The 57,671-nt window shown below is 64.0% G+C and carries 49 protein-coding genes (2 of these 49 cut by a window edge); 19 read left to right on the top strand and 30 right to left on the bottom strand.

From position 1 onward, the window contains the following. Positions 1-136, top strand: the final stretch of a protein-coding gene (gene flgK, locus ABIC09_RS07395; protein WP_354108859.1) for a flagellar hook-associated protein FlgK. Its footprint begins 1,640 nt before the window's first position; 136 of the gene's 1,776 nt are visible here — the last part of the coding sequence; its start codon lies off the left edge, out of view; the stop codon is at positions 134-136. Between the two features lie 19 nt (positions 137-155). Next, the gene (locus ABIC09_RS07400) at positions 156-1,067 is read left to right on the top strand and encodes a flagellin (RefSeq protein WP_354108860.1); all 912 of its coding nucleotides are present in this window, start codon (positions 156-158) and stop codon (positions 1,065-1,067) included. Positions 1,068-1,074: 7 nt separating this feature from the next. Here ABIC09_RS07400 and ABIC09_RS07405 read toward each other — a convergent pair whose 3' ends face one another. From ABIC09_RS07405 to ABIC09_RS07445, 9 genes are all read right to left on the bottom strand, one after another. Beyond that, positions 1,075-2,643 carry an AMP-binding protein gene (locus ABIC09_RS07405; RefSeq protein ID WP_354108861.1) on the bottom strand — a complete coding sequence of 523 codons (1,569 nt, stop codon included), beginning with the start codon at positions 2,641-2,643 and terminating at the stop codon, positions 1,075-1,077. 33 nt (positions 2,644-2,676) lie between these two features. Further along, complete coding sequence (gene upp / locus ABIC09_RS07410) at positions 2,677-3,312, bottom strand: uracil phosphoribosyltransferase (RefSeq protein ID WP_148754776.1); 636 nt, start codon at positions 3,310-3,312, stop codon at positions 2,677-2,679. 147 nt (positions 3,313-3,459) lie between these two features. Further along, the gene (locus ABIC09_RS07415; RefSeq protein ID WP_283812780.1) at positions 3,460-3,588 is read right to left on the bottom strand and encodes a hypothetical protein; all 129 of its coding nucleotides are present in this window, start codon (positions 3,586-3,588) and stop codon (positions 3,460-3,462) included. A 90-nt stretch (positions 3,589-3,678) separates the two neighbouring features. Further along, the gene (locus ABIC09_RS07420; protein ID WP_354108862.1) at positions 3,679-4,065 is read right to left on the bottom strand and encodes a hypothetical protein; all 387 of its coding nucleotides are present in this window, start codon (positions 4,063-4,065) and stop codon (positions 3,679-3,681) included. A 16-nt stretch (positions 4,066-4,081) separates the two neighbouring features. After that, complete coding sequence (locus tag ABIC09_RS07425) at positions 4,082-4,270, bottom strand: hypothetical protein (protein ID WP_148754774.1); 189 nt, start codon at positions 4,268-4,270, stop codon at positions 4,082-4,084. A gap of 110 nt (positions 4,271-4,380) precedes the next feature. Continuing rightward, the gene (locus ABIC09_RS07430; RefSeq protein ID WP_148754773.1) at positions 4,381-4,761 is read right to left on the bottom strand and encodes a hypothetical protein; all 381 of its coding nucleotides are present in this window, start codon (positions 4,759-4,761) and stop codon (positions 4,381-4,383) included. A 19-nt stretch (positions 4,762-4,780) separates the two neighbouring features. After that, positions 4,781-5,698 carry a 4-hydroxy-tetrahydrodipicolinate synthase gene (gene dapA / locus ABIC09_RS07435; protein WP_148754772.1) on the bottom strand — a complete coding sequence of 306 codons (918 nt, stop codon included), beginning with the start codon at positions 5,696-5,698 and terminating at the stop codon, positions 4,781-4,783. 25 nt (positions 5,699-5,723) lie between these two features. After that, the gene (locus tag ABIC09_RS07440) at positions 5,724-5,972 is read right to left on the bottom strand and encodes a hypothetical protein (RefSeq protein WP_187435267.1); all 249 of its coding nucleotides are present in this window, start codon (positions 5,970-5,972) and stop codon (positions 5,724-5,726) included. A 151-nt stretch (positions 5,973-6,123) separates the two neighbouring features. After that, on the bottom strand, positions 6,124-6,591 hold the full coding sequence (locus ABIC09_RS07445; RefSeq protein ID WP_354108863.1) for a hypothetical protein: 468 nt from the start codon (positions 6,589-6,591) through the stop codon (positions 6,124-6,126). A gap of 426 nt (positions 6,592-7,017) precedes the next feature. Here ABIC09_RS07445 and ABIC09_RS07450 point away from each other — a divergent pair, with 426 nt between their 5' ends. The 6 genes from ABIC09_RS07450 to ABIC09_RS07475 all read left to right on the top strand — a co-directional run bounded on the left by ABIC09_RS07450 (position 7,018) and on the right by ABIC09_RS07475 (position 15,223). Beyond that, positions 7,018-7,107: a K(+)-transporting ATPase subunit F gene (locus tag ABIC09_RS07450; RefSeq protein ID WP_038965694.1), complete on the top strand. Its 90-nt coding sequence runs from the start codon at positions 7,018-7,020 to the stop codon at positions 7,105-7,107. Positions 7,108-7,219: 112 nt separating this feature from the next. Next, a complete protein-coding gene (gene kdpA, locus ABIC09_RS07455; protein WP_354108864.1) occupies positions 7,220-8,923 on the top strand; it encodes a potassium-transporting ATPase subunit KdpA in 1,704 nt (567 codons plus the stop codon). Positions 8,924-8,941: 18 nt separating this feature from the next. Continuing rightward, positions 8,942-11,056, top strand: coding sequence for a potassium-transporting ATPase subunit KdpB (gene kdpB, locus ABIC09_RS07460; RefSeq protein ID WP_354108865.1), 2,115 nt, complete (start codon positions 8,942-8,944; stop codon positions 11,054-11,056). A gap of 111 nt (positions 11,057-11,167) precedes the next feature. Further along, on the top strand, positions 11,168-11,773 hold the full coding sequence (locus ABIC09_RS07465) for a K(+)-transporting ATPase subunit C (RefSeq protein ID WP_354108866.1): 606 nt from the start codon (positions 11,168-11,170) through the stop codon (positions 11,771-11,773). Between the two features lie 40 nt (positions 11,774-11,813). Beyond that, entirely contained in the window at positions 11,814-14,537 is a 2,724-nt protein-coding gene (locus ABIC09_RS07470) for a DUF4118 domain-containing protein (protein ID WP_354108867.1), read from the top strand. Beyond that, complete coding sequence (locus ABIC09_RS07475) at positions 14,534-15,223, top strand: response regulator (protein WP_354035259.1); 690 nt, start codon at positions 14,534-14,536, stop codon at positions 15,221-15,223. Before ABIC09_RS07470 ends, ABIC09_RS07475 begins: the two co-directional genes overlap by 4 nt. A gap of 46 nt (positions 15,224-15,269) precedes the next feature. On the opposite strand, the gene ku is transcribed toward ABIC09_RS07475, so the two are convergent. Further along, positions 15,270-16,154, bottom strand: coding sequence for a non-homologous end joining protein Ku (gene ku, locus ABIC09_RS07480; RefSeq protein WP_354108868.1), 885 nt, complete (start codon positions 16,152-16,154; stop codon positions 15,270-15,272). A gap of 119 nt (positions 16,155-16,273) precedes the next feature. Here ku and ligD point away from each other — a divergent pair, with 119 nt between their 5' ends. Further along, entirely contained in the window at positions 16,274-18,943 is a 2,670-nt protein-coding gene (gene ligD, locus ABIC09_RS07485) for a DNA ligase D (protein WP_354108869.1), read from the top strand. Between the two features lie 95 nt (positions 18,944-19,038). Here the strand turns inward: ligD and ABIC09_RS07490 are convergent, their stop codons facing one another. Beyond that, a complete protein-coding gene (locus tag ABIC09_RS07490) occupies positions 19,039-19,203 on the bottom strand; it encodes a DUF3309 family protein (protein ID WP_084292022.1) in 165 nt (54 codons plus the stop codon). A gap of 181 nt (positions 19,204-19,384) precedes the next feature. Between ABIC09_RS07490 and ABIC09_RS07495 the strand changes: the two genes are divergently transcribed. Continuing rightward, the gene (locus ABIC09_RS07495) at positions 19,385-19,702 is read left to right on the top strand and encodes a polyhydroxyalkanoic acid system family protein (protein WP_354108870.1); all 318 of its coding nucleotides are present in this window, start codon (positions 19,385-19,387) and stop codon (positions 19,700-19,702) included. 3 nt (positions 19,703-19,705) lie between these two features. On the opposite strand, the gene treY is transcribed toward ABIC09_RS07495, so the two are convergent. From treY to ABIC09_RS07525, 6 genes are read right to left on the bottom strand one after another with little or no spacing between them, the layout of a single operon-like run. Then, positions 19,706-22,489 carry a malto-oligosyltrehalose synthase gene (gene treY / locus ABIC09_RS07500; protein WP_354108871.1) on the bottom strand — a complete coding sequence of 928 codons (2,784 nt, stop codon included), beginning with the start codon at positions 22,487-22,489 and terminating at the stop codon, positions 19,706-19,708. A gap of 1 nt (position 22,490) precedes the next feature. Beyond that, positions 22,491-24,245, bottom strand: a complete 1,755-nt coding sequence (gene treZ / locus ABIC09_RS07505) for a malto-oligosyltrehalose trehalohydrolase (protein ID WP_354035249.1) — start codon at positions 24,243-24,245, stop codon at positions 22,491-22,493. Continuing rightward, complete coding sequence (gene glgX / locus ABIC09_RS07510; RefSeq protein ID WP_354108872.1) at positions 24,242-26,320, bottom strand: glycogen debranching protein GlgX; 2,079 nt, start codon at positions 26,318-26,320, stop codon at positions 24,242-24,244. Before glgX ends, treZ begins: the two co-directional genes overlap by 4 nt. A gap of 3 nt (positions 26,321-26,323) precedes the next feature. After that, complete coding sequence (gene glgB / locus ABIC09_RS07515; RefSeq protein WP_246230258.1) at positions 26,324-28,471, bottom strand: 1,4-alpha-glucan branching protein GlgB; 2,148 nt, start codon at positions 28,469-28,471, stop codon at positions 26,324-26,326. After that, positions 28,464-31,757: a maltose alpha-D-glucosyltransferase gene (treS, locus tag ABIC09_RS07520; protein WP_354108873.1), complete on the bottom strand. Its 3,294-nt coding sequence runs from the start codon at positions 31,755-31,757 to the stop codon at positions 28,464-28,466. The genes glgB and treS overlap by 8 nt, the downstream gene beginning before the upstream one ends. Positions 31,758-31,768: 11 nt before the next feature. Beyond that, positions 31,769-33,715, bottom strand: coding sequence for a maltotransferase domain-containing protein (locus ABIC09_RS07525; protein ID WP_354108874.1), 1,947 nt, complete (start codon positions 33,713-33,715; stop codon positions 31,769-31,771). A 204-nt stretch (positions 33,716-33,919) separates the two neighbouring features. Between ABIC09_RS07525 and malQ the strand changes: the two genes are divergently transcribed. Together malQ and ABIC09_RS07535 are read left to right on the top strand one after the other, a co-directional pair. Then, positions 33,920-35,881: a 4-alpha-glucanotransferase gene (gene malQ / locus ABIC09_RS07530; protein WP_354108875.1), complete on the top strand. Its 1,962-nt coding sequence runs from the start codon at positions 33,920-33,922 to the stop codon at positions 35,879-35,881. A 30-nt stretch (positions 35,882-35,911) separates the two neighbouring features. Next, positions 35,912-37,717, top strand: a complete 1,806-nt coding sequence (locus tag ABIC09_RS07535) for a glycoside hydrolase family 15 protein (RefSeq protein WP_354108876.1) — start codon at positions 35,912-35,914, stop codon at positions 37,715-37,717. Positions 37,718-37,721: 4 nt separating this feature from the next. Here ABIC09_RS07535 and ABIC09_RS07540 read toward each other — a convergent pair whose 3' ends face one another. From ABIC09_RS07540 to ABIC09_RS07565, 6 genes are read right to left on the bottom strand one after another with little or no spacing between them, the layout of a single operon-like run. Continuing rightward, positions 37,722-38,534, bottom strand: coding sequence for an HAD family hydrolase (locus ABIC09_RS07540; protein ID WP_354108877.1), 813 nt, complete (start codon positions 38,532-38,534; stop codon positions 37,722-37,724). Further along, complete coding sequence (locus ABIC09_RS07545) at positions 38,531-39,067, bottom strand: gluconokinase (protein WP_354108878.1); 537 nt, start codon at positions 39,065-39,067, stop codon at positions 38,531-38,533. Before ABIC09_RS07545 ends, ABIC09_RS07540 begins: the two co-directional genes overlap by 4 nt. Continuing rightward, positions 39,054-39,803: a 6-phosphogluconolactonase gene (gene pgl, locus ABIC09_RS07550; protein ID WP_354108932.1), complete on the bottom strand. Its 750-nt coding sequence runs from the start codon at positions 39,801-39,803 to the stop codon at positions 39,054-39,056. Before pgl ends, ABIC09_RS07545 begins: the two co-directional genes overlap by 14 nt. Then, the gene (gene zwf, locus ABIC09_RS07555; RefSeq protein ID WP_354108879.1) at positions 39,803-41,314 is read right to left on the bottom strand and encodes a glucose-6-phosphate dehydrogenase; all 1,512 of its coding nucleotides are present in this window, start codon (positions 41,312-41,314) and stop codon (positions 39,803-39,805) included. Before zwf ends, pgl begins: the two co-directional genes overlap by 1 nt. Before the next feature lie 41 nt (positions 41,315-41,355). Next, on the bottom strand, positions 41,356-42,354 hold the full coding sequence (gene gnd, locus ABIC09_RS07560; protein ID WP_148754749.1) for a phosphogluconate dehydrogenase (NAD(+)-dependent, decarboxylating): 999 nt from the start codon (positions 42,352-42,354) through the stop codon (positions 41,356-41,358). 13 nt (positions 42,355-42,367) lie between these two features. Continuing rightward, complete coding sequence (locus tag ABIC09_RS07565; RefSeq protein ID WP_354108880.1) at positions 42,368-45,217, bottom strand: bifunctional transaldolase/phosoglucose isomerase; 2,850 nt, start codon at positions 45,215-45,217, stop codon at positions 42,368-42,370. Positions 45,218-45,429: 212 nt separating this feature from the next. On the opposite strand from ABIC09_RS07565, the gene ABIC09_RS07570 reads away from it, so the two are divergent. The 4 genes from ABIC09_RS07570 (at position 45,430) to ABIC09_RS07585 (ending at position 50,979) form a co-directional block, all read left to right on the top strand. Beyond that, a complete protein-coding gene (locus tag ABIC09_RS07570; RefSeq protein WP_354086165.1) occupies positions 45,430-45,822 on the top strand; it encodes a hypothetical protein in 393 nt (130 codons plus the stop codon). Between the two features lie 384 nt (positions 45,823-46,206). Next, positions 46,207-48,150 carry a PrkA family serine protein kinase gene (locus ABIC09_RS07575; protein WP_148754747.1) on the top strand — a complete coding sequence of 648 codons (1,944 nt, stop codon included), beginning with the start codon at positions 46,207-46,209 and terminating at the stop codon, positions 48,148-48,150. Positions 48,151-48,163: 13 nt separating this feature from the next. Next, entirely contained in the window at positions 48,164-49,447 is a 1,284-nt protein-coding gene (locus ABIC09_RS07580; protein WP_502917654.1) for a YeaH/YhbH family protein, read from the top strand. Continuing rightward, positions 49,444-50,979: a SpoVR family protein gene (locus ABIC09_RS07585; RefSeq protein ID WP_148754745.1), complete on the top strand. Its 1,536-nt coding sequence runs from the start codon at positions 49,444-49,446 to the stop codon at positions 50,977-50,979. The genes ABIC09_RS07580 and ABIC09_RS07585 overlap by 4 nt, the downstream gene beginning before the upstream one ends. Positions 50,980-51,196: 217 nt before the next feature. Here ABIC09_RS07585 and ABIC09_RS07590 read toward each other — a convergent pair whose 3' ends face one another. From ABIC09_RS07590 to ABIC09_RS07615, 6 genes are all read right to left on the bottom strand, one after another. Next, complete coding sequence (locus ABIC09_RS07590) at positions 51,197-51,643, bottom strand: DUF1801 domain-containing protein (RefSeq protein WP_354108881.1); 447 nt, start codon at positions 51,641-51,643, stop codon at positions 51,197-51,199. Continuing rightward, on the bottom strand, positions 51,640-51,852 hold the full coding sequence (locus ABIC09_RS07595) for a hypothetical protein (RefSeq protein ID WP_187435263.1): 213 nt from the start codon (positions 51,850-51,852) through the stop codon (positions 51,640-51,642). The genes ABIC09_RS07590 and ABIC09_RS07595 overlap by 4 nt, the downstream gene beginning before the upstream one ends. A 45-nt stretch (positions 51,853-51,897) precedes the next feature. Further along, positions 51,898-52,329: an SRPBCC family protein gene (locus ABIC09_RS07600; RefSeq protein ID WP_354108882.1), complete on the bottom strand. Its 432-nt coding sequence runs from the start codon at positions 52,327-52,329 to the stop codon at positions 51,898-51,900. Continuing rightward, positions 52,326-52,649, bottom strand: a complete 324-nt coding sequence (locus tag ABIC09_RS07605; protein WP_354108883.1) for an ArsR/SmtB family transcription factor — start codon at positions 52,647-52,649, stop codon at positions 52,326-52,328. Before ABIC09_RS07605 ends, ABIC09_RS07600 begins: the two co-directional genes overlap by 4 nt. A 202-nt stretch (positions 52,650-52,851) precedes the next feature. Then, positions 52,852-53,295 (bottom strand): DsrE family protein, encoded by a 444-nt coding sequence (locus ABIC09_RS07610; protein WP_148754740.1) that lies wholly within the window; start codon positions 53,293-53,295, stop codon positions 52,852-52,854. Between the two features lie 40 nt (positions 53,296-53,335). After that, on the bottom strand, positions 53,336-53,956 hold the full coding sequence (locus tag ABIC09_RS07615; RefSeq protein ID WP_354108934.1) for a hypothetical protein: 621 nt from the start codon (positions 53,954-53,956) through the stop codon (positions 53,336-53,338). Between the two features lie 196 nt (positions 53,957-54,152). Here ABIC09_RS07615 and ABIC09_RS07620 point away from each other — a divergent pair, with 196 nt between their 5' ends. The 3 genes from ABIC09_RS07620 to ABIC09_RS07630 all read left to right on the top strand — a co-directional run bounded on the left by ABIC09_RS07620 (position 54,153) and on the right by ABIC09_RS07630 (position 57,018). Then, positions 54,153-54,737: an STM3941 family protein gene (locus ABIC09_RS07620; RefSeq protein WP_148754739.1), complete on the top strand. Its 585-nt coding sequence runs from the start codon at positions 54,153-54,155 to the stop codon at positions 54,735-54,737. A gap of 282 nt (positions 54,738-55,019) precedes the next feature. After that, on the top strand, positions 55,020-56,552 hold the full coding sequence (locus tag ABIC09_RS07625; RefSeq protein WP_354108884.1) for an SUMF1/EgtB/PvdO family nonheme iron enzyme: 1,533 nt from the start codon (positions 55,020-55,022) through the stop codon (positions 56,550-56,552). A gap of 16 nt (positions 56,553-56,568) precedes the next feature. After that, positions 56,569-57,018 carry a DUF4399 domain-containing protein gene (locus ABIC09_RS07630; RefSeq protein ID WP_354108885.1) on the top strand — a complete coding sequence of 150 codons (450 nt, stop codon included), beginning with the start codon at positions 56,569-56,571 and terminating at the stop codon, positions 57,016-57,018. Positions 57,019-57,116: 98 nt separating this feature from the next. On the opposite strand, the gene ABIC09_RS07640 is transcribed toward ABIC09_RS07630, so the two are convergent. Further along, positions 57,117-57,671, bottom strand: partial view of an adenylate/guanylate cyclase domain-containing protein gene (locus ABIC09_RS07640; RefSeq protein WP_354108886.1) — the 3' portion only. It continues 777 nt past the right edge of the window; the window shows 555 of its 1,332 coding nt (coding positions 778-1,332); its start codon lies off the right edge, out of view; the stop codon is at positions 57,117-57,119.

Consider the following 57,671-nt stretch of genomic DNA (forward strand, 5'->3'; position numbering starts at 1 on the left):
GCAGTCGGGCGTCAACCTCGACGAGGAATCCGCCAATCTGAGCACGCTGCAAAACCAATACTCGGCGGCCTCCGCGCTGATCTCGGCTATCAACAGTATGTACTCGGCGCTTATCACCGCCGTGCAGTCGTCGTAAAGCGCGCGGGAGCAGCTCCATGGTCGCGATGCGGATTGCCACCTTCGCCCAGTCGAGCAAGATGATCGCCGACGCGATGCGCGTGGAGTCGGTCATGGCCAACGAGCAAGTTCAGGAATCGTCGGGCGTCGTCTCGACCGATTTCGGCGGTTACGGCTCGAACGCGCAGCATGTCGTCAATCTCCAGGTGTCGGTGACGCGCGCGCAATCCTATATCGATGCGGCCACGCTCGCCGACAGCAAGATCCAGGTGATGTATTCGGCCGTCGGCTCGGTGACGGACATCATCACCCAGCTTCGCTCCCAGCTCAGCGCGGCTTCGACCGGGAGCTCGACCGAAACGAATTCGGTGATCTCCTCCGCCCAGCAGATGCTGGAGCAGATGGGCTCGCTGATGAACACGCAGTATGACGGCCAGTATGTCTTTGCCGGTGGCAAGACCGACACGGCGCCGGTCGACCTCACCAGCTTTTCGTCGGGTACCGGTTCCATCACCACGGCGGACACCAGCTATTACACGGGCGATGACGAGATTGCCTCGGTACGCGTCGCCGCCGATAACACCGTGTCGTATGGTGTTACCGGCGACAATTCGGCGTTCGAGGAAGTCATGCGCGTGCTGAAGTTCGTGGCCAACAGCACCTCGTTGTCATCCTCCGACATTTCCAGCGCGCTCAACCTCGCCAGCACGGCGCTCGACGACACCGCGGCGGTGCAGGCAAAACTCTCGAGTTCGTCGTCCTCGATCGAGACGGCGAGCACGCAACAGACCGATTACAAGAGCTACGCCGAAAGCCTGTCGAACGACCTCACCGGCGTCGATGTCGCCGCCATCACCGCCCAGCTCTCCACCTACCAGGCGCAGCTGACGGCTTCCTATTCGGCAATGTCCAAGATCCTCGGCATGAATCTCGCGAGCTATCTGAAATAGGAGAGGCCTATTCGACCGCTATCCGCTCCATCGCCATGGTGCGAAGCCGGGCGCGCTGGATTTTCACGCCGTTGGCGCTATCGGTCACGGGGAAGGCGTCCACGACATAGATCCGTGCCGGAACCTTGTAGCCGGCGAGCCGCTCGCGCAGGCGTGCCGTCAGCACCTCCTGTTGCGGCGAAGTGCCGGCCGGGATGACAAAGGCGACGCAGCGCGCCTGGCCCTTCAGGTCGACCGCGACGACCTGGGCATCGGCGACGCCGGCACAGGACTTGAGCTCGTCCTCGATCTCGCCGGGTGCGACCAGGAAGCCGCCGAGCCGCATCGCGTCACCCGCGCGGGTCTCATACACGAAGGCGCCATCGCGAAGCCGGCCGATGTCGCCGGTGCGGAAAAAGCTGTCCGCGGTGAACGCATCGCGCGTCGCATCGGGGTTGTTGAAATAGCCGAGGAAGCGCGACGGCGCGCTGATCTCGATCTCGCCGGAGACGCCTTGCGCTGCAAGCTCGCCGGTCTCGGTGTCGCGCACGCGGACCTTGGCCTCGGGGGACATTGGCCAGCCACCGCCCTCGATGCGATCGGCGAAGGCGTCGCCGGGACGGGCGATCGAGAACAATGCCTGCAGCTCGCTCGAGCCGTAGAGGCCGAATAGCGGCAGGCCGCGCGCCTCGGCCTCCGCAGCCAGCTCGCGCCAGCCGGGCTGGAACGCGGCGAAGCCGCAGACCTCGAGATGCGGGAAGGGACGTGGCTCATCGGTCAGCGCAAGGATACGGCGGAACATCTCGTCGGAGCCGAAGCAGTGCGTGATCTTGTGCTCGCTGAGGATTTTCAGCGCCGGTGCCGCCTCGAAGGCGTCTAGCACGTGGATAGTCGCGCCGGCTGCGATGAAGCCAAGCAGGCTCGTCATGCCAAAGGTGCCGCAGAATGGCAGCATCGCCAGCAGCGAGTGACGCTGCGGCGAGAGCTTGAGCGTCTTGGCAACGGAGTTGGCGTGGGTCGCCAGCGTCCGCTGCGAATGCGCGACCAGCTTGGGCCCCTTTGTGGTGCCGGATGTGGTGTAGAGCAGCACCGGCAGGTCGACGTCATCCTGGACGGCAGCCGCCGGATAGGGTTTGTCGAACGCATCGAAGCGAATGCAGGGCCATTGCGCGGGGATCGCATCCGCGCCGACCACCGCGAGCTTTTGCAATGCGGGCACATCGGCCTTGGCAATGTCGGCGAGAACAGCGGCGAAATCGATCGACCGGAACGCCGCCTCGAGCACCAGCAGCCTGGCGCCCGACACTTTCAAGAGATGCGCGACTTCCGCGCCGCGGTAGCGCGTGTTGACTGCGGCAACGACCGCACCCAGCCGGGCGGTGGCGAACAGCAGCGTGATCCATTCGATCCGGTTGACCAGCCAGACTGCGACCACGTCGCCCTTGCCGATACCCTGCGCCGCGAGCCAGGCCGTGGTCTGCGCGACCGTCGCTGAAAGCTCCGCGCGCGACACGGGTGTGCCGTTGAACACGAAGGCAGGATCGGCGGCGGTGTCCGATCCGATCAGCGAATGCAGTGAAACATCGTCGGCGCGCATGCCAACCGGAGTAGCCCGATCGCGCAAACCTGTCTACTTGGTGCCGAACATCCGGTCGCCGGCATCGCCCAGGCCTGGCACGATGTAGCCGTGGTCGTTGAGCCGTTCATCGATCGCGGCGGTCCAGACCGGCACGTCGGGATGCTCGCTCTGGAACTTTGCGATGCCCTCGGGCGCGGCCAGGAGGCAGACGAAACGGATGTCGCGGGCGCCGCGATCCTTCAGCAGCGATGCGCCGGCGCAGGCTGAATTGCCGGTTGCCAGCATCGGGTCCATCAGGATCACGGTGCGGTCGGACAGGTCCTGCGGCGCCTTGAAGTAATATTCCACGGCCTGCAATGTCTCGGGGTCGCGGTAGAGCCCGATATGGGCGATGCGGGCCGAGGGCATCAGCGCCAGCATGCCGTCGAGGAAGCCGACGCCGGCGCGCAGGATCGGCGCCAGCGTGAGCTTCTTGCCGGCGATCTTCGGCGCCTGCATCGGCGAGATCGGTGTCTCGATCTCGACCAGCTCCAGCGGCAGGTCGCGCGTCACCTCGTAGGCCAGCAGCATCCCGATCTCGTTCAGGATTTCGCGAAAGCTCTTGGTCGAGCGGTCCTTCTCCCGCATCAGGGAAAGCTTGTGCTGGACCAGGGGGTGGGCGACGACGTTGACGCTGCTTGTGCTCATGAAACCGATCTACACGGTTCCGTGAAACAGCGCCAGATCGGCCGGGCGTTTTCCGACCGGATAGAAGGACTATCCCGGGAGCGCGACCACGGCTCGTGCACAGTTGCTCGCCCAATGGGCAGTCATGGTCAATTCGCGGTCGAGGTCCTAGATTCCAAGCCCGCGGGCTGCGAGCGTGATCACGATCGTGAGGACCGCACCCCAGACCAAGCTCAGCGTTATGGTCAGGATCGTCGTCGTGACGGCGTGCTCGAGATGTCCCTTGAGGAAATGCACGCTACTTGTCCGCGGCAGGAGCCGCGCCGAAACGCATGCCAAGCAGCAATGCACCCAGTAAAGCGACCAGGATGGCGATCTTGAACTCGATCATGTCCTTGGCCTTGTCGTCACGCGTGCAAGAAGCTGCCTGGCTGCCCCCGCCAGCACGATCAGGAAACTGCCGCGGTTCTCGACATCGAGCTCGAAACTCTCGGTGGGGAACACCAGGGCGCAGCGCGCCGGCGCGCTCTGACGGTTGGCGAAATCCACCGCCGAGCTCTTGAACAGGAACAGGCCGCCGACCTGTCCACTCGCTTCGCGCGCGACCCAGAGGCCGGCGTTGTTGCGCCCGATGAAGAAGACGGGGATGGCGGTACTGATGACATCCGGATCGAGTGGCTTGAGTGCCGCCGCCTGTTTGGCGTCGGCCTGGCGACGAGGGGCCTGAAGGGCAATTGCGGCCATGGCGGCCTCTTCACACATCTGCAAGGTCATGGGAGCCTCCCGCTGCTCAGACGTTCAGGTGCCAGACATAGATTGCGGTCTTCAGCGCGATGAGCGCAGTGAGCACGCTGCCCATCGAGAGCAGAGTGAGCGCGCCGAGAGCGAGATCCTTGAGCTGCGCCTTGCGCGCCCCGGAGATGCGCGCCGGAAGCTCGGACCCGAGGGGCCGGTCAAAGCCATGTGTCAGGATCGACATTTTGTAAGTCCTTGCCTCATGCGGCGAGACGGCCGCTCCGATCTGTCTCGTATGATGGCCACCGCCGCGTAAGATTGCGAGATGACCGCTGGCGCCGCCGCATAGGAATGTCATAAAGACGCCGTTCCACGCGCTGGTAGCCCTCTGAAGAGATCGGAGTTCCGCTTCGAGGGAGCCCGAGACGGTGCATGATTGGAATGTGGCATGCCGATCGCTGCGGCAAAGGCGAGCCGCAGCCGCGGTTCCTCGATTTGCCTGCAGAAGCATTCCAGCGTCGCTTCCGCATCCTGCAGCTGCCCCCTGAGGGCCGCACAGAGCTGCCAGCTGGTCCGCCGGAAGAAGTGGAGGGATTCGCCGCCGAGACAATCGAGCTCGGCCGCCAGCGCCACCACGTTGAGCCTGTCGGATTCATCCCGCGTCACGGCGAGGCGCAGCAGCGCTAGCTGCCAGGCGCGGAGCAGGCTGTGAGGTCCTTCGGGTGACTGCAGCATGAAATTGCCTCTTGACGCCTCAGGCACCTACGCCGTCGATCAGCTCCTCGTCGGCGATGGCGGCGAGTGCCCTAACCACCTCCCTCTGCGCGGCCGCGTCCAGCGGCACGATCGGCAGCCGTGTGGCCGGCGACACCAGGCCAAGCACGCTCAGGGCGCTCTTGAGCGCCGCGGGGCTGTCCTTGGAGAGACAGGCGATGAGTGGCATCAGGCGCTTGTGCAGATAGCGCGCTGTTTGCAGGCGACCTTGCCTGACCTGTGAGAAGATCGTCCGGCACAGATCCGGTGCGATGTTGGAAACTTCCGAGATGGCTCCGTCGCCGCCGCCGGCGATATAGCCGAAGGCGGTCGCGTCCTCGCCGGACAGCAGCCGAAAGCCTGCCGGCAGTAGTCGGTTCAACCGCATCGGGCGGGTGATGTCACAGCTCGCATCACGGAGGCCCACGAACCGGCGAGACTCGACGAGGCGTAGAAGCGTCTCGTCGGCAAGTGGGCGCAGCGTGCGGGAGGGAACATCGTGCAGGATCACCGGCAGTCCGGTCGAGCCGGCAATGGAGCGGAAATGCGCGAGCATCCCCTCCTGCATCGGCTTGTTGTAGGCGGGCACCACCGCCATGATGGCGTCCGCGCCAGCCGCTTCTGCGCGCCGCGCAAGTTCGACAACGCGGCCGGTGGCATTCGACATCGCGCCCGCGACGACCCGCGACCGGCCGTGGGCGACGTCGACTGCGGTGCGAATAACGAGCTCCTGCTCGGCGGGCGAGAGTGTCGGTGCCTCGCCCGCCGTCTCGCAGACCACGAGCGCGGGAACGCCGGCCGCGACCTGGCGCTCGCAGAGTGCGGCGAACGCCTTGAGATCGATCGTGTCAGCCGCATCGAACGGCGTCGGCAGATCCGGAATGAAGCCGGTGAACCAGGCCGAGGGGGGAATGAACATGGCTTGCTCGCCGAAAGGCGCCGGCTCAAGCGGCGTGCTGCGAGAGGTCGGGGTGTTTACCCATGTCGAGCTCGATCTCGCGTAGCAGCTCGACGATGGTCTCGGGATGCTGTCCGTTCTCGAACAGCGCGTATTTGATGGCCTGGGCGCGGCTGACGAACAAGCCGCCATAGAGGCCGTTCTGCTGTTGCGCGATCCATTGGCCCCGATGGTTTTGGCCGATGAAGACGATGCTGGAGGGCGAGCTGCACGAAGGAGGTTCGACGAGTTTCACGGATAGTATCCTTCCAATTGACGCGAGGGGCGGGATCTCCTCCCGCGAACCGCCGGATCAATATCTTTTCGATTGGATAGGATTTCGAGAGAGGGCGCGCGGCGATCTCATAGGAGCGCCATAAGGCCTCGCATCAAGGCTTGGCGTTCGTTCAGCTGAAATTCTCGCACGCGGCCGGCTCATAGAGCGGATCCGGGGCGGGCCGCACGTTGGGGACGCTCGGTCGCGGCGCTTCCACGGCCAATGCCTGGACTTCGACGAACGCCGACAGCAGCGCGAGCGCGAGGTCGCCGTGGCATCCCTCGACAGCCGCGTCGAGCCAATCCGGCAGCTCGCGCTCGCGCGAGAGCGCGCAATGCCATTCACCTTCGTCATAGGCGATCCGGCGGACGTGCCACAGCGGCAGTTCGAGTTCCATCAACGCCAGCGCGGCGTCGGCCCAGGCCTCCGCGTCGATCAGGCGCATGAGGCGAGCGGTGCGCTCGGTCTGTCCGAGCGAGTGAAAGCGGCGGCAGGCCTTGTCGATGATCTCGAGCATCAACGGCCGCGTCATGCCTTGCGCATTGCGCAAGTGGTCGCTGAGGGCCGGGGGATCGTAGTGCCGATAAGCGACGGTCATGTCAGGCCTCCTGGAATTGGCGTCGGTCAGTCGGCCGGCGTCTTCAGGATGGCGAGAAGGACATTGGAAAACGAGATGGGAAGGGGATGGGAGATATAAAGATTTCATAAATGCGGGCGATGCGATGCGCCGTCAACCGTCCCACCCTTTATGAGATTCCTATAACTTCGCCATAGCCCACGTCTCGAAAACCTATGCCCGCGGTGGCACTTCAGCACGGTCAAAAGTCCCGCTTGGGCCGTGGAAATGCGTCGCGCTTTTCTCCACCGGCTCCGCCGGGTCCCCGAGAAAGTGTTGCTCCCGATAGAGGGATGCAGCGAGGAACAATCCCATGATGGACATTCTGATGCTGGCGCTGGGCTTCGGCTTCTTTGCCCTTGCGATCGGCTACACCTACGCCTGCGAACGGCTGTGACGGAGCGAACCATGATCTTCGATTATGCGCTCGCCGGTGCCGTCTCGTTCGGCCTCCTGTTCTACCTCACCTACGCGCTGCTGCGGCCGGAACGGTTCTGACCCTTGCTGCTGCTTGTCGAATTGCTGCTGGCGGACGTTGCGCTCGTCGGCTGCCTGCTTGTGGTGCTCCTGCCGCTGCTGCGGCGGACACCAAGCCTGAAGGGTTGATGCCATGACTGTGATCGGTTGGCTCCAGATCATTCTTTTCTGCCTTATCATCGTCGCGCTCACAAAGCCGCTCGGCTGGTACATGACGCGCGTGTTCAACGGCGAGCGGACGTTCCTCTCGCCCGTGCTGCGTCCGATCGAGGCCGGCATCTACTGGATCTCCGGCGTCGACGAGAAGCGCGAGCAGCATTGGCTGACCTACACAGTCGCGATGCTGCTGTTCCATGTCGGCGGTTTCCTCATCATCTATGGCGTGATGCGCTTGCAGGCGGTGCTGCCCTTCAATCCGGCCGGGCAGGGCGCGGTCGCTGAAGACCTCTCCTTCAACACCGCGATCTCCTTCATCACCAACACCAACTGGCAGAACTACGGCGGCGAGAGCACGCTCTCTTACCTCGTGCAGATGGTCGGCCTGACGCACCAGAATTTTCTGTCGGCGGCCACCGGCATTGCGCTCGCGGTCGCCCTGATCCGCGGCTTCTCGCGCGCTTCGGTGCGCACCGTCGGCAATTTCTGGGTCGATGTCACCCGCACCACGCTTTATGTGCTGCTGCCGATCTGTGCCGTCTACACGCTGTTCCTGATCTCGCAGGGCATGCCGCAGACGCTCGGCGACTATGTCGAGGCCACCACGCTGGAAGGCGCCAAGCAGACCATCGCGGTCGGCCCGGTCGCATCGCAGGTCGCGATCAAGATGCTGGGCACCAATGGCGGTGGCTTCTTCAATGCCAACGCCGCGCACCCCTTCGAGAACCCGACCGCGCTGTCGAACTTCGTGCAGATGCTGTCGATCTTCGCGCTGGGCGCTGCGCTGACCAACGTGTTCGGCCGGATGGTCGGCAACCAGCGCCAGGGCTGGGCGATCCTGGCGGTGATGGGCGTGCTGTTCGTCGCGGGCGTCGCCGTCACCTATTGGGCGGAAGCCGATGGCACCTCGACGCTGCAGGCGCTTGGCCTCACCGGCGGCAACATGGAGGGCAAGGAAGTCCGCTTCGGCATCGTCGCGTCCTCGCTGTTCGCAGTGATCACCACGGCCGCTTCCTGCGGCGCGGTCAACGCCATGCACGACAGCTTCACCGCGCTCGGCGGCATGATCCCGCTGATCAACATGCAGCTCGGCGAGATCATCGTCGGCGGCGTCGGCGCCGGCCTCTACGGCATGCTGCTGTTTGTCGTGCTGGCGATCTTCGTCGCGGGCTTGATGGTCGGCCGCACGCCGGAATATGTCGGCAAGAAGATCGAAGCGCGCGAGGTCAAGATGGCGATGCTCGCCATCCTGGTGCTGCCGCTGATGTATCTCGGCTGGACCGCGGTCGGCGTGGTCTATCCGCCCGCCGTCGCCTCGATGGCCAATGCCGGCCCGCACGGCTTCACCGAGGTGCTCTACGCCTTCACCTCGGCGACCGGCAACAACGGCTCGGCCTTCGCGGGCCTCACCGGCAACACCTTGTTCTACAACCTCACGCTCGCCAGCGCGATGTTCGTCGGCCGCTTCTTCATGATCATTCCGGCGATGGCGATCGCGGGTTCACTGGCAGCGAAAAAATCCATTCCGCCGTCGGCGGGCACGTTCCCGACCACCGGCGGACTGTTCGTCGGTCTCGTCGTCGGCGTGATCCTGATCATCGGCGGCCTCACGTTCTTCCCGGCGCTTGCACTCGGTCCCATCGTCGAGCATCTCGCGATGAACGCCGGTAACGTCTTCTGATTGTTTGGAGTGACCTCCGTGGACACCATGAAACTGCAAAAACGCGCCTCCGTCTCGGCAATGCTCGATCCCAGGATCGTCGTGCCCGCGATCCGCGCATCCTTCGGCAAGCTCGACCCGCGGCTGATGATCAAGAACCCCGTGATGTTTGTGGTCGAGATCGTGGCCGCGCTCACCACGGTGATTTTTCTGCGCGACCTCGTCACAGGTGGCGCCAATCTCGGCTTCACCTTCCAGATCATCCTCTGGCTCTGGTTCACGGTGCTGTTCGCGAATTTTGCTGAAGCCGTCGCCGAAGGCCGCGGCAAGGCGCAGGCCGATTCGCTGCGCAAGACCCGCACCGAAAGCCAGGCCAAGCTCATGACCGGCGCGGGCCGGGATTTCAAGCTCGTGCCGGGCACGGGCCTGAAGGTCGGCGACATCGTGCTGGTCGAGGCGGGCGACACCATTCCCTCCGACGGCGAGGTGATCGAGGGCGTCGCATCCGTCAACGAAGCTGCCATCACCGGCGAATCCGCGCCCGTGATCCGCGAGTCCGGCGGTGACCGCTCGGCGGTGACCGGCGGCACCCAAGTGCTGTCCGACTGGATCCGCGTCCGCATCACGGCGGCGCAAGGCTCGACCTTCATCGACCGCATGATCAAGCTGGTCGAGGGCGCCGAGCGGGCAAAAACGCCGAACGAGATCGCGCTCAACATCCTGCTCGCCGGCCTCACCATCATCTTCGTGTTCGCCACCGTCACCATTCCGAGCTACGCGGCCTATGCCGGTGGCTCGATCTCGGTCGTCGTTCTGGTCGCGCTGTTCGTGACGCTGATCCCGACCACGATCGGTGCGCTGCTCTCGGCGATCGGTATCGCCGGCATGGACCGCCTGGTCCGTTTCAACGTGCTGGCGATGTCCGGCCGCGCGGTCGAGGCCGCCGGCGACGTCGATACGCTGCTGCTCGACAAGACCGGCACCATCACGCTCGGCAACCGCCAGGCGACCGCGTTTCGTCCCGTGCGCGGCGCCAGCGAGCAGGAACTGGCGGATGCTGCCCAGCTCGCCTCGCTCGCCGACGAAACGCCGGAAGGCCGATCCATCGTCGTGCTGGCCAAGGAGAAGTATGGCATCCGCGGCCGCGAGATGGCGGAGCTTGGTGCCACCTTCATCCCGTTCACGGCGCAGACCCGCATGAGCGGCGTCGATGCCGGCGGCTCGTCGGTGCGGAAGGGGGCGGTCGATGCCATGCTGAACTATGTCGGCGGCGGCGCGCAGCTGGCTGTCGCCTCCGGCAACACGGCGCGCGCCATTCAGCCCGCCGGGCTCTCGGATATCGGTCGCGAGATCCAGACTATCTCGGACGAAATCTCGAAAGCCGGTGGTACGCCGCTGGCCGTGGCCAAGGACGGCAGGCTGCTCGGCGTTATCCAGCTCAAGGACATCGTCAAGGGCGGTATCCGGGAGCGCTTTGCCGAGCTGCGCCGCATGGGAATCCGGACCGTCATGATCACCGGCGACAACCCGATGACGGCGGCCGCGATCGCGGCGGAAGCCGGCGTCGACGACTTCCTGGCGCAGGCTACGCCCGAGGACAAGCTCAAGCTGATCCGCGACGAGCAGGCCAAGGGCAAGCTGGTGGCCATGTGCGGCGACGGCACCAACGATGCGCCGGCGCTGGCGCAGGCCGACGTCGGTGTCGCCATGAATACCGGCACGCAGGCCGCGCGCGAGGCCGGCAACATGGTCGACCTCGACTCCAATCCGACCAAGCTGATCGAGGTGGTCGAAATCGGCAAGCAGCTGTTGATGACGCGCGGTGCGCTGACGACCTTCTCGATCGCCAACGACGTCGCAAAATATTTTGCGATCATCCCGGCGATGTTCTTGGCCTTCTACCCGCAGCTCAACGTGCTCAACGTCATGAACCTCTCGAGCCCGCAGAGCGCCATCCTGTCGGCGATCATCTTCAACGCGCTTGTCATCATCGGGTTGATCCCGCTGGCGCTGAAGGGTGTCGCCTATCGCGCGGTCGGTGCCGGCGCGCTGCTTCGCCGCAACCTGCTGATCTACGGTCTCGGCGGCATCGTGATTCCCTTCATCGGCATCAAGGCGATCGACCTCGTCGTTGTCGCTTTGCACCTGGCATAACCCCCGTCATTGCGAGGAGCGAAGCGACGAAGCAATCCAGACTGCTTCCAAGGAAAGATTCTTGATTGCCTCCGCTTCGTTCGCAATGACGAATAAAATTAGGAGATACATATGCTCAGAGAAATCCGCCCCGCCATCACCCTCCTGCTGGTGCTGACCGCCATCACGGGCCTGGCCTATCCGCTCGCCATGACCGGCATTGCCGGCGCGGTCTTTCCGTCACAGGCGCAAGGCAGCCTGATCGAGCAGGACGGCAAGGTGGTCGGCTCCGCCCTGATCGGTCAGGAGTTCAAGGACGAGAAATATTTCCACGGTCGTCCCTCGGCGACGCTGGCGCCGGACCCGACTGATTCGACCAAGACCGTCTCGGCGCTCTACAACGCCGCCAACTCGGGCGGCTCCAACCTTGGCCCGACCAGCAAGGCGCTGGCCGACCGGCTGAAAGAGGACGTGGACAGGTTGAAAGCCGAGAACCCGAATGCCGCCGTGCCGGTCGATCTGGTCACGACCTCGGCCAGCGGGCTCGACCCGGACATCTCGCCGGAAGCGGCGCAATTCCAGGTGCCGCGCGTGGCCAAGGTGCGGAATATGCCGGAGGAACAGCTTAGGCAGATCGTTGCTTCAAACACCCGGGGCCGTCTGCTCGGCCTGCTCGGCGAACCGCACGTTAACGTATTGGCCCTGAACCTCGCGCTCGATCGCGCCGCCGCGAAGTAGCGGTCTAGGCTCGCCGCGCTCCGGTGACTATATTGGCCTGATGGTACGAGAGCGCCGCGATCCCGAACAACGTCCGTCTCCCGAGGCGCTGCTGGAAGCTGCGCGCCGGGAGGAGGGCGCGACCGGCAAGCTGAAGATCTTCGTCGGGGCCGCTCCCGGCGTCGGCAAGACCTACGAGATGCTGCAGAGCGCCCACGCCAGGCGCAAGGCCGGTATCGATGTCGTGGTCGGATTCGTCGAGACCCATGACCGCGTCGAGACCGAGGCGTTGGTGAGCGAACTTGAAGTGGTCCCGCGCAAGCTGCTCGATTACCGCGGCCAGATCGTCGAGGAGATGGACCTCGATGCCGTGATCGCACGGCGCCCGAAGATCGCATTGGTCGACGAACTAGCCCACACCAACGCGCCCCTTTGCCGCCATCCCAAGCGCTATCTCGACGTCGAGGAGCTGCTTTCCCACGGCATCGACGTCTACACCGCTGTCAACATCCAGCACATCGAGAGCCTGAACGATGTCGTCGCCCAGATCACCCATGTGCGGGTGCGCGAGACCGTTCCGGATTCGATCTTCGACCGTGCCGATGCGATCGAGCTGATCGACCTCACGCCCGACGATTTGATCCAGCGCCTGCGTGAGGGCAAGGTCTATGTCCCCAAGCAGGCCGAGCGGGCGCTGGAGCATTATTTCTCGCCGGGCAATCTGACCGCGCTGCGAGAGCTCGCGTTGCGGCGTACGGCGGAGCGGGTCGACGAGCAGCTGCTCACTCACATGCAGGCGAACGCCATCGCCGGCCCATGGGCCGCTGGCGAGCGCATCCTCGTCTGCGTCAGTGAGGACCCGCGCGCGGCGGGGCTCGTGCGCTACACCAAGCGGCTGGCTGACCGGCTGCACGCGCCGTTCACCGCGATCTCGATCGAGACGCGGCGGTCGCTCCAGCTCTCTGATGAGGAGCGCGACCGGCTCGCCGATACGCTGCGGCTCGCGGAGGCGCTCGGCGGCGAGGCGCTGACCATTCCCGCCATCGGCCGCCGTATCGCCGACGACGTCATCAACTTCGCCCAGGGCAATAACGTCACCCAGATCGTGATCGGAAAGTCGACGCGCTCGCGCTGGTTCGAGATGGCGCGCGGCTCGGTCGTGCATGATCTGGTGCGCCGCGCCGGCAATATCAGTGTTCACGTCATCCCCGGCAATGAGCTGCCGGACGAGGCGGCGCCCAAGGCGGCGGTGCAGACCGCGGCGCGGTCCGAGCCGTTCAATCCGCGGCCCTATCTGAAGGCGCTCGGCATCGTGCTGGTCGGCCTCGGCGCCGCGGTGCTGCTGCAGCCGCGCTTCGGCATCGAGAACGTGGACCTCGTGTTGCTCACCGCCGTGGTGGCGGTCGCGGTGCGCTATGGCTTGTGGCCGTCGCTGCTCGCGAGCCTCGCAGCGTCGCTCGCCTACAATTTCTTCTTCCTGCCGCCGGTCTACACCTTTACCATCACGGATCCGACCAACGTCGCGGCGTTCTTCTTCTTCATGCTGATCGCGATCCTGGTCTCGAACGTCGCCGCGCGCGTGCGCACGCAGGCCGACACCGCGATCGGCCGCATCAGGACCACCGAGCAGCTCTACGCCTTCAGCCGCAAGCTCGCCGGCACCGCCACGCTCGACGACGTGCTGTGGGCGTCTGCCTATCAGATCGCGCTGATGCTGAAAGTGCGCGTCGTGCTGCTGCTGCCGGAGGAGGGTCTCTTAACGGTGAAATCCGGCTATCCGCCGGAGGACCAGCTCGACCAGGCCGATCTCGCCGCCGCCAACTGGGCCTGGAGCAACGACCGTCCCGCCGGCCGCGGTTCGGATACGTTGCCGGGCGCCAAGCGCCTGTTCCTGCCGATGCGCACCGGGCGCGGCCCGATCGGCGTCATCGGCATCGACAACGACCGCACCGGACCGCTGCTGACACCGGACCAGCGACGGCTGCTGGACGCGCTGGTGGATCAGGGCGCGCTCGCGATCGAGCGCGTGCTGCTGGTCGAGGACATGGACCGGGTCAAGCGTACTGTTGAGTCCGAGCGGCTGCGCTCGGCGCTGTTGACGTCGATCTCGCACGATCTGAAGACGCCACTCGCCTCTGTGCTGGGCGCAGCGTCGACCATGCGCGATCTCGCCGGCGCGCTGTCCGACACCGAGAAGCGCGATCTGCTCGCCACCGTGATCGACGAGTCCGAACGGCTCAATCGCTTCATCGCCAATCTGCTCGACATGACCAAGCTCGAGTCCGGCGCCATCGTGCCTAACACGGCGCTGCACGATCTCGGCGAGATCGTCGGCAGCGCGCTGCGGCGGGCTTCAAAGATCCTGACCGCGCACAAGGTCGAGCTGGTTCTGGCCGCCGATCTGCCGATGCTTGAGCTCGACGCCGTGCTGTTCGAGCAGGTGCTGTTCAACCTGCTCGACAATGCCGCGAAATACTCGCCGCCAGAGACAACGATTGCGATCAAGAGCCGGCGCGAGCGCGATCAGGTGGCGCTGGAGATCGCCGACGAGGGCGCCGGCATCCCGTCCGACGAGCTCGAAAGCGTGTTCGACAAGTTCTATCGTGCGCAGAAGGGCGACCATGTCCGTCCCGGAACCGGGCTCGGGCTTGCCATCTCGCGCGGCTTTGTCGAGGCGATGCGCGGCACGGTCACGGCCGCCAACCGCAGTGACCGGAGCGGCGCGGTCCTCACCATCCGTCTGCCCGTTCCGGCACAGACCCACGCATTGGATACCGCCGCATGAGCGCCGCCCAGATCAAGGTTCTAGTGATCGACGACGAGCCGCCGATCCGCAAATTGCTGCGGATGGGGCTTTCGACCCAGGGCTACGAGATCCTCGAGGCGTCGAACGGCAAGATCGCGCTGGAGAAGCTCACCGAAGAGCCCGCGCTGATCATCCTCGATCTCGGCCTGCCCGACATCCAGGGCCACGAGCTGCTGCGCACCATCCGCGCGCGCAATGAAGCCGTGCCGATCGTGGTGCTGTCGAGCCGCGGCGACGAGGCCGGCAAGGTGCAGGCGCTCGATCTCGGTGCCGATGATTATCTGACGAAGCCGTTCGGCATGGACGAGCTTTTGGCGCGCCTGCGTGCAGCCTTGCGCCACCAGCTTCAGGTGCAGGGCGAGCGCCCGATCTTCCGCTCCGGTGATCTCTCCGTCGATCTGGTTCGCCGCATCGTTAGGCTTGGCGAGCGCGACGTCAAACTCTCGCCGAAGGAATACGACCTTCTCCGCGTGCTGGTGCAGCACGCCGGCAAGGTGCTGACCCATCGCTTTCTGCTGAAAGAGCTCTGGGACGAGCTAACCGATGCGCAATATCTGCGCGTCTATGTCCGCCAGCTTCGCCAGAAGATCGAGGCGGATCCGGAGCGGCCGCAATATGTGCTGACCGAGACGGGGATCGGGTACCGGCTGAAGGCAGGGGATTAGGCTCCATCACCTCCCCACCACGAGGGGAAGATTGCGCGGCGGCGATCTAGCCCGCCTTCCTGTGCCGCGCCGTCGTCCGCTGCGTTTTCCGCGTGGCCCTCTGTCGCCCCGTGGCGCGGCGCGCATGCGACCTCGCCGCCGCCTTCTTCCCGCCGCGCCCCTTCAGGCTCTGCTTCAGCGCATCCATCAGGCTGACGACGTTGCTCGGCCGTTCCTCGGGCTCGGGCATCGCGATCTTCTTGCCGGTGGCCTTGCGCTTGACCAGCGCTTTCAGCGCGGTCTCGTACTCGTCCTTGAACTTGCTCGGGTCGAAATGTGCCGCCTTTGTGTGGAGGATGTGCCCGGCGAGCTCGACCATGTCCTTGGAGATCTTCGGGCTCCTGATGTCGTCGAAGAACTGGTCCTCGTCGCGCAGCTCGTAAGGGAAGCGCAGCGTGGTGCCGAGCAGGCCCTTGCCGAGCGGCTCGATCGCGATGATGTGCTCGCGGTTGGTGAGCACGATCTTGGCGAGTGCCACGCGGTCCTGGTCCTTCATGGCGTCGCGGATCACGGCAAAGGCATCCACCGCAGCCTTGCCTTCGGGCGCGATGTAATAGGGATGGTTGAGATAGCGCTGGTCGATCTCCTCGCTCGGCACGAAGCTTTCGATGTCGATGGTGTGATTGCTCTCGATCTGGACCGCCTCGAGCTCCTCAGGCTCGATCTCGACAGATTTGCCCTTGCGCAGCTCGTAGCCGCGGCCCTTCTGGTCGCTCTCGACGACATCGCCGGTCTCGGAATCAACCATCTGCTGCTTGAGCCGGTTGCCGGTCTCGCGGTTGATCATGTGAAACCGCGTCTTCTCGGCCGCCGTAGTCGCGGGGTAGAGCGCGACCGGGCAGCTGACCAGCGACAGTTTCAACGTTCCCTTCCAATAGGCACGGGGCGCCATTTCCATTCTCCAGCGTTCTCAATGCGTTTTGGAACCCCAACCGCCCCATAGGGTTTTGGTTCCGGGTGGGACTTTGGCCGTGATAGGCTTCAACGCAATTAGAGAATGCGGGACCGGTCGTGCTGCGAAAACTCTCCACCTACCGACAGAAACGCGATTTCGAGAAGACGCCCGAGCCGTCAGGTGAATCGGCGGTCACGCCCTCGAAGCAGCGACGTTTCGTGATCCAGAAGCATGACGCGACCCGGTTGCATTACGACTTCCGCCTCGAATTCGACGGCGTCTTCAAGTCCTGGGCGGTGACCAAGGGCCCTTCGCTCGATCCGCACGACAAGCGGCTGGCTGTCGAGGTCGAGGACCATCCGCTCGACTATGGCGATTTCGAGGGGACCATTCCCGAAGGCCAGTATGGCGGCGGCACGGTGATGCTGTGGGACCGCGGCACCTGGGAATCCGATGATCCCGAAGCCGGCTTCAAAAAGGGCGACCTCAAGTTCACCCTCCGTGGCGAGAAGCTGCATGGCAGCTGGGTGCTGGTGCGGATGCGGCACGACCGCAGCGGCGGCAAGCGAACCAACTGGCTGCTGATCAAGCACCGCGACGAATATGCCAGCGAGGATGAGGATATTCTGAGCGAGGACAAGTCCGTCGCGTCCGGCCGCGCTATGGAGCAGATCGCCGGCGGCAAGGGCCGCGCCCCAAAGCCGTTCATGCTGGCAAAGGAGGCCAAAGGCAAGGCCGATGCGGTCTGGCAGTCCAACCGCGCCGAGGAGACCAGGGGGCGGACCGTCAAGCCAGCGCCGCGCGCGGCCTTGAAGAGGGTCAAAACCTCGAAAAAGAAGGCGACGACCGCGACCGCGGCCAAGAAGGTCTCGGAGATGCCAGACTTCGTGGCGCCGCAGCTCTGCACTCCGGTCGAGCGGCCGCCGGCGGCCGATGGTTGGTGCCACGAGATCAAGTTCGACGGCTACCGCGTGCAGCTTCGCGTCGAGGACGGCGAAGCGACGCTGAAGACGCGCAAGGGCCTCGACTGGACCGATAAGTTCGCTTCGATTGCGAAGGAGGCCAGTGCACTGCCGGACGCGCTGATCGACGGCGAGATCGTCGCGCTCGACCACAACGGTGCGCCGAATTTTTCATCGCTCCAGGCCGCACTGTCCGACGGGAGGACGGAGGACCTGATCTTCTTCGCATTCGACCTCCTGTTTGCCGAGGGCCTCGATTACCGCCGTCTGCCACTCGGGGAGCGCAAGGATCGCCTCAAGGCACTCCTCGAAGCACGCAAGAAGAAATCCAGCCAGATCCGCTATGTCGAGCATTTCGAAAGCGGCGGAGACGCGGTGCTGCAATCGGCCTGCAAGCTCGAGCTCGAAGGCGTGGTCTCGAAGAAGCTCGATGCGCCTTACCGGTCGGGTCGTACCGAGAGCTGGACCAAGGCCAAATGCCGCGCCGGGCATGAGGTCGTGATCGGCGGCTGGAAGACGACGGCCGGGAAATTCCGATCGCTCATGGCGGGCGTGCATCGCGGCGATCACCTCGCCTTTGTTGGCATAGTCGGCACCGGCTTTGGCGCCGACAAGGTCAAGCGCATCATGCCGTTTCTGAAAGAGGCGGCGTCGAGCGAAAACCCGTTCGGCGGCAAGAACGCGCCCAAGAAGACCCGAGACGTGCATTGGCTGAAGCCGGAGCTGGTGGCCGAGATCGAATTCGCCGGCTTCACCGCCGACGGCAATATCCGTCAGGCCGCGTTCAAGGGCCTGCGGCAGGACAAGCCGGCCGAGGAGGTCGAGGCGGAAACACCTGCGGATACCGAACTCGCGAAGCCTTCCGCCAGGAAGCGCGCTGTGCCGAAGACGGGCAAGCAATCGAAGGGCGCTGCCACCGCCGAGGTGATGGGCGTCTTCATCTCGAAGCCGGAGAAGGAGCTATGGCCGGACGGCGGCGACGCCGAGGGCGTCACAAAGCTCGATCTCGCGCGCTATTTCGAGGCCGTCGGCGGCTGGATGATCGAACATCTCAAGGGGCGCCCCTGCTCGATCCTGCGTGCGCCGGACGGAATCGGCGGTGAAAAATTCTTCCAGCGGCATGCGATGCAGGGCACCTCGAACCTCCTCGAGCTCGCAAAAGTCTCGGGTGATCGCAAGCCCTATTTGCAGATCGACCGCGTCGAGGGGCTTGCCGCGGTCGCGCAGATTGGCGGCGTCGAGCTGCACCCCTGGAATTGCGCGCCTGACGCTTATGACACGCCGGGCCGGTTGGTGTTCGATCTCGATCCTGCGCCGGACGTCAAATTTGCCGATGTCGTCGAAGCGGCAAAGGCGATGCGGCAGCGGCTGGCCGATGTCGGCATGGAGAGCTTTTGCAAGACCACCGGCGGCAAGGGCCTCCACGTGGTGGTGCCGCTGCTTCACGGCGCGCGCGACAAGGTGAGCTGGAAGGAAGCCAAGGCGTTCGCACAAGGCATCTGCCAGTGGATGGCCGATGACGATCCCGAGCGCTATCTGCTCAACATGTCGAAGAAGCTGCGCAACGGGAAGATTTTCCTGGACTATCTGCGCAACGATCGCATGTCCACCGCGGTGGGGCCACTGTCACCGCGTGCCCGCGATGGCGCGACCGTGTCGATGCCGGTCACCTGGGCGCAGGTGAAGGGCGATCTCGATCCGAAGAAATTCACGGTGAGAACCGTGCCCGCCTTGTTGACGCGTTCGAAAGCCTGGAGCGGCTACGACGAAGCGGCTACGTCAATCAAGGCGGCGGTGAAGAAGCTGGCGGGGAAAATGAAGTAGGGTGGCAAAGCGAAGCGTGCCAACCATCCTTTTTGTCTTGCAACGAAGAGGTGGGCACGGCGCGTTGCGCCTTTGCCCACCCTACGAGATATCGACTAGATCCGCCCCAACAGCAGGAGGATCAGCAGAATGATGATGACGAGCCCGAGGCCGCCGCCGCCGTAATAGCCAGTGCCGTAGAACGGCCCGCCGCCGATGCCGCTGAAGCCGCCGAGCAGCGCGATGACCAAAATGATCAGAATGATGGTACCGATGGACATGCCAGTCTCCTCCAGCCCTTTGTTGAAAGGGTCGTTGCAACCTGTCCCGTTGTTCGGAGCCAACTTGCCGCAGGTTTTAAAGTTCCGGATTTGAAACGGGTCGACAGCTCCCAACTTGCATGGAACCTTTGACCGTCCGACCGGCATGACTATGTGAGGATCAGCCAGCACAGGCATAGCCATGTCAACACCGCTTGTCGTTTCCATTCCGCATCGCCTCGGCCGCGAGGAAGCGGTGCATCGGCTCAAGACCGGGCTCGGCCGCGCGGCGGCGAGCATTCCCGTGATGCAGGTCGAGGAGGAGCGCTGGAGCGGCGACACCCTGGCCTTTCGCATTCGCGCGCTCGGGCAGATCGCGACGGGCCAAGTCGATGTCGCCGACGATCACGTCAAGGTCGAGGTGGTGCTGCCGTGGCTGCTGCAGCGCTTCGCCGAGATGGCGCAGGCGACTATCCGCAAGCGTGGACAATTGCTGCTGACCAAGGACGAGGGAAAATAGGCGTCAGGCGCGGACGCGCTGTCTCGGAGGCCTGATGGCGCTTGCCGCGCGGGTTTCGATGACCGCAGCCGGAAAATCGCGAAAGGCCTGCGCGAGTTGCAGTTCGTTGCCCGCAAGGCTCGGCGCGGTAAAGCCGCTGACGTCGACGGTTGCGTCAAACCCCTCGAGTGTGGGCCATTCCCGCCCCGCTTTCGTGAAGAGCGCGAACTGGCGTGCGACCACGACGACCGCGGCAGCGCGGCCGCGGCGACGGGCAAAGGCGATGACATGGTCCGCGTGTGCGCCACGGACATCGAGCGGCTGATAGTCGCCCTGCGCGAAGACGTCGGCGAGTTCATTGCGCAGCTTGAGGAGATGCCGCGTCCAGGCGAGCTTGAGCTGTCCGTCCAGCCAGCTCTTGATCAGTCCACTCCAGTCCGGCGCTTCCAACGAACCCAGTGCCGCCTGCCGCGCGGCAAAATCCACCGGGCGGCGGTTGTCGGGATCGACCAGCGACAGGTCCCAGTATTCGGTGCCCTGGTAGAAATCGGGCACGCCCGGCAGCGTCGCCTTCAGCGTGAGTTGGCTCAGCGAATTCAGCGCACCGAGCAGCGCGACGCGGCGGGCGAGGGTCTGCATCGCCTCCAGGAATTCGCCTGACAGCGTGGGATCGAGGATTTTCTCGATGAAGCTCTTTACGCCGCTCTCATACGCCTCATGCGGATTGAGCCAGCTCGTCTCTTCCTTGCCCTCGCGTGCGGCCTTCAACGCATAGGCCTGGATGCGCTCGACGAAACTGGCATCCCTTTCCTCGAGCGGCCAGGCGCCGAGCAGGGTCTGGTAAAGCATATATTCGAACGTCGCCGATGGCGCGCGCAGATTGCCGTGGAGCGCGAGGTGCGGTGCGTTCAGCACCTTCCAGCGCGAAACCGCGCTGGTCCATTCGCCCGGAATTTCGCTGAGCGCCGCGATCCGCGCACGCGCATCCTCGCCGCGCTTGGTATCGTGGGTCGCGGTCGCCGTCATCCCTTGCGGCCATTCCCTGGCGCGGGCCCGCATGGCCTCGTGGAAGGTGGAAATGCTGAGGCCTTTGCTTGCGGGATCGCCGCCGACCTCGTTCAGCGCCAGCAGCCGGTGGAATTGATAGAAAGCCGTGTCCTCCAGCGACTTCGCCATCATCGGCCCGGTGAACTGCTGCACCTTCAGCGCAAAACGGCGCACGCGCGGGGCGCTGTGCGGCGGGCGGCCGGGCTTGAGCAGGTCCATGGTGAGCGCATCGCGCAGGAAGTCGAAAATGCCTTCGTCCGCGGCGAACCATTCGGCGCGGGCGCGCGCGATGGTGTCGTCGATCAGTTTTCGGTCGAGCGCCGTCGGGCCGCTATGCGTCAGGTAAGTGCGATAGACCGGGAAGTGCAGCACATACAATTCCAGCGCCTGCCGCAAGCTGTCGGCGGAAAAGTCGCGGGTCGAGTAGTGACCATTGGCGATGCGCGCGAGCAGCCGGGCCAGCACGGTAAATTCGCTGGTCAGCAGTGTCTCCAGCACGCGCCGCTTGGCGTCCTTGACATACGGCGCGAGTCGCGGCGGCCGGTTGCTGATCTGCCGCCAGGTCTCGTCCAGCGCCTCCAGCCCCTTGGCGTCGACCAGCACCTGAGTGATGGCGTTCATCCACTCATAGCCGGTGGTGCCCTGGACGCCGGCGAAATGCGGCAGTCGCTCGTGTTCGCACAGGATCTTTTCGATCACCGTGTAGAACGGCTTTGTGTTGCCTTGCGCGTCGCGCACCAGCCGGCGCAGCCGCTGGCAATATTGCGCGGGATCGCGCAGGCCATCGATATGGTCGAGGCGGATGCCCTGTAGCTTGTCGTCGGCAACGAGCTGCTTCACCAGCCGGTGCGTGGCCGCGAAGGTGCTCGCGTCCTCGACGCGCAGGCCGGCGAGCCCGTTGACGTCGAAGAAGCGACGATAATTGATGTCGCTCGACGCAAGGCGCCAATGGCCGAGCTTGTAGTTCTGCCGCTCCAGCAGATGATGCAGCGCCAGCGTTTGCGCCGGGCGATCTTTTCCCGAGCGATAGGCGGCGAGGCCGTGCGCGATGATGTCGGCGGCGCCGGCGATCTCTTTCAGTTCCGTCTTGAAGCCGGGAGCTTCCTTGCGGTTCGGCCGGCGCAGGCCGGTGTAGCGTGCGGCGAGCGAGAGCAGGCGTTTGCCGGCCTCGGTCTCGGCAGCGTCCGCCTCCTTCACGATCATCCGCAGCAGCTCGCCATAGCGCTCCGGCGCGATCGGCAGGCGATGCTCGAAATACCAGGCGGAAAAGCTGCCTTCCTCGGGATCATAGCGCAGCGCGATGTCGCTGCGCTCGAGCGCCTCACCATAGGAGGAGCCAAGGATCGGCAGCAGCACGCCGCCACGGGCCCGGTGGGGCAGCAAATCCCAGTCGATATCGAAGGCGGCCGCATGCGGCGAGGTTTGCCCCCATTCCAGCACGTCCAGCCACCAGGGATTGTCGGCAAAATGCACGCCGACATGGTTCGGCACGAAGTCGATGATGAGACCGAGATCGTGCTGCGCGAGCGCGTCGCTGAGGCGCGCAAAGCCAGCCTCGCCGCCGAGCTCTGGATTGAACTGGCTGTGATCGACGGTGTCGTAGCCGTGGGTCGAGCCCTTGCGCGCCTTCATGACCGGCGAGGCGTAGAGATGCGTGATCCCAAGCGCCTTCAGGTAAGGCACCACCGCCGCGGCCTTGTCGAAGTCGAAATCCGCGGTGAGCTGGAGCCGGTAAGTCGCGAGAGGAATCGCGGAGGGCATATCAACCTCCGAGATGCCAGATCACCGACCAGGGCGGAAGCCGATCGCCGCTTGCGCTGCCCCAGATCGGCGCGCCCGCATTGCCGATGGAATGCGCGATATCCTTGTCCGACAGATTTGCAGTCAGGCGCAGCGTGGTGCCGTCGCCCATGCGCCAATGGGCGGCAAGCAAGCCGTTGTCGGAAGCCTCGGCGTCGCCGAAGCTCGCGTCCTTGAGCCGCGGTGCGATCTCCTTGCGACGAACTGCGAGCAGCTTTCGCACCAGCGCGAGCCGTGCATCCTGCGCCGGCGTGCGCCCGGTCCAGTCCAGCACGGCCGATTGCAGTGTTGCCGGATCGAACGGATCCGGCACGTCATCGCCATATTTCTCGTAGGCCCAGGCGTATTCCTGCCGGCGGCCTTTGCGGACAGCGTCGATAAGGCCGCCGTGGAAATCACAGAAGAATGGGAAGGGGGCCGTCGAGCCCCATTCCTCACCCTGAAACAGCATCGGCACCATCGGTACGAGCAACGTGACCGCAAGTGCAGCCTCGATCTGCTGCGGCGATGCCAAACTCTCCAGCCGGTCGCCCAGTGGACGATTGCCGATCTGGTCGTGGTTTTGCAGGAAGTTGACGAAGCTTGCCGGCGGCAATTCGCCACTCGCTTCGCCGCGCGGCTTCTTGCCCCAGAATTCCGAGATCTCGCCCTGGTAGACGAAACCCGAGCCGAGCGCGCGCGCGAGATCCAGGCGCGGCGTCTGGTAGTCGGCGTAGTAACCGGCGAGCTCGCCGGTCAGCATCACATGCCAAACGTGATGATAATCATCGTTCCACTGCGCGCGATATTTGCCGTTCGGCGGCTCCTGTGCGGCGTCGAGCAGGCTGGCGCGGTTGTCGCCGTTCTCCAGCACCAGATGAATGTGTCGTCCGGTGGCCTTGGCGAGCTCACCGGCGGCCGCGCTGAGGTCGTGCAGCACTGATTGCTCACCGGGGATCGCCATGATGTGGTTGGCGGCATCCAGCCTCAACCCGTCGAAACGGTAGTCGCTGAGCCAGGACAGCGCGTTTTCGACGGCGAAGGCCCGCACCTGCGGCACGCGATAATCGATGGCGCTGCCCCAGGGCGTGTGCGCGTCGGTGAAGAAGGTCGGCGCGTAGCGGCCAAGATAGTTTCCTTCGGGGCCGAAGTGATTGTAGACGACGTCCAGGAACACCATCAGCCCGCGCAGATGGGCTTCGTCGATCAGCGCCTTCAGCTGTTCGGGGCGGCCATAGGCGCTGTCGGGCGCATACCACAGCACGCCGTCATAGCCCCAGCCGCGGCGGCCGGCGAAATCGGCCAGTGGCATCAGCTCCAGCGCCGTGATGCCCGTCGCGACGAGATGATCGAGCTTGTCGATCATGGCGCGGTAGGTGCCATCGCGCGTGAAGGTACCGACATGGGTCTCGATCAGCACCGTCTCTTCCCAGGGGCGGCCGCGCCAATCCTTCGCGCGCCACGCGAAGGCATCGTGATCGATCACCTCGCTCGGGCCGAACACATCCTCGGGCTGAAAGGCCGACGCCGGATCGGGCACGTCGATCTCGTCGTCAATCCGAAACTTGTAGGTGCTGCCGACCGGCAGCCCGGCGATCTCGGTGACATACCAGCCATCCTGGCGGCGCTGCATCGCGTGCCCTCTTCCGAGCAGGAGATCGACGCGACGCGCGCCAGGCGCCCACAATCGGAACGATATGCCGTCCTTGGTCGGCTTCGCCCCGAACGATGGCCTCATAGCGCCCCCGCGAAGGCGAGCACCGAGCGAGGCGCCGCCTTGCTGTCGCTTCCGGGCAGGAAATCAACGCTGTTCAGCTTGGCATCCGTCGTGTTCAGGATCTGCTGCCAGCTCTTGTATTCGGGCATTTTTGGCAATTTGAATGCGATCTCTTCGGGGGCGGCGTTCAATACGATAAAGATCGCCGCGCTGCCCGGTTCCATCGGTCCCATCACATAAGAGAGGAACCGGCCCTCCGGGAATTTCCAGTCGTTTTCCGTCATCTCGTCGCCGGCGGGCGTCAGCCACAGCGCGCCGTAGGAGATGCCGTCCTTCGGTCGGCCGTCGAGCCAGCGATGGCTGCGAAGTTGCGAGAACCGGCGGCGGATCTCGGCGAGGTCGGCGACGAAATCGATCATGTCGTCGCCGTCCTTGCCGAGATTGTCCCAGCCGACCCAGCCCACCTCGTTGTCCTGGCAATAGGCGTTGTTGTTGCCGGACTGCGTGTTGCCAACCTCGTCGCCGGCGAGGATCAGCGGAATGCCCTGCGCCAGCATCAGGCAGGCCAGCACGTTCTTGCGCAGCTGCCGCCGCAGGCTGAGGATGTTCGGATCGTCGGTCGGGCCCTCGACACCGCAATTGTTGCTGTGGTTGTCGCTGGAGCCGTCGCGATTGTCCTCGCCGTTGGCCTCGTTGTGCTTCTCGTTATAGCTGAACAGGTCGGCGAGCGTGAAACCGTCATGCACGGTGATGTGGTTGATGCTGGCGCGGGGGCGCCGTCCGTCGTGGTTGAACAGGTCGGAGGACGCGGTCATGCGGCTGGAGATGTCGCCGATCAGGCTGCCTTCGCCGCTCCAGTAACGGCGCATGGCGCTGCGATAGCGGTCGTTCCACTCCGACCATTGCGAGGGGAATGCGCCGACCTGATAGCCGCCGAGGCCGAGATCCCAGGGCTCGGCAACGAGCTTGACGGTCGCGAGCACCGGGTCCTGCCGGATCGCGGTGAGGAACGAGATGCCGCGATCATAGCCGTTCGGGCCGCGTGCCAGCGTGGTGGCGAGGTCGAAGCGGAAGCCGTCGACATGGCAGACCTCGACCCAGTAGCGCAGCGAATCCATCACCATCTGCAGCACGCGCGGATGGGTGAGGTTCACCGACGAGCCGCAACCGGTGAAGTCGTCATAGTAGCGCGGGTTCTCGCGGTTCAGCCAGTAATAGGAGGCATTGTCGATGCCGCGGTAGCACAGCGTCGGTCCGAGATGATTGCCTTCGGCGGTGTGGTTATAGACGACGTCGAGCATCACCTCGATGCCGGCATCGTGCAGGCGCGCTACCGTGGTGCGGAAGGAATCGAGCACGTTGTCCTGGGCGTAGCGCTGCTCCGGCGCAAAGAAGGACAGCGTGTTGTAACCCCAGTAATTGACGAGCTTCTTCTCCACCAGCACGCGGTCGTCGACGAAGGCGTGGATCGGCAGTAGCTCGACCGTGGTGACGCCGAGCTTCTTCAGATGCTCGATCATCGCCGGCGACGACAGGCCGCCATAGGTGCCGCGCAAATTCGGCGGCACGTCATCGCGCTTCTGCGTCAGGCCCTTGACGTGAGCCTCGTAGATGATGGTGTCTTCCCAGGGAATATTGGGCCGGATTTCGCGCCGGCCCCAGTTGAATGTCTCGTCGACCACGACGGCCTTGGGCATGCCGCGCGCATTGTCGCGTCGGTCGAACGACAGATCCTCGCGCGCCGAGCCGGTGCGGTACGCGAAATGCGCGTCGCTCCAAACCAGCCGTCCGGCGAGCCGCTTGGCGTAGGGGTCCAGCAGCAGCTTGTTGGAATTGAAGCGGTGGCCGTGCTCGGGCTCGTAGGGGCCGTGCACGCGGTAGCCGTAGAGCTGGCCCGGCGAGACGTCGTTGAGATAGCCGTGCCAGACGTCTTCGGTACGCTCCGGTAATTCGATGCGCTCCAGCTCGCGCCGGCCCTGGGGGTCGAACAGGCAGAGCTCTACCTTCTGCGCGTTGGCGGAAAACAGCGCGAAATTGGTGCCGCGTCCGTCCCAGCTTGCGCCGAGGCGTGCGTGCGATCCAGTAGTCAGACGCATCGGTCAGCTTTCCGGAACGAGGAAGATCGCGGCGAGCGGCGGAATGGTGAGGCGGAGCTCGGGCGTCTTGCCGTCAACAGTCTGGACCTCGCCGATGTTCCCGACATTGGTGCCGCCATAATGGGCGGAGTCCGAATTGAACACCTCTTTCCACTTGCCGGCAAACGGCACGCGAACGCGGTAGTTGCGGTAGACGTTCGGAGAGAAGTTGACGATCACCAGGCACCGCGCGTGCTCGTCAAATCCCTTGCGCATCCAGGCGAACACGTTGCGGTTGGCGTCATCCGTGATCAGCCATTCGAAGCCGGCCTGGTCGCAATCCATCTGATGCAGCGCCGGCACCGCGCGATAGGCCCGGTTGAGGTCGCGGATCAGTGCCTGGATGCCGGAATGATATTTGTATTCGAGCAGGTGCCAGTCGAGCGACTGATCGTGATTCCACTCGCGGCTCTGCGCGATCTCCGCGCCCATGAACAGCAGCTTCTTGCCGGGATGGCCGAACATGAAGCTGTAATAGGCGCGCAAGTTGGCAAAGCGCTGCCATTCGTCGCCGGGCATGCGACCGAGGAGCGAGCGCTTTCCGTGCACGACCTCGTCATGCGACAGCGGCAGGATGAAGTTTTCCGAGAACGCGTAGTGCAGGCCGAACAGGATATCGCCGTGATGATGCTTGCGATGGATGGGATCCTTGCTGATGTAGTTCAGCGTGTCGTGCATCCAGCCCATATTCCACTTGTAGCCGAAGCCGAGCCCGCCGAATTCCACCGGACGCGAGACCTGCGGCCATGCCGTGGATTCTTCGGCCGCCGTGGTCGCCTGCGGGAAGCGCGCGAACAGTTCGGTGTTGAAGCGGCGCAGAAAGTTTATGGCCTCGATGTTCTCACGGCCGCCATACTGGTTCGGGATCCACGCGCCGGGCGGGCGGCTGTAATCGAGGTAGAGCATGGACGCGACCGCATCGACGCGCAGGCCGTCGATGGCGTAGCGTTCGAGCCAGAACAGTGCGTTCGACACCAGGAAGTTCGTCACTTCGGTGCGACCGTAATTGTAGATCAGCGTGCCCCAGTCGAGGTGGCGGCCCTGCAGCGGGTTGGCGTGCTCGTAGAGCGAGGTGCCGTCAAAGCTGCCGAGCCCGTGCGGATCGTCCGGGAAATGACCGGGCACCCAGTCGAGCAGCACACCGATGCCCTCGCGATGGCAGGCATCGACCAGGGCGGCAAAATCCTCGGGCGAACCGAAGCGGCTGGTTGGTGCATAGAGGCCGGTCGGCTGATAGCCCCAGGAGCCGTCGAACGGATGCTCGCTGACAGGCAGGAATTCGAGATGAGTAAAGCCCATATCGCGCGCATAAGCCGGCAGCTGCTCGGCGAGCTCGCGATAGGTCAGCCATTCGTCGCCGTTCTTGCGCCGCCACGAGCCGAGATGGACCTCGTAGATCGACATCGGCGCCGAGAGCGCGTTGATGCCGTCGGGCGCAGGACGCGGCCGTGGCAAATGCGCTTCGTCGAACACGATGGAGGCCGTCTTCGGCCGAACCTCGCTGGCAAATGCCAGCGGGTCGGATTTCAGCGGCAGCAGATGGCCGTGTGGCCCGATGATCTCGAATTTGTAGTGGTCGCCGGCCTTGGCGTGCGGAATGAACAATTCCCAATAGCCGGCGCCGCGCACCCGCATCGGGTGACGCCGCCCATCCCAGAAATTGAAATCGCCGACCACGGACACGCGTCGCGCATTCGGGGCCAGCACCACGAAGCCGATGCCGTCGATGCCCTCCAGCCGCATCGGATGCGCGCCGAGCTTGTCGTAGATCCGCTGATGGGTACCTTCGCCGAGCAGGTAGAGGTCGAAATCGGTCAGGATCGGCGGGAAGCGATAGGCATCCTCGAACTCGACGACGTTGTCGCCGAATTTGGCGCGGAGCTGGTAATGCTTCGAGCCGTTGGGCAGGGCACCGATGAACAGGCCGGAATCGTGGACGCGGTCGAGCTGGGCGACCTCGCCATGCTCGCCGACGGCCTCGACATTCGAGGCTTCGGGCAGGAAGGCGCGCACCACGCTCTTGCTCCCCTCGGGGTGCAGCCCGAGATAGTGGAAGGGGTCGGAGTGGCGGCCCTCGATGATCGCGTAGGCTTCGGCTGGCAGTTTAGGCATGGGCTTCGCTCTCGGCATTGGACAGAATGCGAAGCAGGCCGGTCAGCGGCGCATTGAGCCCCTCCGGCCGGTGGGACAGCTCGTACTCTACCTCGTCGAACGCTTGATCAAGCAGGAAAAACCTTAACATGCCGTCCGCGGAATGGTTCTCTTCCGGCCAGAGCCGTCGATCGGTCATGGCCTCGCGATAGGCGGACAGGAAGGTCGCGGTGGCGCGCTCGCGCCATTCGTCCAGCGCCGCCGTGAGCCGGCCCTGCTCGTCGCTGCCCCCGGAGATCGCCCGGTTAAGCGCCGCGTTAACCGAAAGATCAATCGAGCGGACCAGACCCGCGACGTCGCGCGCGGCAGGCAGCTTGCCCCGCTTGTCTGCCAGCGCGAGACGCGGATCGCCGTCGAAATCGATGATGAAGATGTCGTCCTTCACGATCAGAATTTGCCCGAGGCGGAAGTCGCCATGATGACGGATGTTCAACCCGCCGATGTCCGATGGCAAGAGCGCATTGAGGTGGTCGGGCAGGGTCGCGCGCACCGCGACCAGCTGGTCGATCAGCGGACGGTCGCCCTCACGCAGGCCATCGCGGCTGTCAGCCAGCCGTTCGATGACGCGCTCAGCGCGAGCCTTGAGGTCTGAGATCCAGCGCTTGACGTGCGCGGAGCCGATCGGCTCTGGCGCGAGAGCGGCGGGCTTTGCGGCGGCCAGAGCCACGTGCAGCTCGGCAAGTCGCCGGCCGGTCTGCGCCATGAAATGCAGATAGGGCGCCTGCTCCTGGGTGGCCCGGGGCATCTCGTCCACCGGCCCCAGCCGCTGCTCATCGATGTAGCGGTCGAGATAACCCGTGGTCACGGCCCAGCCGTCGCCCTGGTTTTCGACATAGGCGTGCAAAACGCCGACCGCGCTGCGGCTATCGCCTTCGACCAGCTCGACGCTGCCAAGCAGCGCCGGTGTATTGGGGAAGCGCACGATCTCCGTGAGATAGTGGCCGATCTCGATCTCCGGGTTGGCGCCGCTTTCGAGCTGGCGATAGATCTTGGCGACATACTGGTTGTCGACCAGGGCTGTGCTGTTCGATTGCTCGATCGCGCGGATGCGCGCGGGCTCCTTCACGATGTACTCGGAAAACAGGCTGGTCGGCCTGAATTCGAGCCTCAGATTGTTCTCCTCCACCACCAGGTTCTGCGACAAGCCTCGCAGGAACAGTCCGATGAAGATCTGATCCGTGGCGACGTCGAGCAGCGTGCCTTCGCGCGCGCCCTGGCGTACGGCGGCAAGTGCCTTCGGGTTGAAGCGTTCACGGTCGAAGCGCATCCACTCGATCTGCATCGGCAGCACATAGCGCGTGGTGACGCCGTCCTTCGCCGTCTCGAAGAATGCGATCCAGGGCCGGTTGTCGCCGATGTCGCAGAACGGCACCGCCGAGGTCAGCGTGGGCTTGATGTGCTTGGGGTTGTGCTCGGGATACCAGCGCGTTCGCGACAGGAAGCCCGGCAGCACGTCGTGCTCGAACACGCCGCGTTCGCGGGCCAGCGATACCCAGGTCGAATTGACCGGGACCACCAGCGTCTCGAATTCCGGCACGGCGCTCGGCGCCACCAGCTCGGACTTGTCGCGCTCCTGAAGCTGGAACCAGTAGAAGCCGTAAGGCCCCAGCGTGATCATGTAAGGCAGCTCGCCGATCGGCGGAAAACGCGTGCGGCCGAGCATCTCCTGCGGGATGCGGTCCTTCCACGGCGACAGATCGAGCTCGGTCGCCTGCGCCGCGCGCGACAGATTCGCGACGCAGAGGATCACCTCGTCGCGATATTGCCGGACATAGGCGAGCACGGCGCGGTTGGCCGGGCGGATGAAGGTCATGGTGCCGCGGCCAAAGGCCAGCGTCGACTTGCGTACCGAGATCAGCCGCTTGGTGGCGCTGAGCTGCGAGGACAGGCTGCGCGACTGCGCTTCCACGTTGACCGACTCGTAGCCGTAGACGGGATCCATGATCAGCGGTGCGTAGAGGCGGGCCGGATCGGCACGGGAGAAGCCGCCGTTGCGGTCCGGGCTCCACTGCATCGGCGTGCGCACGCCGTTGCGGTCGCCGAGATAGATATTGTCGCCCATCCCGATCTCGTCGCCGTAATAGATGATTGGCGTGCCGGGGAAGGACAGCAGCAGCGAGTTCATCAGCTCGATCTTGCGCCGGTCATTGTCCATCAGCGGCGCGAGGCGCCGGCGGATGCCGACGTTGATGCGGGCGCGCGGATCATTGGCGTAAGTGGTCCAGAGATAGTCACGCTCGACGTCGGTGACCATCTCCAGCGTCAGCTCGTCATGGTTGCGCAGGAATAGCGCCCATTGGCAGCTCGCGGGAATGTCCGGCGTCTGCCGCAGAATGTCGGTGATCGGGAAGCGGTCCTCCTGCGCGATCGCCATGTAGATGCGCGGCATCAGCGGGAAGTGGTAGGCCATGTGGCATTCGTCGCCACGGCCGAAATATTCCTGCACGTCCTCCGGCCATTGATTGGCCTCGGCCAGCAGCAGCTTTCCCTTGGAGTAGGCATCCATCTCCTGGCGCAGACGTTTGATGATCGCATGCGTCTCGGGGAGGTTCTCGTTCGAGGTGCCTTCGCGCTCGCAGAGATAGGGAATCGCATCGAGCCGGAAGCCGTCGACACCGGCATCGAGCCAGCGCTTCATCACCTGGATGAGAGCGCTGACCACGCGCGGATTGTCGAAATTGAGATCGGGCTGGTGCGAGAAGAAGCGGTGCCAGTAGAACGCACTGGCCTCGGGATCCCAGGTCCAGTTCGACTTCTCGGTGTCGGTGAAGATGATCCGCGTGCCCTGGTATTTCTGGTCGGTGTCGCTCCAGACATACCAGTTGCGGGCGCTCGAGCCGGCAGGACTGCGGCGCGCGCGCTTGAACCATTTGTGCTGGTCGGACGTGTGATTGACGACGAGCTCGGTGATGACGCGCAAGCCGCGCTTCTGCGCCTCCTGGATGAAGCGCTTGAAATCCTTCATCGTCCCGAAATCGGGATTGACGGCGCCGTAGTCGGCGATGTCGTAGCCGTCGTCGCGGCCGGGCGAGGGGTAGAACGGCAGCAGCCACAGCGCGGTGACGCCGAGATCCTGCAGATAGGGCAGCTTCTCGGTCAGGCCCGCGAAATCGCCGATGCCGTCGTTGTTGCTGTCGGCAAAGGCCTTGACGTGGAGCTGGTAGATGACGGCGTCCTTGTACCAGAGCTCATCCACGATCTCGGCAGCCTCGACCTTCTTGGCATCGACGGAAGACAAAACATTCATGGCGTGAATCCTTACGCCAGACAGCGGAACAAGAGCGCCGGATCGCGGTCGGGATCGATACGCAATTTGATCCCGCCCCATTCGATGCGGGACTGTTCGCCGGTGAGGAGATTTTCGAGGGCGGTGACGTGGCGGCGTTCGCCGCCGACATCGATGGTGAGGTCGCCGAGCGGCAACCAGAACTCGCGCGCATGACGTGAGAGTGCGATCGTCGCGACAACGGTGTTGGCCGGATCAACCGCCTCCTTGGCGAAGGCGATGGTCTCGCCGTCCTCGATGCCGAGAAAGCGCAGGTCCACCGTCTGCTGAAGCGCAGCGTTCTCGTTGCGGATGCGGTTCAACTCCGTGATGTAGGGCTTGATGTTGCCGGCCTTGTCCCAGTCGCGCTGCCTGATCTGGTACTTCTCGGAATCCTGATATTCCTCGCGGCCGGGAACGGCTTCATGCTCGAGCAGCTCGAACCCGCTATAGACGCCGTAATTGCCTGATAACGTTGCGGCCAGCGCGAGCCGCGATTTGAACGCCCAGGCCTCACCGCTTTGGAGGTGATAGGGCAGCAGGTCCGGCGTGTTGACGAACAGGTTCGGCCGATAAAAGTCGCGCTCCGGATAACGCGTCAGCTCGCCGAGATATTGCTCCAGCTCCCACTTCCCGGTGCGCCAGGGGAAATAGCTGAAGGATTGCGCGAAGCCGAGCTTGGCGAGGCCCTTCATCAGCTTCGGCCGTGCAAAGGTCTTGGAGAAAAGGACCACCTCGGGATGCCGGCGGCGGATGTCCAGGATGAGCCACTCCCAGAACGGAAGCGGCGCGGTGTCGTGATTGTCGATGGCGAAGATGGTCACCCCGTGGTCGATCCAGAACAGCATCGCGTCGCGAAACGCGTTCCAGAGCCCGACCCGGTCGACGGAGGCGAAATCGGGGATGACGATATCCGGATAGGGACCATCCGCAGTGCGCACCGAGCGGTCCGGCCGCCATTTGAACCACTCCGGATGCTGGATCAGCCAGGGATGGTCCGGCGAGCATTGCACGGCGAAGTCGAGCGCGAGCTCGAGGCCGTATTCCAGGCAGGTCGCGACCAGCGCGCGGAAATCCTCGATGGTGCCGAGTTCGGGATGCAGCGCATCATGGCCGCCCTCGACCGCGCCGATCGCATAGGGCGAGCCGGGCTCGCCCTCGGTTGCGACAGGGGCATTGTTGCGGCCCTTGCGGCGGGTACGGCCGATCGGGTGGATCGGCGTGAAATACAGCACGTCAAAACCCATCGCGGCGATGTCGGGTACCCGCGCGATGCAGTCGCGGAGCGTGCCGTGCTGGCCGGCGACCTGGCTCTGGCTGCGCGGCATCATCTGATACCAGGCGCCGAAGCGCGCTCTGTCGCGGTCGATAACCAACGGAAACAGCGGCGAGCGGGTGAGGTCGGGTCGCGCCTGGCTCTCGGCCATGGCCGCGCCCAATTCGGTCGCAAGCAGCGGCGCGACATCGCCGCTGCCGAGATAGTTTTCGCATTGCCTGACAATCACGGCCGCGGCGTCCTGCTGCGCACCATGCGCCTTGGTCAGCAGGCCCGCGCCTTCGATCGCATCGAGCGTGACGTCGCCGCCGGACAGCTGCTTGCGCTCGAGCCCGTGACGCCAGGTGGCGAATTCGTCGGTCCAGGCTTCGATGGCGTAGACATATTGACCTGATACGACTGGTGTGAACGCACCGGACCAGCGGTCATCGCCATGGTGGGTCATGATCTCGCGCTGCCATTCGCGGTCCTGCTCGCCGCGCCAGATCAGCGCGGCGCTGATTGTGGCGTCGCCGTCGCGATAGATGTCGGCCCACACCTCGACGCGATCGCCCGCGATCCGCTTCACGGCGAAGCGGCCGCCGTCGATCAAGGGATAGACGTCTTCGATCAGGAAAGCGCTGCCGGCAGCGGCACTCTCGACAGTTTGAATTGTCTTGTTCACGGTGATGCCATTGACAAGAGTGCAGGGGCCCGTTTCCCTTGTCGGGAACCTACGCTTGGTACCTATATAGAAAGCCGCTTGTGTGTCATTGGTTCCCTTGGGAACGGCAGGCGCAGTTTGCGAGTTAAGTGCGACTAACCTCTTCCGCGATCACGTTAAAATCGATGCCCCCGGCCTGAGAATGGCCTGCAAGCTGCGTGCCGAATGGACCTTTTAGCTCAAGCCCGGATCAAGGGCGTTCAATCCGAATTCGTCGATGCCCTCGGAAAGCTGCGGGTCACCGCGCCCGGCGCGCTGAAATCGATCCTCGACGCCCTGCCCGAGAAGCGGGTTTACCGCTTCGTCAGCGGGCCGGTCGTGGTTCGCGCTCTCGGCAGTCCCCGCACCGAGCTGGCCGCCCTCGGCGCTGCGCCCTTGCAATGGCAAATCACGGGCAGCGGCAATGTGATCGCGCAAGGCGAGACGCGCGAGCCCGTGATCGCCTGGCCGAACGGCCTGCCGCTTGGTTATCATCGGTTGACGCTGACCGACGCGGCAGGTGCGACGGAAGAGGTGCCGATGATCGTGGCACCCGAGCGCGCCTTCGGCGGCGATTTCGACCGCGGTTGGCTGCTCGCCGTGCAGCTCTATGGCGTCCGCTCGAATCGCAATTGGGGCATCGGCGATTTCACCGATCTGGCCGGCCTGGTCAGGCTCGCCAAGCAACTGGGTGCCGACGGCGTCGGGCTCAATCCGCTGCACGTCCTGTTCGACGATCATCCGGCCGATTGCAGCCCCTATTCGCCGAACAGCCGGCTGTTTCTCAATCCGCTCTATATCGACGTCGAGGCCATCCCGGAATTCTCGGCAGACTTCATCCCGGACGCGGCCACGACCGCCGCGCGGCTGCGCAAAGGTGATCGTGTCCCGTATGCCGATATGGCGGCTCTTAAATGGCTGGGCCTGCGCGCCGCCTTTGACAGTTTCGTGAAAAGCGCGAGCGGCGTCCGCCGCAACCAGTTTGACGCTTTCCGCGCCGATCGAGGACCGCTGCTGTCGCGCTTCGCCTGCTTCGAGGTGCTGCGACATCGTTTCAATGTGCCATGGTGGGAATGGCCGGTGGAATGGCGGCAACCGGACGATGCCAGATGCGCCGAGCTCCGCAGGGGTCCCGACCGCCGCGAGGTCGAGTTCGTCGAATTCGTGCAGTGGACCGCTGACGCGCAATTGCACGCCGCCAAGCAGCTGTCTGCCGAGCTCGGCATGCGCGTCGGGCTCTATCTCGACGTTGCCGTCGGCGTACAGTCCAACGGCTTCGACGCCTGGAACGAGCAGACGGCGATCTCCCGCCACCTTGCGGTCGGCGCGCCGCCCGACGTGCTCAATACCGTCGGGCAGGACTGGGGCCTCGCCGGCTTCAACGCCGGCGGCCTCGAGGCGCAATCCTTCGTGCCGTTCGCCAACATGGTGGCCGCCTCGATGCGGCATGCCGGCGCGATCCGGCTCGATCACGTGCTGGGCCTGAAGCGCTTGTATCTGGTGCCGCGCGGCTTCAAGCCCGACAACGGCGCCTATGTGCAGATGCCGCTCGAAGCGCTGCTGGCCGCGGTCGTGCGCGAGAGCGTCATCCATAAATGCATCGTGATCGGCGAGGATCTCGGCACCGTGCCGGAAGGTTTTCGCGAGACCATGCAGGATTTCGGCATCTGGTCCTATCTCGTGATGATGTTCGAGCGCGACGATGCCGGCCATTTCCGCAACATCGACCACTACCGGCCAAACGCGCTGGTGACACTGAACACGCATGATCTCTGCACCTATGCGGGCTGGCGCTCCTTCAGCGATCTCAGGATGAAGCGCTCGCTCGGGCTCGATCCCGGCGAGGACGACCAGGCGCGGTGGAACGCGCTCGGCGGACTCGACCAGATCCTGCGCCAGAACGGCATTACCGGCAACGATCTCTATTCCGTGCTCAATTTCCTGTCGCGCACGCCGTCGCGGCTGCTCGCGGTGTCGATGGAAGATTTGCTCGGCGTGATCGACCAGCCCAACATTCCCGGTACGATCGACGAGCATCCGAACTGGCGCCAGCGTCTGCCGGTTGCGCTTGACAAGATCGCCGCCAAGGTCGATCTCGCGGCTTTAAGGGCCGCGACGCGGGAACGTTCCCTGATCGGCGGGAGTTGATAGGCGGGTATCTTTCAGGCTCGCAAGACATTGTCAGAGAAGATCGAGGATTATGCGCTGATCGGCGACTGCGAGACCGCGGCGCTGGTCGGGCGCAACGGCTCGATCGACTGGCTGTGCTGGCCGGCCTTCGATTCCGACGCCTGCTTTGCCGCGATCCTCGGCACGCGCAAGGCCGGCCGCTGGCTGGTCGCGCCGGGCGAGGACGTCACCGCGGTCTCGCGCCGCTATCTCGGCGATACCCTCATCCTCGAAACGCGATTTGAGACCAAGAGCGGCACCGTTGCGCTGATCGACTTCATGCCGCCGCGGGGCAAGGCCTCCGACATCGTGCGGCTGGTGCGCGGCCTCACCGGTACCGTCAAGATGCGGATGGAGCTCGTGATCCGCTTCGGCTTCGGTGTGGACATTCCCTGGGTGCGCCGCTGCGAGGATCGCTCGCTGCTGGCAGTCGCCGGCCAGGACATGACGGTGCTGCGCACGCCGGTCGAGACGCGCGGCGAGGACCTGACCACCGTCTCCGACTTCGAGGTCAAGGCCGGCGAGACCGTTCCGTTCGTGCTGACCTATGGTCCCTCGCACCTCGATCCGCCCGAGCCAATCGATCCCGAAATCGCGTTCCAGGAGACCGGGAAATTCTGGACGGAGTGGAGTGGCCGCTGCGTTCGCGAGGGCGACTACCGCGAGCTCGTCATGCGCTCGCTAATCACGCTGAAGGCGCTGACCTTCGGCCCGACCGGCGGCATCGTCGCGGCGCCGACCACGTCGCTGCCGGAAAAGTTCGGCGGCGCCAGAAATTGGGACTACCGCTTCTGCTGGCTGCGCGATGCCACCTTCACGCTGCTGGCGCTGATGAACTCGGGCTACACCGAGGAAGCCTCGGCCTGGCACAATTGGCTCCTGCGCGCCGCCGCCGGCTCGCCGGCGAACATGCAGATCATGTACGGCATCTGGGGCCAGCGGCGGCTGCTGGAATGGGAGGCGGGCTGGCTCGATGGCTATGAAGGCGCCCAGCCGGTGCGGGTCGGCAACGCCGCCCATGCCCAGCTCCAGCTCGACGTCTATGGCGAGTTGATCGACGCCTTCCACCAGTCGCGCATGGCCAAGCTCAAGCTCGACAATGAGGCGACCTGGGCGCTGGAATGCGCCGTGCTCAATCATCTCGCCGAGGTCTGGGACCAGCCCGACCACGGCATCTGGGAGCGGCGCGGCAAGCCGAAGCATTACGTTTTCTCCAAGGTGATGACCTGGGTCGCCTTCGATCGCGGCATCAAGAGCGCCGAGACCTTCGGCTTCAAGGCGCCGCTGCTGCATTGGCGCGCCTTGCGCGAGGCCATTCACCGCGACGTCTGCCACAGGGGATTTGATGCGGAGGAGAACGCCTTCGTCGAATCCTATGGTTCGAAACTGCTCGATGCCAGCGTGCTGCTGCTGCCGGGCGTAGGCTTCCTGCCGTCGGACGATCCGCGCATCCGCGGCACCATCGCCGCCGTCGAGAAGCACATGATGCGCGACGGTTTCGTGCTCCGGCACGATCCCCGCGAGATCTCCGAGGAGAAACAGCCGATCGAGGGCGCGTTCCTGGCCTGCACGCTGTGGCTGGCCGACGCCCATGTGCTGGCGGGCAATCTCGACAAGGCACAAATGCTGTTTGATCGCGTCGCTGCGCTGGCGAACGATGTCGGGCTGCTCGCCGAAGAATACGATTCCGTCGCCCGCCGCCAGACCGGAAATTTCCCGCAGGCGCTGACCCACATCGCGCTCATCAACACCGCGCACAATCTTTCGGCAGCAAGGCACGCGAGCGAGAAGCCGGCGATGCAGCGATCGAAGTAGTGACTTAGCCGGCCCCGTTCCGCTTCAAGATCATCTCCATCGCTTCCGCAAAGCCATCCTGCTCGTTGGTTGCGGTGACGTTTGTCGCCTGGTCCTTGACGCTGTCGGTGGCGTTGCCCATGGCGATCGAGACGCCGCTGACGCGGAACATCGCAAGGTCGTTCTGCATGTCGCCGACGGTTGCGACCGCGTCGGTGGAGATGCCCAGCCGCTTGGCCATGGCCTGCACGAACGTGCCCTTGTCGAAGCCGGGCGGGGTGACATCGAGATAATAGGTCTGCGAGCGGACGGCAGTGGCCTCGCCGCCGAGGGCGTGCTGCATCGCCTTCTCGCAAGCCTCGAGGCCCGCCGCATCGGCGCTGGCGCCGACAATCTTGCAGGCGCTGGCAAGATAGGGCGAGAAATCCGTCACGATGGTCGGATCGGAGCGGATCGTGTGCTGCTCATGCGCGACATATTTGCCGGCCGGGTTGTCGATCAGCCATTTGTCGTAGGTGAACAGCCAGATGTCGGCGCCGAATTCACGGAGGATCCGCAGTGACCGTTCGGCGGCGCTTTTCGGGATCAAATGCTGCTCGACCGGGTTCATCTCGGGATCGACGATCGAGGAGCCGTTGAACGGGCCGACCGGCAGCCACAGCGCCAGCGGCTCGATCAGGAAGCGCATGCCGATCGCAGGCCGGCTGGAGGTGATGGTGAAGCCGATGCCGGCCTGGTGCAGCCGCTGCACGGCGGACCTCGCGCGCTCCGTCAACGTCTTGTCCTTGGTCAGCAGCGTGCCGTCGACATCGGAGACCACCAGTGAGATTTTCGTCATGGCTTGCGTTTCCCGCCGTCGATTTTCAACTGCCGCACGATGCCGTCCACGATCGCCTCGACCGATTCATCGATCGACGCCGTGATGACATGCTCGCTCGCCTCGGGCGGCTCCAGCGTGTTGAACTGGCTGGTGAGGAGCCCGGGCGGCATGAAATGACCCTTGCGGTGCGCGAGCCGGTCGGCAATCAGCTCCTGCGTGCCCTTCAGGAACACGAAGCGCACGTCGTCGCGTCCACGCAGCAGCACGTCGCGATAGGTGTGCTTGAGCGCCGAACAGGCGATGATGACGTGCTCGCCCTTGTTGCAGACCCGCGCGATCTCGTCGGCGATGGCGTTGAGCCAGGGCCAGCGGTCCTCGTCGGTGAGCGGATGGCCGGCTCTCATCTTCTCGACATTGCTCGCGGGATGAAAGTTGTCGCCGTCCTCGAATCGCCAGCCCAGCCGCTTGCCGAGCAATTCCGCCACCGTGCTCTTGCCCGAGCCCGACACGCCCATCACGATCAACGCACAAGGTGCTTTAGCGCCCGCCACGAATCCCCTCCGGAAGCGCGGCCTGGTCGACCAGCCAGAGGGTCTCGCCATTCGAGCGCGCGCGTACAGCCGGCAGAGTCTCGCCATTGAGGAGGCGCGTCAAGATCGGCTGCTTGTCATGCCCGGCAATCTCGAACAGCATCTCGCGGCAGGAGGCCAGCGCAGGCAGCGTCAGCGAGACCCGCGGCACGAAGGGCGCGACATTGGCCTTGGGGACGCCGACGACCCAGCGTTCGGTCTCCTCGACGGCGGGATAGCCGGGAAACAGCGAGGCAGTGTGGCCGTCAGGACCGGCGCCCATCAGGACGAGATCGAATAGCGGCCGCGCCGGATCGAGCTGGTCCGAGCCGTAGAAGGCCTGCAGCTCGCGCGCATAGGTTTCCGCACTCTGGTCGGGACTCTCGGCTGTGGTCGGAATCGGATGGATATGGCCTGGTGGCGCGTTGCGATCGAGGAAGATCTCGCGCGCGACGGCCATGTTGTTGAGGGGATCGCTCGCGGGGACAAAACGCTCGTCGCCGATGAACCAGTGCACGCGATCCCATGGAATCTTGCCACGCCAAGCCTCGCTGCCGAGCAGCTGATAGAGCTTCTTCGGGCTCGAGCCGCCGGTGAGGCAGATTGCGATCCGGCCGGGATTGGTCGAAATCCGGGCCATCACCCGCTCGGCCGTAGCCTGAGCGAGCGCCTCGACGTCGGCGACGACGATCAGCTTCGGCTGCCCGGCCGTCGCCATCACGAAAATTTCCGCCAGCTGCGGCCGTCGCGCCGCAGCAGCTCGTCGGCACAGGCCGGGCCGTCGCTGCCGGCGGGGTAGGTTTCGATGCCGTTGCTGCCTGCGTCCTTCCAGGCATCGAGGAATGGCTGCACCGCCTGCCATCCGGCTTCGATGCCGTCGGCGCGCTGGAACAGGATGTTGTCGCCGATCATGCAGTCGTAGATCAGCGTCTCGTAGCCAGTCGAGGGATCGGCCTGGAAATAATCGCCGTACTTGAACTTCATCTCGACGCCGTCGATGGTGATGCTCGGCCCCGGAATCTTGGCGTTGAACTGAAGCTCGATGGTCTCGGTCGGCGCAATGCCGATGGTGAGGAAATTTTGCGAGAGACGGTCGACCGCCGTGCCGGAGAACATCGAGAGCGGCGCCTGCTTGAACTTGATTGCGACTTCCGTTCGTTTGTGCCCCAACGCCTTGCCGGTACGCAGATAGAACGGCACGCCGGCCCAGCGCCAATTGTCGATCATCAGCTTCAGCGCGACAAAGGTCTCGGTGGCGCTGCCGGGCTTGACGTCCTCGGTCTTCCGATAGTCCGATATTTCGTCGTCGCCGATCCGGCCCGCGAGATATTGCGCGCGGACAGAATTCTTGAGCGCCTCCTCGTGACTCGGCTGCTGGATCGCGGTGAGCACCTCCGCCTTCTCGGAGCGCACGGAATGGGCGTCGAAACGCGCCGGCGGCTCCATCGCGACCAGCGACATCAGCTGAAACAGATGGTTCGGCACCATGTCGCGCAGCGCGCCGGTGGCGTCGTAGAAGCCGCCGCGGTGGCCGACGCCGAGCTTCTCCTCGACCGTGATCTGGATGTGGTCGATGTGGTTGCGATTCCAGATCGGCTCGAACATGCCATTGGCAAAGCGCAGCACCAGAATGTTCTGCACCGTCTCTTTGCCGAGATAATGATCGATCCGGTAGATCTGGTGCTCGCCCATGATCTTCAGCAACTCGGCATTCAGGGCCCGCGCCGAGGTGAGATCGGTGCCGAACGGTTTTTCGATCACCAGCCGCCGCCAGGCGCCGTTCTCCTTCATCATGCCGGTGCGGCCGAGCTCGCGTGCGGTCGGTGCGAATGCAGCGGGCGGGGTCGCCAGATAGAACAGGCGATTGCCGCCGGTGTCTTGCGCGCATTCCAGCGAATCCAGATGCTCGCGCAGGCGATCGAAGGAGGGCGGGTCCTTCGGATCGGCCTCGACGAAGGTGACGCACTCCAGCAGTCTCTGGGCGATATCGTCGTCCACGGGTCGCGTTGCGAATTGCTTCAGGCCCTTCAACAGACCGTCGCGCAGATCGTCATCCGACATGGCGTTGCGGCCCACACCGACGACGCAAAATTTCTCCGGCAGCAAATGTTCTGCGGCAAGATTGTAAAGCGAGGGGATCACGAGACGGTGCGTGAGATCGCCGGTGGCGCCAAAAATGACGAAGGCGCAATTTTCCGGCTTGGGCTTTGCTTGCGGGTCTTTTGTCACGAACGATTGGCCTTCGCTGTGTTGCTTGTTGCTTCGACTTCTTATTCGGGCTTCGAAGCGTCCGGCTGCTTCGGCTCCTTGTGGCCGCCGAACCCCGCGCGCATCGCCGAGAGAATTTTTTCGGCGAAGGTGTGGTCCTTGCGGGAACGGAAACGTGTGTAGAGCGCTGCCGTCAGGACTTCGGCCGGCACGGCCTCGTCGATCGCCGCATTCACGGTCCAGCGTCCCTCACCGGAATCCTCCACGAAGCCGGAATATTCAGCCAGTGCGGGGCTGTCGGCGAGCGCGGTCGAGGTGAGATCGAGCAGCCATGACGGGATCACGCTGCCGCGCCGCCAGACTTCGGCGATGTCCGCGAGATCGAAATCGTAACGATGATCGGCAGGCAGGGCGTCGATATTGGCGTTTTTGAGAATGTCGAATCCTTCCGCATAGGCCTGCATCAGGCCGTATTCGATGCCGTTGTGGATCATCTTGACGAAATGGCCCGCGCCGACGGGACCGGCATGGATGTAGCCCTGCTCGATGCGCGGATCGCGCCCGTCACGTCCCTCCGTGCGTGGAATATCGCCGGCGCCGGGCGCTAGGGCTGCGAAGATCGGATCGAGCCGGTCGACGACCTGTTTCTCGCCGCCGATCATCATGCAATAGCCGCGGTCGAGCCCCCAGACGCCGCCGGACGTGCCGACGTCTACATAGTGGATGCCGCGCGCCTTCAGCGCCTTGCCGCGCCGGACGTCGTCCTGCCAGAAGGTGTTGCCGCCGTCGATGATGACGTCGCCCTCCTGCATCACGCCCGCGATCGTGTCGATCGTTTGCTCGGTGATGCGGCCCGCAGGCAGCATCACCCAGGCCGCGCGCGGCCGCTCCAGTTTCGAGATGAACTCTTCCAGCGTCGCCGAGCCGACAGCGCCATCCGCGGCGAGACCGGCGACGGCCTTGGCGTCCTTGTCATAGACCACGGTCGAATGGCCGTGGTGCATCAGCCGGCGAACGATGTTGCCGCCCATCCGGCCGAGGCCGATCATGCCGAGTTGCATTGAGAAATTCCTCTTAATTCAGCGCGTCAGTAAGCGCGGCATTGAGCGCAGCGAGACCTTTCTTGAGCGGCCCCTTCAGGTGCACCCGAAGCGCGCGACGGCCGCGCTCGGTGAGCACGTCGAAATCGCCGCGTGCCTGCGCCGCCTTGATCACGCCAAAACTTGCCTTCTGGCCCGGCACGGCCAGGTCCTTGGCGTCATCTGCGGTGATCTGGAGGAACACGCCGCTGTCGGGCCCGCCCTTGTAGGCCTGACCCGTGGAGTGCAGGAAGCGCGGTCCGAATTCGGCGGCAGTCGCCAGATGCCGTTTCTCCAGCACGGCCGTCCGCATCTCCTGCAGCGCCTCGATTGTGGCCTTGTCGCGGGCGATGTAGCCGAGCAGGGCAAAATAATCGCCGCGCCGCGAGCGCGTGATATGTGCCCTGAGCCAGGAGGTGAGGTCGCCATTGGCTCCCATCGTGCGCAACGCGACTGCGTTGGTGTCGTTGGTGTAGAGGTCGAATTCCGCGGTGCTGACCACGGGCTCTTCGGCCGGCAGCGCGCCGGTCTTCTCGTAGGCTGACGTCAGCTCGCGGGTCTTGATCTTGGCGGCTTCGACGTCGGGCTGGTCGAACGGGTTGATGCCGAGGATCGAGCCTGCCACCGCCGTCGCCATCTCGAAGCGGAAGAACTCCTGACCGAGATGGTCGATCGACTTCATGACGATGCGCACCACGGGATGGCCGGCCGCCTCGATCCCGGCAAGTGCCGAGTCGTGCGCGGCGTCTGTCTCGCCCTCGGTGCGGATGTCGATGAAGAAGCGGTCGTTGCCGTAGAGCGAGGACTCGCCCAGCGGCTCGCCGGCGATCGGGATCAGGCCCTTGCCCTCCTTGCCGGTCGATTCCGCGATGAGCTGCTCGGCCCAGGCGCCGAAATCGGCGATCTTCTTCGACGACAGGATTGTCACCTTGTCGCGGCCTTCGAGTCCGGCGAGGCCCATGGCGAGGCCGAGCTGGACGCCCGGGTTCTCGCTTGGCGGCACGTCCGGTCCGCAGGAGCGAGCCATCGAGAGCGCATGCTTGACCAAGGTCTTGACGTCGATGCCGGCCGTGGCCGCCGGCACCAGGCCGAACGGCGACAGCACCGAATAGCGGCCGCCGATCGACGGTTCGCCATGGAAGACGCGGGCGTAGTTGAGCTTCTTCGCCGCCTTTTCCAGCGAGGAGCCTGGGTCGGTCACCGCGATGAAGCGGAAGCCGGTCTTGGCCTTCGGGCCGAGCGCCTGCGCGACGCGCTCATGGAAATAATCCTTCATCGCGTTCGGCTCGGTGGTGCCGCCGGATTTGCTGGAGACGATGAACACGGTCTTGGCGATGTCGATCTTGGCCTCCATCGCCCGCACCTGCGCCGGATCGGTGGAATCCAGCACGTGCAGCTTCGGGAAGCCCGCTTTCCTCGCAAAGGTCTCGGCCAGCACCTCCGGTCCGAGGCTCGATCCGCCCATGCCGAGCACGACGGCGTCGGAGAAGTTCTGGCCCTTCACGCGGTTGGCATAGTCCTCGTAGTCGGCGACGTCGGCTTTCGCTGCGCTGTCGAGCCAGCCGAGCCATTTGTCCTCGTCCGTCCCCGTCCAGACCGATTTGTCGCGCTGCCACAGCCTGCGGATCTTTGCCGATGCGCGCCATTCCTCGGTGCTCTTGGCCACGGCCTTGCCGAGGCCGTCCCCCAGCGAGAGCTGCTGGCGGTCGATCGCGGGGCCGAGCACGGTGGCGCGCTTGTGGGCGACGGCGCCGTAGAGCTTGTCGGCGGCGTCGGCGAACTGCTTGACGCCGTCCTTGACGAGTTCCTCGGTGATGGCATCGAGCGAGACGCCGGAGCGCTCCAGCTCTTCCAGCACGCGGCGGGCGTCGTCGACGTTCTCCTCCAGGCTGTCGCGCAGCTTGCCGTGGTCGCGGAATGCATCCAGCGTCGCCGGCGGCATGGTGTTGATGGTGTCGGGGCCGATCAGCTCCTCGACATAGAGCACGTCGCTGTAGTCCTTGTTCTTGGTGCCGGTCGAGGCCCACAGCATGCGCTGCGGCTTGGCGCCCCTGGCGGCGAGCTTGTCCCAGCGCGGGCCCGAGAACAGGCGCTTGTAATCCTGATAGGCGACCTTCGCGTTGGCGATCGCGACCTTGCCCTTCAGCGCGGCGAGCCGCTCTTTCTCGGATGGGTCGTTGGCCCGCGCGATCTTCTCGTCGAGCTGCTTGTCGACCATGGAGTCGATGCGGCTGACGAAGAAGCTCGCCACGCTCGCGACATGCGAGGGGTCGCCGCCGCCGGCGATATATTTCTCGAGGCCGGCGAGATAGGCCTCGGCGACCTCGAGATAGACTGCCTTGGAGAACAACAGCGTGATGTTGATGCTGACGCCGTCGCCGATCAGCGTTTCGATCGCCGGCAGGCCCTGAGGCGTCGCCGGCACCTTCACCATCAGGTTCTTGCGGTTGACGTCCTTCCAGAGCCGCCGTGCCTCGGTGACGGTACCGGCGGTGTCCATCGCCAGATAGGGCGAGACCTCGAGGCTGACATAGCCGTCATGGCCTTTGAGGCGGTCATAGACCGGCCGCAGCACGTCGGCGGCGTTCTGGATGTCCTCGATCGCGACCGCCTCGAACAGATCGGCCACGGTCCGGTCGCCGCGCTTCAGCGCCTTGCCGATCGAGGCGTCGTACTCGTCCGAGCTACCGATCGCCTTCTCGAAGATCGACGGATTGGAGGTGACGCCCTTGAGGCCGTCGTCGTCGATCAGCCGCTTCAGGTCGCCCTTGGCGATGAAGCCGCGGGCGAGGAAGTCCAGCCAGACGGCTTGTCCGTGCTTTTCCAGTTCTTTGACGGGATTCATGATGCTTATTTATCTCCAAGCCTGCGGGCGGAGGGGGTTTCCGCGCCGGTCCTGACGCGCTATCCTTTAGCTCACATGCTCCCGGGAGGGAACCAATCAAGGGTATTGGCGTCATTCTCTCAGCTTAACTCCGTCGCGATCATGGCGATCCAGGCGGCAGTTGTCCTTTTGCGTAATAAAAATTTGGCCGCGATGGTTCGGCCGAGGCGTTGTTGCGTGAGGACATCGGTCGCGTCGCGAAGTGTCGTCAGCGGTTATCGATCCGTCTGATCGTCATTGGCTCGGTCGCGAATGGCCATGCTGGGGGAAGCATGCACGCAAATCCTGATGGCGTCGCCGTAGCCGATCACGGGCCGTCGATCGCGTCGACCGTCTGCATCGGCGCATCCCATGATCTCGACATCGGTCAATCCGTCATGCGGCTCCTGGTCGCGGCGCACCTCGCGATGATGCGGCGGCGCGCAAGCGTTGCTTTCAAAAGGCTTGCTTTCAAAAGGCTTGCTTTCAGACGGCTTGCCTTCAAGTCAAGCGCGGCAGCTCTTCTGCATCCGGGCCGCCACGCAGAACGACGTTATCCGTTCGGAGGGTTTGGCGACCGATTATGATACAGCGCTGCGCGCTTGCCCACGCATCGCATCGCAGCAGGAAGATGAACGCGGCGCGCAAGGCATCGCTCTGCAAGCGTCATAAGTTTGCCGCTGGCAAATTGTCATGTTGCAGTGCCCGAGGGACTCGTCCCCGGTATTGCCCGGATGTGGCGAGCGAGTGACATTTTCTGGAAATGAGCGAAGATGGATAGAGATTCGCACAAATTACAGGCAAGTGCCTGTTCGTAATTCAGCGAGTGCCTACCTTGTGCGTTGCGTCGTCTCGGCACCCGGGTGTCCAATGATGGTCATGTGCTCACGCTGATTCGAGAAGCGGCCTGAGGAACGGTCCAGTAACTGCTTTCGTTTCAGCTTGTAGCGGAACTCACGCGGAGAGGGATCATGTACAACGATTCTCTATTCAACGCTTTCGCTAAGTCGTTCGAGGCGAGAAGCCAGCACGACATGTCGATGGCGGAATACCTGGAATCGTGTCGAAGCGATCCCATGAAATACGCGAACTCGGCCGAACGGTTACTGGCGGCGATCGGCGAGCCCCAGACGATCGACACGGCCAAGGACCCACGCCTTGGCCGTATTTTTTTGAACCGCACGATCCGCACCTATCCGGCCTTCGCCGGCTTCTACGGCATGGAAGAAACCATCGAGCGCATCGTCGGTTTCTTCCGCCATGCGGCGCAGGGCCTGGAAGAACGCAAGCAGATCCTCTATCTGCTCGGACCGGTCGGCGGCGGCAAATCCTCGCTCGCCGAGCGGCTGAAGTCGCTGATGGAGGTGCATCCGATCTACGTGCTCAAGGCCGGGGATGAACTCTCGCCGGTGTTCGAGAGCCCGCTCAGCCTGTTCGATCCCGATCAGCTCGGTCCGATGCTGGAAGAGAAGTACGGCATTCCGCGCCGGCGTCTCACCGGCTTGATGAGCCCGTGGTGCTACAAGCGGCTGGAGGCCTTCGGCGGCGACATCTCGCAATTCCGCGTCGCCAAGATTCAGCCGTCGCGGCTGCGCCAGATCGGTATCGCCAAGACCGAGCCCGGTGACGAGAACAACCAGGACATCTCCTCGCTGGTCGGCAAGGTCGATATCCGCAAGCTCGAGACCTACGCGCAGAACGATCCCGACGCCTACAGCTATTCCGGCGGCCTCAACCGCGCCAATCAGGGCGTGCTCGAATTCGTCGAGATGTTCAAGGCGCCGATCAAGATGCTGCATCCGTTGCTGACCGCAACGCAGGAAGGCAACTATATCGGCACCGAGAACATCGGCGCGATCCCGTTCACAGGCGTCATCCTCGCGCACTCCAACGAGGCGGAGTGGTCGAGCTTCAAGGCCAACAAGAACAACGAAGCCTTCATCGACCGCATCTGCGTTATCAAGGTGCCCTATGTCCTGCGCTACACCGAAGAGCAGAAGATCTACGAAAAGCTGATCCAGGGCTCCGAGCTTGCGTCTGCACCGTGCGCGCCGGCGACGCTGGAAACGATGGCGCGATTCTCGGTGATGTCGCGGCTACGCAAGCACGAGAATTCCACGCTGTTTGCCAAGATGCGGGTTTATGATGGCGAAAGCCTGAAGGAATCCGATCCCAAAGCGCGCAGCGTCCAGGAATACCGGGATGCCGCCGGCGTCGACGAAGGCATGGACGGTGTCTCCACGCGCTTTGCCTTCAAGATCCTGGCCGCGACCTTCAACCACGATCCGCAGGAGGTTGCCGCCGACGCCGTGCACCTGATGTATGCGCTGGAACAGTCGATCCGCCGCGAGCAGCTTCCTGAGGAAATCGAAAAGCGTTACCTCGAATTCATCAAGGCGGAACTTGCGCCGCGTTATGCCGAGTTCATCGGCAACGAGATCCAGAAGGCCTATCTGGAATCCTACTCGGATTACGGCCAGAACCTGTTCGACCGCTACGTGGATTACGCCGACGCCTGGATCGAGGACCAGGATTTCAAGGATCCCGACACCGGACAACTCCTTGATCGCGATCTCTTGAACCAGGAGCTGACCAAGATCGAAAAACCGGCCGGCATCGCCAACCCGAAGGATTTCCGCAACGAGGTGGTCAAATTCTCGTTACGGTCGCGCGCCCAGAACGGCGGCAAGAATCCGACCTGGACCTCCTACGAGAAGATTCGCGATGTGATCGAAAAGCGGATATTCTCTCAGGTCGAGGACCTGCTTCCGGTCATCTCGTTCGGGTCTAAGAAGGACGGCGAGACGGAGAAGAAGCACGGCGAGTTCGTCGCACGCATGGTGGAGCGCGGCTACACCGAGCGTCAGGTTCGCCGACTGGTCGAATGGTACATGCGCGTGAAGCAAGCCGGTTGAGACGGATGAGAAAGTGGCCATTCACATTATTGACAGGCGCCTGAATCCAGGCGGCAAGAGTCTTGAGAACCGGCAGCGGTTCTTGCGTCGGGCCAAATCCCTGGTGCAGGGCGCCGTCAAGAAGACCTCGCAGGAACGCGACATCAAGGACGTCCTGGAGGGTGGTGAGGTCACGATACCGCTCGACGGCATGCACGAGCCGCGTTTCCGCCGTGAAGGCGGAACGCGCGACATGGTGCTGCCCGGCAACAAGAAGTTCATCGAGGGCGACTACCTCCAGCGCTCCGGCCAGGGCAGCGCCAAGGATTCCGGTCCCGGCGAAGGCGACAGCGAGGACGCCTTCCGCTTTGTGCTCAGTCGCGACGAATTCGTCGATCTCTTCCTCGACGATCTCGAGCTGCCCGATCTCGCCAAGCGCAAGATTGCACAGACGGAGAGCGAGGGCATCCAGCGCGTCGGCTATACCACGTCGGGGTCGCCGGCCAACATCTCGGTCAGCCGCACCGTAAAGCTCGCGCTGGCGCGCCGCATCGCGCTCAAGCGTCCCAGCAAGGACGAGATCGAAGCGCTGGAAGCCGAGATCGCCGCCTGCGCCGACGAGGACGAACGCGTGGAGCTTCTCGCCCGGCTCGAAAAGCTGAAGGCGAAGACCAAGCGCATTCCCTTCATCGATCCGCTCGACATCCGCTACCGCCGCTACGAGAAGGTGCCGCGGCCGGTGGCGCAGGCCGTGATGTTCTGCCTGATGGACGTCTCCGGCTCGATGTCCGAGCATATGAAGGATCTCGCCAAACGCTTCTATATGCTGCTCTACGTGTTCCTGAAGCGTCGCTACAAGCATGTCGAGATCGTCTTCATCCGCCACACCGACCGCGCCGAGGAAGTGGACGAGCAGACCTTCTTCTACGGCCCGGCCTCCGGCGGCACGTTGGTCTCCAGCGCGCTGCAGGCGATGCACGAGATCGTGCGCGAACGCTTTAATCCGGCGGACTGGAATATCTACGCGGCGCAAGCCTCCGACGGCGACAATTCCTATTCCGACGGCGAGCTCACCGGCCTGCTGCTGACCGAGAAAATCCTGCCGGTCTGCCAGTTCTTTGCCTATCTCGAGGTCGGAGAATCCGGCGGCAGTGCCTTCGATCTGTCCGATTCCTCGCTCTGGACCCTTTATGAGCGCCTGCGCAACAGCGGCGCACCGCTCTCGATGCGCAAGGTCAGCGAGCGCAGCGAGATCTTCCCGGTGTTCCACGATCTGTTCCAGCGCCGCGAGACTTCTCAGGAGAAAGCCGCTCCATGACGGAACGCTTGTTCGAAGGCGCCGATTGGGATTTCCACACCTTGCAGCGCATCACCGATGCCTGCGAGGAGGTGGCGTTGAAGGATCTTGGGCTCGACGTCTACCCGAACCAGATCGAGGTGATCACCGCCGAGCAGATGCTGGATGCCTATTCATCCGTCGGCATGCCGCTGTTCTACAAGCACTGGTCGTTCGGCAAGCATTTTGCGTATCACGAGGCGTCGTATCGCAAGGGCCTGATGGGCCTCGCCTATGAGATCGTGATCAACTCCTCGCCCTGTATCTCCTACCTCATGGAGGAGAACACGGCGACGATGCAGACGCTGGTGATCGCGCACGCCGCCTTCGGCCACAACCACTTCTTCAAGAACAACTACCTGTTCAAGCAGTGGACCGATGCCGAAGGGATTCTCGACTACCTGGATTTCGCCAAGAAATACGTGATGCAATGCGAGGAGCGCTACGGCCGCACCGAGGTCGAGCGCACGCTTGACGCGGCGCACGCGCTGATGTCGCACGGCATCGACCGTTATCCCGGCAAGAAGAAGCTGGATTTACGCGAGGAAGAGAAGCGGGCAGGGCGCCGCCGCCAGCACGAAGAGGAAGTCTTCAACGACCTCTGGCGCACCGTGCCCAAGGGTGCCTCGAAGAGCAGGACCGCGATCTCGCTCGAGCGGCGCCGCAAGCTACTCGGCCTGCCGCAGGAAAACCTGCTCTACTTCCTGGAGAAGAGCGCGCCGCGGCTGGCGCCCTGGCAGCGCGAGCTGCTGCGCATCGTCCGCCACATCGCGCAATATTTCTATCCGCAAAGCCAGACCAAGGTGATGAACGAGGGGACGGCGACCTACGTCCACTATCGCATCATGACCCAGCTGCATCAGCAGGGCCGCATCACCGACGGCAACTTCCTCGAATTCCTGGGATCGCACACCAATGTGGTGTTCCAGCCCGAGTTCGACGATCAGCGTTTCTCGGGCTTCAACCCCTATGCGCTGGGCTTCGCCATGATGCAGGACATCGAGCGCATCGTCACCAGTCCGTCGGACGAGGACCGCGAATGGTTCCCTGACATCGCCGGCAAGAACGACGTGATGGGCGTGCTGCGCGACGTCTGGGCCAATTACCGCGATGAAAGCTTCATCGCCCAGTTCCTGAGCCCGAAGCTGATGCGGCACTTCCGCATGTTCCATCTGCACGACGATCCCGAGGAGCGCGCCGGCATCCGGGTTGACGCCATTCACGACGACCGCGGTTTCCGCCGCGTCCGCCGCGAGTTGGCGCGGCAGCACGACGTTGGCTACATCGACGCCAATATCGAGGTGGTCGATGTCGATCTCTCCGGCGACCGCCGGCTGATCCTGCACCACCGCGTCATCAAGGGCTCGCAACTCAACGAGACCGACGCCAAGCGGGTGCTCCAGCATCTGGCCGATCTCTGGACCTACGACGTCGCGCTGATCGAGGTCGATGGGAGTGACAAGGTGCTGCGCGAATACGTCGTGAGCCCGCGGCCGATCACAGCGGCGGCGTAACGTGGCTGACTGCGCGGAGCCAAGAAGGCGAGATGCGCGTTAATGTGCCCTCGCCCCTTGTGGGAGAGGGCAGCGACGCCGGCAGACACAAGCTCACTGGGGTGAGGGGTATCTCTCGGCATTTTCCCGTGTCGATAGAGACCCCTCATCCGGCGCTTCGCGCCACCTTCTCCCACAAGGGGAGAAGGAAGGAGTTCGCGGCTGCACAACGGGTGCTTTAGGCCGATTGCTTCTTCGCCGGCTTCTTCTTCGCCTTGGACGCATTCAGCGCCACGGCCGCGCGGATCAGTGCCTTCAGCGCTTTTTCGTTGATCTTGGCGCCCTCGGGAATATCGATCGCGCGCCGTACATTGCCGTCGAGGCTGGAATTGAACAGGCCGGCCGGGTCGTCCAGCGCCGCGCCCCTGGCGAAGGTCATCTTGACGACGGCCTTGTAGGTCTCGCCGGTGCAGATAATGCCGTCGTGCTCCCACACGGGAACGCCGCGCCATTTCCATTCCTCGACGACCTCAGGATCGGCCTCCTTGATCAGCGCGCGGATTCGCTTCAGCGTCTCGCCGCGCCAGTCGCCGAGCTCCTTGATCTTGCCGTCGATCATCTTGGCAGGCGAAGGTCCATCGGTGTCCTTCGCGGCGTTCTCCCTTGCCGTCACCGCCTTTTTCATGATCGCGCCCCGCTGCGCCGGCCGACATAGGGCAGCGCGAACAGATAGAGCCCGGTCGCGAGCAGCGGGATCAGCGGCACGAAGGCCAGCAAGCCGATCCATGTCGCTTGAATCTGCATGGTCAGCGCAACGATGTTGGCTATCACGGCGAGCGTGAAGGCAAGCGACAGCCAGCGATGGATCTGTCGAATCCACATGTTCGAGCTCATCTAGGTCTCCTGTGGGAATGTTCGGAATGGACGCTCGTGGCAAGGCTATTCGGCCCGCGCCAGCAGCTCGTCCAGCTTGGTGAAAAACTGCTTCCAGCCGGCATGCGCGCCGCCATAGGCCTGCTTCTGGCTGGGGCGGAAGCCCGCCTGCTCGACGCGCAGATGCGTGCCGGCGCCTTGCGGGGTGAGCGTGAACGTCACCACGCTTTTGAGGTCGTAGGCTGAATCCTCATGCGTGAAATTCCAGGTGTAGGCCAGCGAGCGCTGCGGCTCGATGGCGAGCACCTCGCAATCGAGCACGCCGCCCCATTCGCCGCGGAGATTGAAGCGGTGACCGACCGTCGGCTTGAAGTCGTTCTTCATCAGCCATTCCTCGATCAGATGCGGCTGCGTCAGCGCGCGCCACAGCCGCTCCGGCGGATAAGCAAATTCCCGCTCGATGACCACGGAACGTGTTTCGGTCGCAGCCTCAGTCATTGGTCCATCCTCTTGAGGAGATCGTCGAGCGCATCGAGCCGGTTCTGCCAGAAGCCCGCCATCTGGCTGGTCCAGTCGATCAGCGGATTGAGCGCGCCTGGCTGCGCGCTGTAATGGGTCTGGCGTCCTTCATGGCGGTCGCGCACCAGGCCCGCCTGCTTCAAGGCGCCGAGGTGCTTTGAGACCGCCGGTTGGGAAACGCCGGATCGCACCGTCAGTGCCCCGACCGTCTGCTCGCCCTCGCGGCACAGCCGCTCGAAGATCGCCCGCCGCGTGGGGTCGGCGAGCGTCCGGAACAGAAGGTCGGGGGCGGCGGACATGGAAATCCATAACTCGTAGGTTATGGATCATTCATAACCGAAGGGTTATGGGTATGTCAAGCGGGATGGCTCGCTCGCGCAACGCGCTCCGCGTCATTGCGAGGAGCCCTTGCGACGAAGCAATCCAGTCTGTCTCCGCGGAGAGACTGGATTGCTTCGCTGCGCTCGCAATGACGGAGAATGTGGCGGCGCCTCGCGCGCCCTACGGCCGCAGATACAGATACCCCTGCGACTGCAGCTCGGCCAAACGAACCACGCCGCCCTTCTCCGCGCTGACAAACCCCGGCAGCAGATCCGTCAGCGTGATGTTCTGCGCCTTCATCGTGTTGCCGCAGGCGGCGAGCTCGACGCCGTCCCTGGAGAAATCGCCGATCCGCTTGCTGATGTCCGGGTTGGCCTGCGCCAAGTGGAATGCCTTCAACGCCGGCCCGTGGATTATCAGCGCGATCGTGACATGGTCGGGGCCGCCGACGCCGTCGATGTGGTTCTGGATGTTGCCGAGCACGAAATTGACCTTGTCGGCGTCGCTGAGGTGATAGACGACCTTCAGCCTGTCCGATTTCGCTTCCGTTGCAGCATTGGCGCGCGAGGCAAACGCCGCGCCCAGCGCCGAGACGGTGCTCCACAAGATGTTCCGGCGGTTCATCGCGGTCTCCCTCGCAGCGACTGGCTTTGCCGGAGACATATCATTTGTGGCGGAGCGCTGCGAGTTCCTTGCGGTCGGTCACGAGCGCGGCGCACTCGCTGTTGTCGGTCCGGTCGAGCCGGAAAATCCCGTCGTCGTGGCCTGCGACCAGCGACCGCTCGGCCTCGTCGTCCGGCTTGTTGTGCAGCCAGACCCTGATGCTCGCGAGCCGCACGATGGCCGATTTGTCGTCCTTCGAGAGTGCGACACCGATGCCACCGCCCTCGCAATCGACGCCGCAGCCGAGGCGGACCTCGCCGCCGTCCTTGGTGAACGCCACGTGGTGACAGGAGCCGCTGGAGTCGAAATCGCCGCTGCGGTGGCGATACCGGAAGCCTAGCCGGAAGGAGTTGTGGAACTGCTTGTCCTCGCTGTCGATCTCCGCCGAGACCAGCAGCGTCATCGAGGCGACCTTCTGCATCGGATGCCGCGCCAGGTGCTCGGCATCGTAGCGGCGGACGAAGCAGGCATAGGCCGTCTTGCCGGGCGTGCCCGCATACATGCGCGCGTTGAAGGTCTCAGCTTCGGTCTTGCTCGCCTCGCGGATGTCGTCGGCCTCCTCGGCCCGGGCGGCGCCGATGAAGGCGGCAAAAGCAAGCGGAAGGATGAGGGCAAGCTTCATGATCGCACCGGATACATCAGCCATTGACGGCCCGCATCGGCAGGGTGGGGGCCAACTGGCCGTTAGTCGCAAGCCGCATGCCGCGCGTTCAACTGCATCGCTTCCGGCAGCCTCGCGCAAGGTTCCAGGCTTAACCGTTGCAAGGGAGGGGCGTGGATAGACCCCAGATTGTTGCAAATGGCTGGAGGCGATCGAAATGTCCGAAAGTCAAAACTTGCCCAATCTTGCGATCGGCTATTCGCGAGCCCGCCTGCTGACGCTTTTCGGTGGCAGCGGGCTACTGACGCTGCTCTTTGCCGGACTCGCATTCACCTGGCAGGAAGGCAAGAACATCACCTCATTCCAGGTCGCCGCCTGCTATGTCGGTGCGGTGTTCTTCGGCCTTGCCACCTGCCGCATGCTCTGGCGGCTGTTCTCCGCGCGGCAGCCGGTGGTCTTCATCAGCCGTGTCGGCATCCGCGACACCAGGCTCGCCGGCGAGACCATCGCCTGGAGCGCCGTGCGAAAGATCATGCTCTGGGAGCAGCGCACGCAGAAATTCGTGGTACTCAAGGTCGACCCACTCATCGCCGAGCGATTCTCCGGAGGATTTGCGACGCAAGCCTTGGTGCTGATGAACAAGGCGCTTGGCGCTGACAGCGTGATCGTCAAAGCGGGCGGCCTGACCATGAACACCGAAACATTGCTCGAGACCTGCAAGCAATATTGGGGCGCGGGACGACCGGCCCACGCGGACCATGCCGTGCCGGAGCCTCAGCCCGCGCCGGAGCCTGTCAGCTAGAGTTCGCCAAAGCGGGCGTCTCGACCATGCCGGCCGAACTCGTCCGTCACCCTGTCTCTCCCCCTTCCGCGGAGCCGAGATCGGTGGTCCGAGCGTTGCCTTAGTCGCAGGTTGGGGCAAGAAGGTTCAGGCAAATGGGTAAGCCCTTTGCTCTCCGGAACTCGCTGTCGGCGATCCCTTCGCCGTTGTCCCGGTTCGTCAATGTGATAGCGTTCACACGCGATTGTTTCTCGAAGTCGTAGGCTGGGGCCGCCTCTTGTAGGTTTTGTGGAGTCCCCCGCAATGGGCGAAATTCGCAACTTCAGATCCGGGAATACGAACGAGCCGCCTCCGCACGGCGGGATGCCTCGTCGTCTCGCAGCCATCATTGTCGGTGACATCGCATCCTACAGCCGCTTGATGCAGGCCGACGAGGAAGGCACGCACGTCCGCGTCAAGCGGATCGAGCGGGACCTCATCGAACCCAGCATCGTCGAGCATCACGGAAATCTGGTGAAGACCACGGGCGATGGTTTCATCGCCATTTTCGACAGCCCCGTCGAGGCCGTTCGATGCAGCATTGTCATCCAGCAGAACCTCGTCGGCCGCAATGCCTCGATACCGAGGGACTCCCGGATCGAATACCGAATTGGCGTCAATCTCGGTGATGTCATCGTTGAGCCGGACGACATCTACGGCGATGGCGTCAACATCGCCACACGCATCGAGGGCATTGCCGAGCCCGGTCAGGTCTACATCTCGGGCGCGATCTACGAGCAGATCAAGCACAAGGTGGTGTGCGGCTATGAGTCGCTCGGGGATCGCAAGGTCAAGAACATCACGGATCCCGTGCGCATCTATCGTGTGCTGCCGGATGCAGATGCAGTCGGCAGGACGCGGGGCCGGCGCGAGAATACCCTGATCTTTCTCCTGGGCATCACGCTGCTGGTGATTGCCACGGGCGTGCTCTGGTATCTGCTGGCGCAGCCGCAGGGCAGGGTCGGCAAGCAGGCGGCCGCGCCGACCGCTTCTCCGGCCGCATCGCCGATCCCGCAGCCGTCGCCGCGCGAGGCGGCGACGCAGACACCGCAACCGTCTCCCTCACTGGCCTCAGCACCTGCGTCGCCCACTCCGGCGCCCAGCCAACCGACAGCGGCACCGGTCCGTGAACCCGAGATGATCGCTGTTCGCGGCGGCAGCTTTGCGATGGGAAGCAATGATGATCCGACCGAACGTCCTGTCCACCAGGTCACGGTCAAGCCATTCTCGATCGGAAAATATCCGGTGACGGTGCAGGAATGGAACGAATGCGCCGCCGCCAAGGCGTGCGGATTCACGGCCGCCGGCAAGGACGATGCGCCAATCACCAATGTGAGCTGGACCGACGCACAGCAATATGTCGCGTTCCTCGTGCAGACGACGAAGAAGCCTTACCGGCTCCCAAGCGAAGCCGAATGGGAGCATGCGGCGCGCGGCGGGACGTCGACAAAGTATTGGTGGGGCGACAAGTCCCAGCAGGGCATGGCCGGATGCAAGGACTGCGGGGATGCCGTGGCCGAGCAGCCGGCGAAAGTCGGCAGCTTCAAGCCCAATCCTTTCGGTCTCTACGACATGGGCGGCGGCGTCGACCAATGGGTCGAGGACTGCTGGCACAGGACCTATCAGGGCGCGCCCAATGACGGTTCGGCATGGAGCGGTGGGGACTGCAGCTCGCACGTCCTGCGCTCGGGCTCCTGGAAGAACGACTTGAGATACGTACGCCCGTCCAACCGCGACGGTTACGATACCAATGTTCGTTACCCGACGCATGGCTTCCGTGTCGCGCTCAGTCCTTAACTGCCGGAGTAGATTGATGCATATCCTTCGCTGCGTGGCGCTGTCGGCGATGCTCGCATTGCTCCCGGGCATGGCCTTCTCGCAAGGCAAGGCTGCTCCAAAGGACGCAAAGGTTTATTTTATCACCCCGTATGACGGGCAAAGGGTGCGCGGCGGATTCCTGGTCCGGTTCGGCCTGCGCAACATGGGTGTGACGCATGCCGGCGACGACTATCAGAACGCCGGCCACCATCATTTGCTGGTCGACGTCAACGACCCCATCGATCCGAAGGAGCCGATCCCGCAGGACAAGTCGCATCTGCATTTCGGGGCAGGGCAGACAGAAACTTTTCTCGAGCTTCCGCCCGGGACCCACACCCTTCAACTGGTGCTGGGCGATGCGAAGCACTACCCGTTCGACCCGCCGGTTGTCTCGGACAAGATCACCGTGCGCGTCAGGCAGCCCGTTTCAGCGCGGAGCAAATGATCAACGCAGGCTGGGCTCTCGCCCGGGCCGCGCGTTGCAACTGGTGCAGAGCGATGCCAAGCATGATCCGTTCGAGCCGCCCGTCGTTTCGAGCAAGATCACGGTGCGGGTGAGATAGAGCTTTCGGCAGCAAAGATTTGCCATTCGCCGGGAACGCCCTTCAGTGGCGTGACACCACGGCTGCCAAAGCGGAGGCCAGACCCAGCGACGAGATCCTTCACGGTGCTCGACATCAATACTTCCCCGGCGCCGGCCAGCGCCGCGACCCGTGCCCCGATGTGGACGGCGATCCCGCCGACATCATCGTCGATGATCTCGCATTCGCCCGTATGCAGGCCGGCGCGGATATCGATGCCGAGCGACTTGACTTCATCAGCGATCGCTCGAGCACAACGGACCCCGCGCGCAGGCCCGTCAAACGTCGCGAAAAACCCGTCGCCGGTGGTCTTGACCTCATGGCCCCTGAAGCGAGCGAGGATGCTGCGGACCATGGCGTGATGGTCGTCAAGCAGGGCGCGCCAACGACGATCGCCGAGGCTGGCGGCCTTTTCAGTCGAACCCACGATATCGGTGAACAGCACCGTTGCCAGCACGCGATCAGCCACTGCGGAACCACGTGCTCCCGTCAGGAATTCCTCGATCGCATCGGAAAT

It is taken from the genome of Bradyrhizobium sp. S3.12.5, assembly GCF_040548225.1.
Classification (GTDB): domain Bacteria; phylum Pseudomonadota; class Alphaproteobacteria; order Rhizobiales; family Xanthobacteraceae; genus Bradyrhizobium; species Bradyrhizobium cytisi.

Excerpts from the sequence above, each read along its gene's own strand:
- ABIC09_RS07400 (WP_354108860.1), top strand. The coding sequence starts at position 156 with ATGGTCGCGATGCGGATTGCCACCTTCGCCCAGTCGAGCAAGATGATC.
- ABIC09_RS07405 (WP_354108861.1), bottom strand. The coding sequence starts at position 2,643 with ATGCGCGCCGACGATGTTTCACTGCATTCGCTGATCGGATCGGACACC.
- upp (WP_148754776.1), bottom strand. The coding sequence starts at position 3,312 with ATGAGCACAAGCAGCGTCAACGTCGTCGCCCACCCCCTGGTCCAGCAC.
- ABIC09_RS07420 (WP_354108862.1), bottom strand. The coding sequence starts at position 4,065 with ATGACCTTGCAGATGTGTGAAGAGGCCGCCATGGCCGCAATTGCCCTT.
- ABIC09_RS07425 (WP_148754774.1), bottom strand. The coding sequence starts at position 4,270 with ATGTCGATCCTGACACATGGCTTTGACCGGCCCCTCGGGTCCGAGCTT.
- ABIC09_RS07430 (WP_148754773.1), bottom strand. The coding sequence starts at position 4,761 with ATGCTGCAGTCACCCGAAGGACCTCACAGCCTGCTCCGCGCCTGGCAG.
- dapA (WP_148754772.1), bottom strand. The coding sequence starts at position 5,698 with ATGTTCATTCCCCCCTCGGCCTGGTTCACCGGCTTCATTCCGGATCTG.
- ABIC09_RS07445 (WP_354108863.1), bottom strand. The coding sequence starts at position 6,591 with ATGACCGTCGCTTATCGGCACTACGATCCCCCGGCCCTCAGCGACCAC.
- ABIC09_RS07450 (WP_038965694.1), top strand. The coding sequence starts at position 7,018 with ATGATCTTCGATTATGCGCTCGCCGGTGCCGTCTCGTTCGGCCTCCTG.
- kdpA (WP_354108864.1), top strand. The coding sequence starts at position 7,220 with ATGACTGTGATCGGTTGGCTCCAGATCATTCTTTTCTGCCTTATCATC.
- ABIC09_RS07465 (WP_354108866.1), top strand. The coding sequence starts at position 11,168 with ATGCTCAGAGAAATCCGCCCCGCCATCACCCTCCTGCTGGTGCTGACC.
- ABIC09_RS07470 (WP_354108867.1), top strand. The coding sequence starts at position 11,814 with ATGGTACGAGAGCGCCGCGATCCCGAACAACGTCCGTCTCCCGAGGCG.
- ABIC09_RS07475 (WP_354035259.1), top strand. The coding sequence starts at position 14,534 with ATGAGCGCCGCCCAGATCAAGGTTCTAGTGATCGACGACGAGCCGCCG.
- ku (WP_354108868.1), bottom strand. The coding sequence starts at position 16,154 with ATGGCGCCCCGTGCCTATTGGAAGGGAACGTTGAAACTGTCGCTGGTC.
- ABIC09_RS07490 (WP_084292022.1), bottom strand. The coding sequence starts at position 19,203 with ATGTCCATCGGTACCATCATTCTGATCATTTTGGTCATCGCGCTGCTC.
- ABIC09_RS07495 (WP_354108870.1), top strand. The coding sequence starts at position 19,385 with ATGTCAACACCGCTTGTCGTTTCCATTCCGCATCGCCTCGGCCGCGAG.
- treY (WP_354108871.1), bottom strand. The coding sequence starts at position 22,489 with ATGCCCTCCGCGATTCCTCTCGCGACTTACCGGCTCCAGCTCACCGCG.
- treZ (WP_354035249.1), bottom strand. The coding sequence starts at position 24,245 with ATGAGGCCATCGTTCGGGGCGAAGCCGACCAAGGACGGCATATCGTTC.
- glgX (WP_354108872.1), bottom strand. The coding sequence starts at position 26,320 with ATGCGTCTGACTACTGGATCGCACGCACGCCTCGGCGCAAGCTGGGAC.
- glgB (WP_246230258.1), bottom strand. The coding sequence starts at position 28,471 with ATGCCTAAACTGCCAGCCGAAGCCTACGCGATCATCGAGGGCCGCCAC.
- treS (WP_354108873.1), bottom strand. The coding sequence starts at position 31,757 with ATGAATGTTTTGTCTTCCGTCGATGCCAAGAAGGTCGAGGCTGCCGAG.
- malQ (WP_354108875.1), top strand. The coding sequence starts at position 33,920 with ATGGACCTTTTAGCTCAAGCCCGGATCAAGGGCGTTCAATCCGAATTC.
- ABIC09_RS07540 (WP_354108877.1), bottom strand. The coding sequence starts at position 38,534 with ATGACGAAAATCTCACTGGTGGTCTCCGATGTCGACGGCACGCTGCTG.
- pgl (WP_354108932.1), bottom strand. The coding sequence starts at position 39,803 with ATGGCGACGGCCGGGCAGCCGAAGCTGATCGTCGTCGCCGACGTCGAG.
- gnd (WP_148754749.1), bottom strand. The coding sequence starts at position 42,354 with ATGCAACTCGGCATGATCGGCCTCGGCCGGATGGGCGGCAACATCGTT.
- ABIC09_RS07565 (WP_354108880.1), bottom strand. The coding sequence starts at position 45,217 with ATGAATCCCGTCAAAGAACTGGAAAAGCACGGACAAGCCGTCTGGCTG.
- ABIC09_RS07575 (WP_148754747.1), top strand. The coding sequence starts at position 46,207 with ATGTACAACGATTCTCTATTCAACGCTTTCGCTAAGTCGTTCGAGGCG.
- ABIC09_RS07585 (WP_148754745.1), top strand. The coding sequence starts at position 49,444 with ATGACGGAACGCTTGTTCGAAGGCGCCGATTGGGATTTCCACACCTTG.
- ABIC09_RS07590 (WP_354108881.1), bottom strand. The coding sequence starts at position 51,643 with ATGAAAAAGGCGGTGACGGCAAGGGAGAACGCCGCGAAGGACACCGAT.
- ABIC09_RS07595 (WP_187435263.1), bottom strand. The coding sequence starts at position 51,852 with ATGAGCTCGAACATGTGGATTCGACAGATCCATCGCTGGCTGTCGCTT.
- ABIC09_RS07600 (WP_354108882.1), bottom strand. The coding sequence starts at position 52,329 with ATGACTGAGGCTGCGACCGAAACACGTTCCGTGGTCATCGAGCGGGAA.
- ABIC09_RS07605 (WP_354108883.1), bottom strand. The coding sequence starts at position 52,649 with ATGTCCGCCGCCCCCGACCTTCTGTTCCGGACGCTCGCCGACCCCACG.
- ABIC09_RS07610 (WP_148754740.1), bottom strand. The coding sequence starts at position 53,295 with ATGAACCGCCGGAACATCTTGTGGAGCACCGTCTCGGCGCTGGGCGCG.
- ABIC09_RS07615 (WP_354108934.1), bottom strand. The coding sequence starts at position 53,956 with ATGAAGCTTGCCCTCATCCTTCCGCTTGCTTTTGCCGCCTTCATCGGC.
- ABIC09_RS07620 (WP_148754739.1), top strand. The coding sequence starts at position 54,153 with ATGTCCGAAAGTCAAAACTTGCCCAATCTTGCGATCGGCTATTCGCGA.
- ABIC09_RS07625 (WP_354108884.1), top strand. The coding sequence starts at position 55,020 with ATGGGCGAAATTCGCAACTTCAGATCCGGGAATACGAACGAGCCGCCT.
- ABIC09_RS07630 (WP_354108885.1), top strand. The coding sequence starts at position 56,569 with ATGCATATCCTTCGCTGCGTGGCGCTGTCGGCGATGCTCGCATTGCTC.